The organism is Streptomyces sp. NPDC001513, from assembly GCF_042894695.1.
Lineage (GTDB): Bacteria > Actinomycetota > Actinomycetes > Streptomycetales > Streptomycetaceae > Streptomyces.
In genome coordinates, this window is sequence record NZ_JBIAVU010000006.1 from 299,833 (window position 1) to 353,310 (window position 53,478).

The window sequence follows — 53,478 nt, forward strand, 5'->3', positions numbered from 1 at the left end:
GGGCCACCTGGTTCCCGGTAGGGCCCCCGCCCCCGCGCCCGGGGGGGGGGGGGGGGGGCGGGGGCGGGGGGGGCCCGGGGGGGGGCCGGGGGGCGGGGCGGCCCCCCCCCCGGGCGGGGGGGCGCCCCTCTCTCGTACGTGCGGTGGGTCAGTTCACGCGCAGGGACTCGGTGAACTCCAGGCAGGCGGCGTGGTCGGGCAGCAGCCCGGTCTCGATCGCCTCGGCCAGCGACGGGGCGGCCTCGTCGCGGGCGGACAGCTGCGGGACGTCCGCCGGCCACTCGATGCCCAGGTCGGGGTCGAGGGGGTGGACCGAGTGCTCGCCGGTCGGGTTGTACGCCTCCGAGCAGAGGTACGAGAGCGTGGCGTCGTCGCTCAGCGCGCAGAAGCCGTGCCCCAGGCCCTCGGGGATGTAGACCGCGCGGCGGTCCACGTCGTCCAGGCGGACGCCTTCCCACTTGCCGAAGGTGGGGGAGCCGACCCGCAGGTCGACGATGACGTCGAGCACGGCGCCGCGTACGCAGGTCACGTACTTGGCCTGGCCGCGCGGCACGTCGGCGAAGTGGATGCCGCGGACCACGCCCGCGGAGGAGACCGAGAGGTTCGCCTGCGCCAGGTTCAGCGGGTGCCCGACGACCTCGGCCAGCCGGTCGAAGCGGTACCACTCGGTGAACAGGCCGCGCGGGTCGCCGTGCAGCTGCGGGGTGACCTCGAAGGCACCCGCTATGGAGAGTTCGCGGAACTTCATCGGGCGTCCTCCTCGTCGAGCAGCGTCAACAGGTAGTTGCCGTAGCCGCTCTTGGTGAGGGGCTCGGCGAGCGCGCGCAGCTGCGTCGAGTCGATCAGGCCGGCCCGCCAGGCCGCCTCCTCGATGCAACCGATCTTGAAGCCCTGGCGCTCCTCGATCACGCGGACGAACTCGGAGGCCTGGACCATCGACACGAAGGTGCCGGTGTCGAGCCAGGCGGTACCGCGGTCGAGGATGGTGACGTTCAGCTCGCCGGCCTGGAGGTACGCGTCGTTGACGGCGGTGATCTCCAGCTCGCCGCGGGCGCTGGGCTTCAGGCCGCGGGCGATCTCGACGACCTGGTTGTCGTAGAAGTAGAGACCCGGGACCGCGTAGCGGGACTTGGGCTTCTCCGGCTTCTCCTCGATGGAGATGGCCTGGCCGTTCTCGTCGAACTCGACCACGCCGTACGCGGTGGGGTCCGCCACCGGGTACGCGAACACGCGGCCGCCCTTGGCGCCGGTGTGCTGGGCGAGGCGGGTGCCGAGGCCACTGCCGTGGAAGATGTTGTCGCCGAGGATCAGCGCGACGGACTCGTCACCGATGAAGTCGGCGCCGAGGACGAAGGCCTGGGCGATGCCCTCCGGGCGCTCCTGGACGGCGTACTCCAGCCGCAGGCCGAACTGCGAACCGTCGCCGAGCAGCCGCTCGAACTGGTCGCGGTCTTCGGGGGTGGTGATGATCAGGATTTCGCTGATGCCCGCCATCACCAGGGTGGAGAGGGGGTAATAGATCATCGGCTTGTCGAAGACGGGCAGCAACTGCTTCGAGACGGCCCGGGTCAACGGCCAGAGTCGCGATCCGGTGCCACCGGCCAAAAGGATTCCACGCATGGGTGAACCCTATGCGAGAGCGTGCGGGGGAGCCGAGCCAAGGGAATGTGACGTTCGGCAGGCCGCTAGACTCTTCGTATTATGCGCATCCTCGTGACCGGCGGCGCCGGCTTCATCGGTTCAGAATTCGTCCGCCAGCAGCTCGGTGCAGATGCCACGGCGCAGATCACTGTCTTCGACAAGCTGACCTACTCGGGCGTCGAGGCCAACCTCGCTCCGGTCGCGGATCACCCCGGATACACCTTCGTCAAGGGCGACATCTGCGACGCCGAGGCCGTCGACCAGGTGATGGCCGGCCACGACGTCGTCGTGCACTTCGCCGCCGAGTCCCACGTGGACCGCTCCATCGCCGGCGCGGGCCCCTTCGTGATGACCAACGTCGTCGGCACGCAGGTCCTCCTCGACTCCGCGCGCAAGCACGGCGTCGGCCGCTTCGTCCACATCTCCACCGACGAGGTCTACGGCTCGATCGGCGAGGGCTCGTGGACGGAGGAGTGGCCGCTGGTGCCCAACTCCCCGTACTCCGCCTCCAAGGCGTCGTCCGACCTGCTGGCGCTGGCCTACCACCGCACCCACGGCATGGACGTGGTGGTCACCCGCTGCTCCAACAACTACGGGCACTACCAGTTCCCGGAGAAGGTCATCCCGCTGTTCGTCTCGAACCTGATGGACGGCAAGAAGGTCCCGCTGTACGGCAACGGCGGCAACGTCCGCGACTGGCTGCACGTCTCCGACCACTGCCGCGGCATCGACCTGGCCATGCGCAAGGGCCGCGCCGGCGAGGTCTACAACATCGGCGGCGGCACCGAGCTCACCAACAAGGAGCTCACCGGCGTCCTGCTGGAGGCCGCCGGCCTCGGCTGGGAGATGGTCGAGCAGGTCGAGGACCGCAAGGGCCACGACCTCCGCTACTCCATCGACATCAGCAAGATCGGCGCCGAGCTGGGCTACGCCCCGCAGGTCACCTTCGAGGACGGCATCAAGGCCACCATCGACTGGTACCGCGAGAACCGCGCCTGGTGGGAGCCGCTGAAGGCGAAGGCGGCCCTGCAGAAGTGAAGACGAACCCGCGAGCCGGGCGCTGGCTCGTCACCGGCGCCGCCGGGATGCTCGGCCAGGACGTCCTGGCCGTACTGAAGGCCTCCGGGATCGACGCCGTGGGCCTGCGCCGCGCCGACCTCGACATCACCGACCCGGCCGCCGTCCGGGCCGCGGTCGAGGGCGTCACCGTGGTCGTGAACTGCGCCGCCTGGACCGACGTGGACGGCGCCGAGACCGCCGAGGAAGCCGCCACCGCCGTCAACGGCACCGGCGTGCGCGTCCTCGCCGAGGCCTGCGCCGACGCCCACGTGCGCCTGCTGCACGTCTCCACCGACTACGTGCTGCCCGGCGACGCCTCGGAGCCCTACCGCGAGGACACCGCCACCGGGCCCGTGAACGCGTACGGCCGCTCCAAGCTGGTCGGCGAGCAGGCCGTGACCGAACTGCTGCCGCAGGACGGCTACGTGGTCCGCACCGCCTGGCTGTACGGCGAGCACGGCCCCAACTTCGTCGCCACCATGCTGAAGCTGGCCGCCCAGCGGGACACCCTCGACGTCGTCGACGACCAGCACGGCCAGCCCACCTGGTCCTACGCGCTGGCCCGCCGGCTCGTCGAGCTCGGCCAGGCCGCCCTGAAGGGCCAGGCCATGGGCGGGATCTACCACGGCACCGCGAGCGGCCGGACCACCTGGATGGGGCTCGCCCGCGAGACCTACCGCCTCGGCGGGCTCGACCCCGAGCGGATCCGGCCGACCACCTCCGAGGCCTTCGTCCGCCCCGCCGTCCGTCCCGCCTTCAGCGTGCTCGCGCACGACCGCTGGGACGAGGCCGGACTGGCCCCGCTCGCCGACTGGCGCGAACAGCTGGCCGAGGCCCTGGCCACGCCCGGCTTCGCCGCGCTGGCCGCACAGGCCCGGGACGGCGCCGCGGGATGAAAGCCCTGCTGAACAAGTTGAGCGCGGCGCTGCCGCCGGGCACCGTCGCGGTGGCCGGCGGCACCGTCGTGCTCGGCGCGGCCTCCTACGCCCACCTGGGCGTGGCCGGCCACAGCCTGTCCGACTCGGGCTACGCGAACGTCTCGGTGCTGTGGACGATCGTGATGTCCATCGGCATCGGCATCTTCTTCCCGATGGAGCAGGAACTCACCCGGATCGTCTCCGCCCGTGTGGTCCTCGGCCAGGGCGCCGCCCCGGTGCTGCGCCGGGCCGGCCTGCTCACCGCGGGCATCCTCGGCGCGACCCTCCTCGTCCTCGTCCTCGGCGCCGGATCCATCGCCGACCTGCTGTTCCACGGGGACCGCGCCCTGGTGGCGGCGCTCGGCAGCGCCTTCGCCGGCATGGCCCTGTGCTACCTCACCCGCGGTGTCCTGGCCGGCCTCGGCCTGTTCGGCGCGTACGGCACCCAACTCGCCGTCGACGGCGGCCTGCGCATCGTGCTGGCCTTCGGCTGCGCCCTGCTCGGCCTGCACTCGGCGCTCGCCTTCAGCCTCATCCTGGCGCTCGCGCCGGTCATCGCGACGCTGGTCACCCTGCCCGCGCTGCTGCGCGCGGTCGGCCCCGGCGAACCGATCGCCTGGCGCGACCTGTGCAGCGGCCTCGGCCTGCTCGTCTGCGCGACCCTGCTGTCCCAGGTGGTCGTCAACGCGGCCGTCATGAGCACCAAGCTGCTGGCCCCCTCCGACAGCGCGCTGATCGCGGCGCTGATGAGCGCGACCGTGCTCGCGCGGGTGCCGCTCTTCGTCTTCGGCTCGCTCCAGGCCTCGCTGCTCAGCGGCCTCACCGCCGCGTTCACGGCCGGCGACCGGGTGGCGTTCTGGGCGATGCTGCGCCGGATCGCCATGGTCGTCGCCGCCCTCGGACTGCTCGGCGGCGTACCGGCCACGGTCCTCGGCCCCTGGCTCATCGAGGTGCTCTTCGGCACCGAGGACCCGGTGCTGGGCAACTTCGACTTCTTCCTGCTGTCCGCGGGCACCGCGGCGTACATGTTCGCGATGGTCCTCGGACAGGCGCTCATGGTATTCAAGCGGCACAACCTGCAGCTGCTCTCCTGGGCCCTCGGCACGGCGGTCCTGGTGGGCATCACTCTGATACCGGGCGACGTGGCCGTGCGCGTGATCGTCGCCTACGCCCTCGGTTCGACCGCCACCGTCCTCGCTATGCTGGCAGCCCTCAGGCTGAGCTTCCCCGGAGCCGCCGCCGCAGCCGGTGAAGGCCCCCGGCAGCTGGCCGACACCGGCACCCCGGGCGTGGGAGCGGTCGGGAAATGACCATGCCGCCCCACGACGTCACACCGATCACCGAGCACTCGTTTGTGCCACATCCCGCTGGAGCTACCGTGTCCCAATACGACGATGTCTGGCTGGTCATACCGGCCTATAACGAGGGCCAGGTGATCGCCGACGTGGTCGAGGGGGCCCGCAAGACGTTCCCCAACATCGTCGTCGTCGACGACGGCAGCACCGACGACTCGGCCAAGCACATAGCCACCACCGGCGCCCACCTGGTGCGCCACCCGGTCAACCTCGGCCAGGGCGCTGCCCTGCAGACCGGCCTCACCTACGCGCTCGCCCAGCCCGGCGCCCGCTACTTCGCCACCTTCGACGCCGACGGTCAGCACCAGACCAAGGACGTCGAGACGATGGTCGGCGTGCTCCGCCGCGACGAGGCCGACGTCGTGCTCGGCTCCCGCTTCATCGAGCAGAACGGCCAGGTGCCGTGGATCAAGCAGGTCGTGCTGCGCACGGCCGCCGCCGTCAGCCCGACCGCGCGCAAGCTCAAGCTCACCGACGCGCACAACGGTCTGCGCGTGCTGGGCCGGGAGGCCGCCGAGCAGCTGAACATCACCATGAACGGCATGGCCCACGCGTCCGAGCTCGTCGGCTTCCTCGCCGGCTCCACGCTGCGCGTCACCGAGGTGCCGGTGGACATCCTCTACACCGACTACTCACGCGCCAAGGGTCAGTCCCTGATCAACGGCGTCAACATCCTTTTTGACATTTCGCTGCGGGAGCGTGGGCGTCGATGAAGTACTTCTGGATCCAGCTGGTCCTGATCGTCGGCTCGGTGTCGATGGCCCTGATGTTCATCCGGACCTGGGGCCAGGCGAAGAACCGGGCGTGGAAGCGCATCGCGTTCTCGGCCTTCGTCATCGTCAACGTCTACGCGGTGCTCCGCCCGACCGACGTCACCTGGCTCGCCCAGCAGCTCGGCGTCGGCCGCGGCACCGACCTGGTGCTGTACGTGATGGTGCTCGCGATGGGCTTCCTCACGCTCAACACCTTCCTGCGCTTCCGCTCCCTGGAGAAGAAGATCACCGACCTCGCCCGGACGGTGGCCATCAACGAGGGCGTCCGGCACAACGACGAGCGCCTGGGCCCGGACACCGTCGTCGCGCAGGCGACCCCGGAATCCGCCGCCGGCTCCAAGGCCGAGGCCGAGGCCGGCGCCGGCTCCGACTCCGTGAAGGCCTGAACCAGCATGGTGACCTTCGACTTCATGCTCCCCTACTACGGGGACGTGCAGCTGATGCAGGACGCCGTCCGCAGCGTCCTGGCGCAGACGGACCGGGACTTCCGCCTCGTCGTGATCGACGACGGCAAGGAGCCCGACGTACCCGGCTGGTTCGCACAGCTCGGTGACGACCGCGTCCACTACACGCGCAACGAGCAGAACCTCGGCATCACCAAGAACTTCCAGAAGTGCGTGCGGCTGTCCGAGGCCGACTACGTCGTCATCATGGGCTGCGACGACCTGCTGCACCCGCACTACCTGGAGACCGTGCGCGGGATCGTCGGAGCCCGGCCGGGCATCGGCATGGTCCAGCCCGGCGTCGAGGTTATCGACGGCGACGGCAAGGTGACGGCGGGCCTGGCGGACAACACCAAGAAGCGGCTGTACGCACCGCAGGTCAAGGGCCGCCGGCTGATGGCCGGCGAGGAGCTGGCCGCCAGCGTGCTGCGCGGCAACTGGCTCTACTTCCCGTCGATCGCCTGGCGCGGCGAGGCCCTGCGCAAGGTGAACTTCCGCGACGACTACTCGGTGATCCAGGACCTCGCGCTCGTCGTCGACCTGCTCGAAGACGGCCAGGAGATGGTCATCGACAACTCCGCCACCGTGTTCCAGTACCGCCGCCACGCGGTCAGCGAGTCCTCGGTGCAGGCCTTCTCCGGAACCCGCTTCGCCGAGGCCGAGCGGTACTTCTCCGCGGTCGCCGCGCGCATGGACGCCCGGGGCTGGCCGAAGGCGGCCCGCGCGGCCCGCTTCCACAGCGCCTCCCGTCTGCACGCGCTGACGATGCTCCCCGGAGCCCTGCGCCGCGGACACAAGGAGGGCGCTCGTACGCTGGCGAAGCACGCCTTCACCTCCGGCCAGAACTGAGCCGACTCCGCCCACCATGAAACGGACTGAGATGACACACCTGGCCCCCGAGGAGGTCGGTGAGGCCGGCGCTCCGGCGCAGCGGCCTGCCGAACCGGCCCAAGGCACGAGCCGCTTGTCCCCCTCGCGGAGCGAGGCGTGGCTGTCCCGGCGGTGGGTGCAGGCCCTGGCCGAGGTCGTCGTCAGTCTGGTGGCAGCCCTCGGGTTCACGCTCCTGAGCACGCACATCAGCGTGAACCCGCTCGTCCGCGTCGGTCAGGTCAGCGGCCTCGCCAAGCTCCAGATGTACGCGGCCGTGCTCGGCCTGCCCCTGCTCGCGGTCCTGCTCTACACCGCCTACCGCGGCAACCTCGGCCGCCACCAGCTGGTCAAGCGCCTGGTGTGCGCCGCCCTGGCCGGCCTCGCCACCGGCGTGCTGGCGGGCGGCGTCGTCGTCGCCCTGCGCGGTACGCCCTGGGGCCTCGGCGGCCAGGAGGGCGACCCGAGCGCCCTGATCGCCATGGCCAACTCCTTCCTGCACGGCGAGGGCCCGTCGGGCATCTACCCGCCGCTCTTCCCCGGCCTGATGGCCGTCTGGGCGAAGCTCCGCTACGACGGCGCCGGCGGCACCGGGTTCGCCCTCAAGGACTTCCAGATCTTCTTCACCGCGATCGCGGGCCCGATGACGTACCTGGCCTGGCGGCTGCTGCTCCGGCCGTTCTGGGCGCTGCTGATCGCCGTGCCCTCGGCCATCCTCTTCATGGACCCGATCCGCCCGTACAGCCACGCCAGCATGCTCGTCCTGCTGCCGCTGCTCGGCTACACGCTGCGCGAGATGCGCCGTGCCGGCGAGCGGCCGCTGCGCCGGGTGCTGCTCCAGGGAGCCGTCCTCGGCCTCGTCTTCGGCGTGGTCTTCCTCTGGTACTCCGGCTGGTACGTGTGGGCCGCGCCCGGCGTGTTCATGCTGGCCCTGTGCATCTTCCCGTGGCGGGCCGGCAAGGCGGTGGTCAAGCGGACCGCCGCGTTCGTCGGCGCCACCCTGCTGACGGCCGGCATCGTGGGCGCCCCGCTGATCTACCAGATGGCCCGGCTCGGCTCCCAGACCCCGGACCGCTACGCCTTCCTGGCCGCGTACGTCGACCCGGCGTACGTCCTGGGCTGGGTGTCCGACCGCTCCGGCAAGCTGGAGTACCAGACCTGGCCGGTGGCCGGCGAGATGGCGGGCCAGAGCGGCTTCGCGCTGCTGCTGCTGTTTGCCGTGGGCCTGGGCGTCGGCCTGGCGCTGCGCAACATCATGGTCCTGACCGCCGCCGCCACGCTGGCCGGCGCCTGGCTGGCCCGCTTCTGGTTCGCCTCGCACATGGCGCACGACAAGGCCGTGCAGCTCTTCCCGCGCACCACCTGGATCATCATGTACTGCCTGATGATCCTGGCCGTCCTCGGCATGATGGCCGTGGTGAACCGGAGCTCCGGCTGGGCCGAGCGCACCCTGCGGCCGAGCGGCGCGGCCCCGGCCGCCCGCGTCGTGCCCCGACGGGTCGTCGCGCAGCTCGCGGCCGGCATGGTGTGCGCGATCGCGCTGTTCGCCACGATGGGCGCGTCCTGGTCGGTCAACCGGTACATGCCGCAGTCCGACAACATGACGATGGGCATCGACGCCTGGCGGGCCCACACCATCAAGAAGGCCGACGGCACCTGCCCGCGCTTCGCGCCGGACAAGAAGAAGTGCGCGGACATCGTCACGAACGAGTGGAAGCAGAACGCCGACGACGGCGAGATCTGGTGCGGTGGCATCGGTCCGCTGAACTGGCAGGCCGTCTGCGGGCGCAAGGCGCCGGCGTCGGAGCTGAAGAAGGAAGAAGAGGCGCAGAAGGAGCGGGAGAAGGCGAACAAGTAGCCTTCGTCCCAACCGAGGACCCCCGTCCCGCAGTTCGCCGCGGACCGGGGGTCCTCGCGTATCCGCACCCCTGTTCGCCCGATACCGACCCCCGTGATCACGCCGACGCGGGCGGCCAGTAGCATCCGCCCGGTCAGGCATTACTTCTGGCATCACCACAGGGGCGGGGACGGAAAACTTGAAAATAGGTCGTGTGCGCGGGACGGCTCTGGCCGCCGCGCTCGGGGTCGTGGCGGTTCTCGGCATCCAGGGCGTCGCCAGCGGAACGGGTGCCTCCGACGGGGGAGAGGTGTCGCCCTACAGCACCCGCGCCCGTGAGAAGGGGCCGGTCGAGGGCGAACTGCACCGGCTCGCACTGAAGCCCAAGGGCAGGGGCGAGGCCGTCCTCTCCCAGCAGGGCACCGAGCCCTTCGGACTCCTCGGCGTCTCCTGGAGCGACCCCGAGGCCGAGGTCAAGGGGAAGATCGAGGCCCGCACCCGCGACGCCGACACCGGCAAGTGGTCGAAGTGGGTCGAGCTGGAGCAGGCCGAGTCCGGTCTCGACGGCAAGCGCCCCGGGCTGCGCGGAGCCACCGAGCCGGTCTGGGTCGGTCCGTCCGACGGAGCCGAGGTACGGGTGTCCGGCGGCGCCGAGCTGCCCGCCGGCATGGAACTGAACCTGGTCGACCCGGGTGCCGGCGGCGCGAAGGCGAAGAAGAAGGGCAACCTGGGCCTCGGTCCGGCCGCCTTCGCCCTCCCCGCGGCCGACCCCGTGCCGACCCCGCAGGCCCCGCCGACCACGCCGGGACCGGAGTCGACCGCCCCGCGGCCGGACGTGGTCTCGCGCGTGCAGTGGGGCGCGGACGAGTCCCTGAACAACGAGGGCCCGATCTACCTCGCCGGAGCGAAGATCAAGGCGGTCTTCGTCCACCACACCGCCGCCACCACGCCGTACGAGTGCTCCGAGTCCGCTGCCATCGTCCGGAGCATCCACAAGTACCACGTGGAGATCGAGAAGTGGCGCGACCTCGGCTACAACTTCCTCGTCGACAAGTGCGGCACGGTCTTCGAGGGCCGTCAGGGCGGCGTGGACCAGCCCGTCCAGGGCGCGCACACCTACGGCTGGAACTCCGAGTCGACGAGCGTCTCGATCCTCGGTGACTACACGGACGCGGGGGCCTCGCCCGCCGCGCTCGAAGCCGTCTCCAAGGTCGCCGCGTACAAGCTCGGCCAGTACGACGGCGACATGAACGGCACGGCGACGCTGACCGCCGGCGCCACCCAGAAGAACTTCTTCGGCAAGAGCTACACCGCCGGGCAGCAGTACGAGTTCAAGTCGCTCTCGGGCCACCGGGACGGCTTCAACACCCAGTGCCCGGGCAACTCCCTCTACCCGCAGCTGGAGGCGCTCCGCCAGACGGGCCCTGCGGCCCAGCTGAAGCTAGCCTCGGTGAACGGGGCGCCGGCCGTGCCGGGAGCCACCTACCCGGGCGGCGCGGCCCTGACGGTCGACTGGACCACCAGCACGGCCAGCGGCGCGCTGAACAAGTTCGAGCTGCTGGTGGACGGTGAGGCCACCGCCGTCACCGACGGCACCACCCGCAAGGCGACCGTGGTCGTGACCAACGGCAAGCACGAGGTCCGGGTCCGCGCGACTGCCGCGAACGGCAAGGTCTCCACGAGCCTCGCGGTCACGGTCGAAGCGGACGTCAAGGGCGCCAAGTTCGTCCCCCTCGCGCCGAAGCGCCTGATGGACACCCGTACCGGCCTGGGCGTCCGCTCCGGCCCCGTGGGCACCGCCGGCGTGGTCACCCTGCCGGTGGCCGCCGCCACCGGTGGCACGCCCACCGCGGTGGTGCTGAACGTGACCGCGACCAACCCGACGCAGCCGAGCTTCGTGTCGGTGTACCCGAGCGGTACGACCCGCTCCAGTGCCTCGAACCTGAACTTCACCCCGGGCCAGACGATCCCCAACCTGGTGGTCGTCCCGGTGGTGGACGGCAAGGTCAGCTTCTACAACAACCAGGGCAACGTCGACCTGATCGCGGACGTCACCGGCTACTTCACCTCCGAGGGTGAGGGCGCCACGCAGACCAACTTCGGCCCGAAGCGGCTGATGGACACCCGTACCGGCCTCGGCGTTCCGGCCGGCCCGGTCGGCACCGCCGGCGTGGTCACCCTGCCCGTGGCGGGCGTCGACGGCATCCCGGCCACCGGCGTCAAGGCCGTGGTGCTGAACGTGACGGCGACCAACCCGACGCAGCCGAGCTACGTGTCGGTCTTCCCGAGCGGTACGACCCGCTCCAGCGCCTCGAACCTGAACTTCACCCCGGGCCAGACGATCCCCAACCTGGTGGTCGTCCCGGTGGTGGACGGCAAGGTCAGCTTCTACAACAACCAGGGCAACGTCGACCTGATCGCGGACATCACCGGCTACTTCTCGGACAGTGCCGAGGGCGCCGTGCACGCGAACCTCGGCCCGAAGCGGCTGATGGACACCCGCACCGGCCTCGGCGTCCGGAAGGGCCCGGTCACCGGGGGCGACGTGGTCACGCTGCCCGTGGCGGGCGTCAGCGGCATCCCGGCCACCGGGATCAAGGCCGTGGTGCTGAACGTGACGGCGACCAACCCGACCGAGGCGAGCTACGTGTCGGTCTTCCCGAGCGGCACGACGCGCTCCAGCGCCTCGAACCTGAACGTCACGGCTGGCCTGACGATCCCCAACCTGGTGGTCGTCCCGGTGGTGGACGGCAAGGTCAGCTTCTACAACAACAGCGGATCCGTGGATCTCATCGCGGACATCACGGGGTACTTCAGCTAGTGGCGTGAACGCGCCTTTTCGCAGGTGAGGGGCTCCACACCGCAAGGTGCGGGGCCCCTCACGCATGCCGGGGCCGGGAACGGAAACAGGGGAGACAGGGGACATGGGGAAGAACGAGGACGACAGGGCCGGCATCTCCGACGAGGAGCTGGCCCGGTTCATGGAGCAGGCCGCCCGGGGCGCGGGGAACGCCCCGACGGAGCCCTCCGCCCGGGCCAGGATGGTGACCGAGCGGCTGCGCGCCACGCAGGGGCAGGAGCCGCCGGGCTGGCGGACCGGGCCCGTACGGCGGGAGCGCCGGCGCCCCGGGCGGCTGGGGGCCGCCCTGGCCGTCCTCGGCGTCGCCGGGCTCGCGCTGATCGCCGTACGGCCCGAGCTGGTGATCGACCGGATCACCGGCAGGACGGAGGCCCGCCAGGAGGCCCGGAACGCCGCTCCGCTGCCCGGGGAGTCCGGACGGCCGACCGCCCCGCCGCCGTCCACCGCGCCCGACCAGCCGACCCTGCAGGAACCTTTCCGCGGCTCTCCGGCCCTCCAGTGGGCCGACGGGGCCGCCGGCATCGAGGTCCCCGCGGCCACGGCCGTCGGGGGCATGTCCCAGCAGCAGGTCGCGGACGCCCTGGAGAAGACCAGGCAGTTCCTGATCGCGACCAGTCTCGACCCGGCCACGCTGCGCGGGGAGCGCCCGGCCGCCGCCCTGGCGATCCTGGACCCCAAGCAGCCGGAGGTCCCGCAGCGGCTGGAGCAGTCCCTGGCCAAGCCCACCGCGGAGAACACCCCGGTGATGCTCTTCACCCGCTTCGACCAGGCGAAGGTCAAGCCGGTCGGCGACGTCGTCAAGGTGCGCGGGAGCATGCGCGCGGAGGCGGGGGACCCCGGGGAACTGCGCGTGGTGACCGACTACACCTTCGTCCACCCCATGACGAACGGCGGCACGAGCGTGCAGCGCACCATCGTGCGCCGGCAGGTCACCCTGAGCCTGCTCGACCCGGCGCGCTGGGAGGCCACCCGGGGCAGGCTCCAGCTGAACAAGTACGCCTCGGAGTGGTCGAACGTCGAGTGCGACACCGCAGACGGCTTCCTCCACCCGGACTTCCCGCGGGAGGCCCCGGCCGGGCCGGCGCCCAGCGGTCCCGCAGTGGACCCGTACGACCGCAGCAGGGACATCCAGGGCGAAGGGTGCGGGACGGTCACACGCTCCTGACCGGGGGAGAGGCCCCGCCGGGCGATGTGCGTGGTGCAGTTTGACCACTCAGCGTGGCGGGGTATTCTCTTCGGCCCGATTGGCCAGGTACGTGCCTCGTATGGCAGACTACTCAAGTTGCTCGGCTGAGTGCCGATGCTGCGCGCCTCCCGCCGGGAGGACCGGAAGCGAGTCCCACAGTACTCGTCGTCCTTAATCTGCCTCTCGGGGCAGCAATGGGGACGGACGTACGGGAATCTTCTGGGAAGCGTCAGCACGGTGCCCACCAGGCACTCGGTGGGTGTTTCTCCCCCGAAACGCGGTCACAGGGACCGCACCCCCTTGGACGAGGGAATTTCCGTATGGGAATTTTCTGTAGAGGGAGTGCGACACGCCCGACCGCGTGGGTCGGAGAGAAGCGGTGGAGGGATCCACAGCCGACCGAGGGCCAGAGCGTTTCCACATACAGACAGGACTACGGAGTAGCCATGGCGGGACAGAAGATCCGCATCCGGCTCAAGGCCTACGACCACGAGGTCATCGATTCCTCGGCGAAGAAGATCGTCGAGACGGTGACGCGCACTGGTGCGTCGGTCGCGGGCCCGGTGCCGCTGCCCACTGAGAAGAACGTGTACTGCGTCATCAAGTCGCCGCACAAGTACAAGGACTCGCGCGAGCACTTCGAGATGCGCACGCACAAGCGCCTGATCGACATCCTCGACCCGACCCCCAAGACCGTTGACTCGCTGATGCGCCTGGACCTTCCGGCCGGCGTTGACATCGAGATCAAGCTCTGAGAGGCGTCGAGAAGATGGCAAAGCAGATCAAGGGCGTCCTGGGCGAGAAGCTCGGCATGACCCAGGTCTGGGACGAGAACAACCGTGTCGTCCCGGTGACCGTGGTCAAGGCCGGACCCTGCGTCGTTACCCAGGTCCGTAAGAACGACATCGACGGCTACGAGTCGGTCCAGATCGCCTTCGGCGAGATCGACCCGCGCAAGGTGAACAAGCCCCTCAAGGGCCACTTCGCCAAGGCCGACGTGACCCCCCGCCGCCACCTGGTGGAGCTCCGCACCTCCGACGCCAGCGAGTACACGCTCGGCCAGGAGATCACCGCCGCTGTGTTCGAGTCGGGCGTCAAGGTTGACGTCACGGGCAACAGCAAGGGCAAGGGCTTCGCCGGTGTCATGAAGCGTCACAACTTCAAGGGCCTCGGCGCCGGTCACGGTGTCCAGCGCAAGCACCGCTCCCCCGGTTCGATCGGTGGCTGCGCCACCCCTGGGCGTGTCTTCAAGGGCATGCGCATGGCCGGTCGCATGGGTAACGAGCGTGTCACCACCCAGAACCTGACCATCCACGCGGTTGACGCGGAGAAGGGTCTGCTCCTCATCAAGGGTGCGGTCCCCGGTCCGAACGGCGGCCTCGTCCTGGTCCGTACCGCGGCCAAGGGGGCTTGAGGTAATGAGCACCATTGACATCCTTTCGCCGGCAGGCGACAAGGCCGGTACCGTCGAGCTCCCCGCGGAGATCTTCGACGCGAAGACCAGCGTTCCGCTGATCCACCAGGTCGTTGTCGCTCAGCTGGCTGCTGCCCGTCAGGGCACGCACAAGACCAAGCGTCGTGGCGAAGTCCGTGGTGGTGGCCGCAAGCCGTACCGCCAGAAGGGCACCGGCCGCGCGCGCCAGGGTTCGACCCGTGCACCGCAGTTCGTCGGCGGTGGCGTTGTCCACGGCCCGCAGCCGCGTGACTACTCCCAGCGGACCCCCAAGAAGATGAAGGCCGCCGCTCTCCGCGGTGCCCTCTCGGACCGTGCGCGTCACTCCCGCATCCACGTCGTCACCGGCGTGGTCGAGGGTGCCGCCTCCACGAAGGCCGCCAAGACGCTGTTCGGCAAGATCTCGGAGCGCAAGAACCTGCTCCTGGTCGTCGACCGCGCCGACGAGGCCGCGTGGCTGTCCGCCCGCAACCTGCCCCAGGTTCACATCCTGGAGCCGGGCCAGCTGAACACGTACGACGTGATCGTCTCTGACGACGTGGTCTTCACTCAGGCCGCTTTCGAGTCCTTCGTGTCTGGCCCCAAGGCCGATGAGACCGAAGGGAGCGACGCCTGATGTCTGAGGCGACCGTTACCAGCAAGACCTTCACTGACCCGCGCGACCTGCTGATCAAGCCGGTTGTCTCGGAGAAGAGCTACGCGCTGCTGGACGAGAACAAGTACACGTTCATCGTCGCGCCCGGCTCCAACAAGACCCAGATCAAGCAGGCCGTGGAAGCGGTCTTCGGGGTCAAGGTCACCGGGGTCAACACGATCAACCGTCAGGGTAAGCGCAAGCGCACCAAGACCGGTTTCGGCAAGCGCGCTGACACCAAGCGCGCCATCGTGACCCTCGCTGAGGGCGACCGAATCGACATCTTCGGCGGCCAGGCCTCCTAACGGAGGTCTAGTCGTCCGGAATCGGACGAGGACTGAGAAATGGGTATCCGCAAGTACAAGCCGACGACCCCGGGCCGTCGTGGCTCCAGCGTCGCCGACTTTGTCGAGATCACGCGGTCCACGCCGGAGAAGTCGCTGGTTCGCCCCCTGCACAGCAAGGGCGGCCGTAACAACACCGGTCGGATCACCGTTCGCCACCAGGGTGGTGGACACAAGCGCGCCTACCGCGTGATCGACTTCCGTCGTCACGACAAGGACGGCGTGCCGGCCAAGGTCGCGCACATCGAGTACGACCCCAACCGCACTGCGCGCATCGCGCTCCTGCACTACGCGGACGGCGAGAAGCGCTACATCATCGCGCCGAAGGCTCTGAAGCAGGGCGACCGGATTGAGAACGGCCCCACGGCCGACATCAAGCCCGGCAACAACCTGGCCCTCCGCAACATCCCGGTCGGTACCACGATCCACGCGATCGAGCTCCGTCCCGGTGGTGGCGCCAAGTTCGCCCGTTCCGCGGGTGCCTCCGTGCAGCTGCTGGCGAAGGAGGGCACGATGGCCCACCTTCGTATGCCTTCCGGTGAGATCCGCCTGGTCGACGCGCGCTGCCGCGCGACCGTCGGTGAGGTCGGCAACGCCGAGCAGTCGAACATCAACTGGGGCAAGGCCGGCCGCATGCGCTGGAAGGGCGTTCGCCCGTCCGTCCGCGGTGTCGCGATGAACCCGGTTGACCACCCGCACGGTGGTGGTGAGGGCAAGACCAGTGGTGGTCGCCACCCGGTCTCCCCGTGGGGTCAGAAGGAGGGTCGTACTCGCTCGCCGAAGAAGGCTTCGAGCAAGTACATCGTCCGCCGCCGCAAGACGAACAAGAAGCGCTAGGAGCGGGTTTAGATGCCGCGCAGTCTCAAGAAGGGGCCCTTCGTCGACGACCACCTCGTAAAGAAGGTGGACGTCCAGAACGAAGCCGGCACCAAGAACGTCATCAAGACCTGGTCCCGTCGCTCGATGATCATCCCCAGCATGCTGGGTCACACCATCGCGGTGCACAACGGCAAGACCCACGTCCCGGTGTTCGTCACCGAGTCGATGGTCGGCCACAAGCTCGGCGAGTTCTCGCCGACTCGCACCTTCCGCGGCCACGTCAAGGACGACCGGAAGTCGAAGCGCCGCTAAAGGCGGGGTGGTTACGACTATGACTTACACCGAAGGGACAACCATGGAAGCCAGGGCCCAGGCGCGGTACATCCGCGTCACGCCCATGAAGGCCCGCCGAGTGGTGGACCTTATCCGTGGCATGGATGCCACGGAGGCTCAGGCGGTCCTGCGTTTCGCCCCGCAGGCCGCGAGCGTGCCGGTTGGCAAGGTGCTGGACAGCGCCATTGCCAATGCCGCACACAACTACAACCACCCGGACGCCTCCACGCTGGTCATCAGCGAGGCGTTCGTGGACGAGGGCCCGACCCTGAAGCGGTTCCGTCCGCGTGCGCAGGGCCGTGCCTACCGGATCCGCAAGCGGACCAGCCACATCACCGTGGTCGTCAGCAGCAAGGAAGGTTCCCGGTAATGGGCCAGAAGGTAAACCCGCACGGGTTCCGGCTCGGCATCACCACCGACTTCAAGTCGCGTTGGTACGCCGACAAGCTGTACAAGGACTACGTCAAGGAAGACGTCGCCATCCGTCGGATGATGACGTCCGGCATGGAGCGCGCCGGCATCTCGAAGGTTGAGATCGAGCGCACCCGTGACCGCGTGCGTGTGGACATCCACACCGCTCGTCCGGGCATCGTCATCGGCCGCCGTGGCGCCGAGGCCGACCGCATCCGCGGTGACCTCGAGAAGCTCACGGGCAAGCAGGTCCAGCTGAACATCCTCGAGGTCAAGAACCCCGAGCTTGACGCTCAGCTGGTTGCCCAGGCCGTTGCCGAGCAGCTTTCCTCCCGCGTCTCCTTCCGTCGCGCCATGCGTAAGAGCATGCAGGGCACGATGAAGGCCGGCGCCAAGGGCATCAAGATCCAGTGTGGCGGCCGTCTCGGCGGCGCCGAGATGTCCCGCTCCGAGTTCTACCGCGAAGGCCGTGTGCCGCTGCACACCCTCCGCGCGAACGTGGACTACGGCTTCTTCGAGGCCAAGACCACCTTCGGCCGTATCGGTGTGAAGGTCTGGATCTACAAGGGCGACGTCAAGAACATCGCCGAGGTTCGCGCCGAGAACGCTGCGGCCCGTGCGGGTAACCGCCCGGCCCGTGGCGCGCAGGGCGCTGGCGACCGTCCCGCCGGCCGTGGTGGCCGTGGTGGCGAGCGCGGCGGCCGTGGTGGCCGCAAGCCGCAGCAGGCTGCTGGTGTCGAGGCCCCCAAGGCCGACGCTCCCGCCGCCGCTCCGGCCGAGAGCACCGGAACGGAGGCCTGACCGACATGCTGATCCCTCGTAGGGTCAAGCACCGCAAGCAGCACCACCCGAAGCGCAGCGGTATGGCCAAGGGCGGTACTGAGGTCACGTTCGGCGAGTACGGCATCCAGGCGCTGACCCCGGCGTACGTGACGAACCGCCAGATCGAGGCGGCTCGTATTGCGATGACCCGCCACATCAAGCGTGGCGGCAAGGTCTGGATCAACATCTACCCGGACCGCCCGCTGACGAAGAAGCCGGCCGAAACCCGCATGGGTTCCGGTAAGGGTTCTCCCGAGTGGTGGATCGCCAACGTGCACCCGGGCCGGGTCATGTTCGAGCTGTCCTACCCGAACGAGAAGATTGCTCGTGAGGCGCTCACCCGCGCTGCTCACAAGCTTCCGATGAAGTGCCGGATTGTTCGGCGCGAGGCAGGTGAGTCGTGATGGCGACGGGAACCAAGGCGTCCGAGCTGCGTGAGCTCGGCAACGAGGAGCTCGTTGGCAAGCTGCGCGAGGCCAAGGAGGAGCTGTTCAAGCTCCGCTTCCAGGCGGCCACGGGTCAGCTGGAGAACAACGGCCGGCTCAAGTCCGTCCGTAAGGACATCGCTCGCATCTACACCCTGATGCACGAGCGTGAGCTCGGTATCGAGACGGTGGAGAGCGCCTGATGAGCGAGAACAACGTGACTGAGAAGACCGAGCGCGGTTTCCGCAAGACCCGTGAGGGTCTGGTCGTCAGCGACAAGATGGACAAGACCGTCGTCGTCGCCGTCGAGGACCGCGTCAAGCACGCCCTGTACGGCAAGGTCATCCGCCGTACGAACAAGCTCAAGGCTCACGACGAGCAGAACGCTGCCGGCGTCGGCGACCGCGTCCTCATCATGGAGACGCGTCCGCTGTCGGCGAGCAAGCGCTGGCGCATCGTCGAGATCCTCGAGAAGGCCAAGTAATTCGTCCGGGGGGTTTCCCCCGGATTCGTTCCGCCAGGCTCGGTGGGGGCGACGCTCTCCGGAGTGAAGCCCCCGCCGGGAACCGGCAGACAAACAGGAGATACACGTGATCCAGCAGGAGTCGCGACTGCGTATCGCCGACAACACTGGTGCCAAGGAAATCCTTTGCATCCGTGTTCTCGGTGGTTCCGGTCGCCGCTACGCGGGCATCGGTGACGTCATCGTCGCCACCGTCAAGGACGCGATCCCCGGTGGCAACGTGAAGAAGGGTGACGTCGTCAAGGCGGTCATCGTTCGCACCGTCAAGGAGCGTCGCCGCCAGGACGGCTCGTACATCCGCTTTGACGAGAACGCCGCCGTCATTCTGAAGAACGACGGCGACCCTCGCGGCACCCGTATCTTCGGCCCGGTGGGCCGTGAGCTGCGCGAGAAGAAGTTCATGAAGATCATCTCGCTCGCGCCGGAGGTGCTGTAAGCATGAAGATCAAGAAGGGCGACCTGGTTCAGGTCATCACCGGTAAGGACAAGGGCAAGCAGGGCAAGGTCATCGTCGCCTTCCCCGCCGACAACCGCGTCCTCGTCGAGGGTGTCAACCGGGTCAAGAAGCACACCAAGGCTGCGCAGAACCAGGCCGGTGGCATTGTGATCACCGAGGCCCCGGTCCACGTCAGCAACGTTCAGCTGGTTGTGGAGAAGGACGGCAAGAAGGTCGTCACCCGCGTCGGCTACCGCTTCGACGACGAGGGCAACAAGATCCGCGTTGCCAAGCGGACGGGTGAGGACATCTGATGGCTACCACTCCGCGTCTCAAGACGAAGTACCGCGAGGACATCGCGGGCAAGCTGCGTGAGGAGTTCTCGTACGAGAACGTCATGCAGATCCCCGGCCTCGTGAAGATCGTGGTCAACATGGGTGTGGGCGACGCCGCCCGCGACTCCAAGCTGATCGACGGCGCCATCAAGGACCTGACGACGATCACCGGCCAGAAGCCGGCCGTCACGAAGGCCCGGAAGTCCATCGCGCAGTTCAAGCTGCGCGAGGGTCAGCCGATCGGCTGCCACGTCACCCTCCGTGGTGACCGCATGTGGGAGTTCCTGGACCGTACGCTGTCGCTCGCGCTGCCGCGTATCCGTGACTTCCGTGGTCTGTCGCCGAAGCAGTTCGACGGCCGTGGCAACTACACCTTCGGTCTCACGGAGCAGGTCATGTTCCACGAGATCGACCAGGACAAGATCGACCGTACCCGGGGTATGGACATCACCGTGGTTACCACGGCGACCAACGACGACGAGGGCCGTGCCCTCCTTCGTCACCTCGGCTTCCCCTTCAAGGAGGCGTAAGCGAGATGGCGAAGAAGGCTCTCATCGCGAAGGCTGCCCGCAAGCCCAAGTTCGGTGTGCGTGCGTACACCCGCTGCCAGCGCTGCGGTCGCCCCCACTCCGTGTACCGCAAGTTCGGCCTGTGCCGCGTCTGCCTTCGTGAGATGGCTCACCGTGGCGAGCTGCCGGGCGTGACCAAGAGCTCCTGGTAAATCACCCTCGTCCGCAAGGACTTGGGCTGTACCAGGCACTCTCGGTAAGCATCTGGACGGTGGGTGCCCGGCCGCGCATGCCTTAGGCTTGTGTGGTTGGGCGTCCGCCGCCCATAACGACTTACTACGCCGTAGGTCCCCGCACCGCACCCGTCCCGCCACTGAGTGGGGAGAGGGATGGCGCATACAGGAAACCCCGGCGAGAGAGGCCGAAGGCCACTTCATGACCATGACTGACCCGATCGCAGACATGCTCACGCGTCTGCGTAACGCTAACTCGGCGTACCACGACACCGTCGTGATGCCGCACAGCAAGATCAAGTCGCACATCGCAGAGATCCTCAAGCAGGAGGGTTTCATCACCGGCTGGAAGGTCGAGGACGCCGAGGTCGGCAAGAACCTCGTCCTCGAGCTGAAGTTCGGGCCGAACCGCGAGCGCTCCATTGCGGGCATCAAGCGGATCTCGAAGCCCGGTCTGCGCGTGTACGCGAAGTCCACCAACCTGCCCAAGGTGCTCGGCGGCCTGGGCGTGGCGATCATCTCCACGTCCCACGGTCTCCTCACCGGCCAGCAGGCAGGCAAGAAGGGCGTAGGTGGGGAAGTCCTCGCCTACGTCTGGTAGTCGGGAACGGAGGAAAAGCAATGTCGCGAATCGGCAAGCTCCCCATCCAGGTTCCCGCCGGTGTGGACGTCACCATCGATGGCAGCACGGTCGCGGTGAAGGGCCCCAAGGGTTCCCTTTCCCACACCGTCAAGGCTCCCATCGCCGTTGTTAAGGGCGAGGACGGCGTTCTCAACGTCACCCGTCCCAACGACGAGCGTCAGAACAAGGCCCTGCACGGCCTGTCCCGCACGCTGGTGGCGAACATGATCACCGGTGTGACCACGGGATACGTCAAGGCTCTCGAGATCAGCGGTGTCGGTTACCGTGTCCTGGCGAAGGGCTCCAACCTGGAGTTCCAGCTGGGTTACAGCCACCCGATCCTGGTGGAGGCGCCCGAGGGCATCTCCTTCAAGGTCGAGTCGCCGACCAAGTTCTCGGTCGAGGGCATCGACAAGCAGAAGGTCGGCGAGGTCGCCGCCAACATCCGCAAGCTGCGGAAGCCCGACCCGTACAAGGCCAAGGGTGTCAAGTACGCCGGCGAAGTCATCCGCCGCAAGGTCGGAAAGGCTGGTAAGTAGCCATGGCATACGGTGTGAAGATCGCCAAGGGCGACGCGTACAAGCGCGCTGCCAAGGCTCGCCGCCACATCCGCATTCGCAAGAACGTGTCGGGTACGGCGGAGCGTCCGCGCCTCGTCGTGACGCGTTCCAACCGCAACATCGTTGCTCAGGTCATCGACGACCTCCAGGGTCACACCCTGGCGTCCGCGTCGACCCTGGACACCTCGATCCGCGGTGGCGAAGGCGACAAGAGCGCCCAGGCCCAGGCCGTCGGCGCGCTCGTGGCCGAGCGTGCGAAGGCTGCCGGCGTCGAGACCGTTGTCTTTGACCGCGGTGGCAACCGATACGCCGGGCGCATTGCCGCTCTGGCTGACGCCGCCCGCGAAGCCGGGCTGAAGTTCTAAGCCCCGGTTCCGGGACTCACGGACGTAACAGAGAGAGGTAATCCAATGGCTGGACCCCAGCGCCGCGGAAGCGGTGCCGGTGGCGGCGAGCGGCGGGACCGGAAGGGTCGCGACGGTGGCCCTGCCGCCGAGAAGACCGCTTACGTTGAGCGCGTTGTCGCGATCAACCGCGTCGCCAAGGTTGTCAAGGGTGGTCGCCGCTTCAGCTTCACCGCGCTGGTCGTGGTGGGCGACGGTGACGGCACTGTAGGTGTCGGTTACGGCAAGGCCAAGGAAGTTCCCGCGGCCATCGCCAAGGGTGTCGAGGAAGCGAAGAAGAACTTCTTCAAGGTTCCGCGCATCCAGGGCACCATCCCTCACCCGATCACGGGCGAGCGTGCCGCGGGCGTCGTGCTCCTGAAGCCGGCTTCCCCCGGTACCGGTGTTATCGCCGGTGGCCCGGTGCGCGCCGTTCTGGAGTGCGCCGGCGTTCACGACATCCTGTCGAAGTCGCTCGGCTCTTCCAACGCGATCAACATCGTGCACGCGACCGTGGCGGCCCTCAAGGGCCTGCAGCGTCCCGAGGAGATCGCGGCTCGCCGTGGTCTGCCCCTCGAGGACGTCGCCCCCGCGGCTCTGCTTCGTGCACGTGCTGGGGCGGGTGCGTAATGGCTCGCCTCAAGGTCACGCAGATCAAGTCGTACATCGGCAGCAAGCAGAACCACCGCGACACGCTGCGTTCGCTCGGGCTCAAGCGCCTGAACGACGTCGTCGTCAAGGAGGACCGCCCCGAGTTCCGCGGAATGGTGCACACCGTCCGCCACCTCGTGACGGTTGAGGAGGTTGACTAACATGGCTGAGAACAGCCCGCTGAAGGCCCACAACCTCCGTCCCGCCCCCGGCGCCAAGACCGCGAAGACCCGTGTCGGTCGTGGTGAGGCGTCGAAGGGTAAGACGGCCGGTCGTGGTACGAAGGGCCAGAAGGCCCGTTACCAGATCCCGCAGCGCTTCGAGGGTGGGCAGATGCCCCTCCACATGCGCCTGCCGAAGCTCAAGGGCTTCAAGAACCCGTTCCGCACCGAGTTCCAGGTCGTGAACCTGGACAAGCTCGGCGCTCTCTACCCCGAGGGTGGAGAAGTCACGGTGGCCGACCTGGTCGCCAAGGGCGCGGTTCGCAAGAACAGCCTCGTCAAGGTCCTGGGCCAGGGCGAGCTCTCCGTGGCGCTGCAGGTTTCGGTTGACGCCGTCTCCGCCTCCGCCAAGGAGAAGATCGCCGCTGCCGGTGGCACCGTCACCGAGCTCGTCTAAGACGATTTCAGTGGCTGAATAGCTCGAAACCCGACCGGGGATGCCTCACATATGGGGCATCCCCGGTTGGTCGTTCCACGGGAGGCACACTCGCCGGTAAGGTGGCGTGCACCTTTGCTTTGTCGTATACGTCGATCCCTCAGACCGTCACCTCTGACGCAGTAGCGCGGGGGTCGCAGGAGGCACCGTGCTCACCGCGTTCGCCCGGGCGTTCAAGACGCCCGACCTGCGCAAGAAGCTGCTCTTCACGCTCGGCATCATCGTGCTGTTCCGGCTCGGGTCCCACATCCCGGTACCCGGCGTGAGCTACAAGAACGTTCAGATCTGTGTTGAGCAGGCAGGCAGCAGCAATGGGCTGTTCGGTCTGGTCAACATGTTCAGCGGCGGTGCGCTGCTGCAGATCACGATCTTCGCGCTCGGCATCATGCCGTACATCACGGCGAGCATCATTCTGCAGCTGCTGACCGTGGTCATCCCGAAGCTGGAGACCCTCAAAAAAGAGGGTCAGTCCGGCACGGCGAAGATCACTCAGTACACGCGCTATCTGACGGTCGCGCTCGCGATCCTGCAGGGCACCGGCCTCGTCGCCACCGCCCGCACGGGGGCCCTGTTCCAGGGCTGCCAGGTCGCCAGCCAGATCGTTCCCGACCGGTCGATCTTCACCACGGTCGTCATGGTGGTCACCATGACCGCCGGTACCTGCGTCGTCATGTGGCTCGGTGAGCTCATCACCGACCGCGGCATCGGCAACGGCATGTCGATCCTCATGTTCATCTCGATCGCCGCCGGCTTCATCGGCGCCATGTGGCAGATCAAGCTCCAGGGCAAGATCGCCGATGGCTGGGTCGAGTTCGGCGTCGTCATCCTGGTCGGCCTCGCGATGGTGTGTCTGGTGGTCTTCGTCGAGCAGGCGCAGCGCCGGATCCCGGTCCAGTACGCGAAGCGCATGATCGGCCGCCGTGCCTACGGCGGTACCTCGACCTACATCCCGCTCAAGGTGAACCAGGCGGGCATCATCCCCGTCATCTTCGCCTCGTCGCTGCTCTACATCCCGGCACTGATCGTCCAGTTCAGCGGCTCGACCGCGGGCTGGGCCACCTGGATCCAGAAGCACTTCGTCAAGGGCGACCACCCGTACTACATCGCGACCTACTTCCTCCTGATCGTCTTCTTCGCGTTCTTCTACGTGGCGATCTCGTTCAACCCCGAGGAAGTTGCAGACAACATGAAGAAGTATGGTGGGTTCATCCCGGGTATTCGTGCCGGTCGACCCACCGCCGAGTACCTGAGCTACGTGCTCAACCGGATCACCTGGCCGGGGTCGCTGTACCTGGGTCTCATCGCTCTTGTGCCGACGATGGCGTTGGCCGGCTTCGGAGCGAACCAGAACTTCCCGTTCGGCGGGACGAGCATCCTGATCATCGTGGGTGTGGGTCTGGAAACCGTGAAGCAGATCGAGAGCCAGCTCCAGCAGCGTAATTACGAAGGGTTCCTCCGCTGATGCGAATCGTCCTCGTCGGACCGCCCGGTGCGGGCAAGGGAACGCAGGCCGCGTTCCTCGCCAAGAACCTGTCGATCCCGCACATCTCCACGGGCGACCTGTTCCGGGCCAACATCAGCCAGGGCACCGAGCTGGGCAAGCAGGCGAAGGCGTACATGGACGCCGGCGACCTGGTCCCCGACGAGGTGACCATCGGCATGGCGAAGGACCGGATGGAGCAGCCCGACGCCGTGGGCGGCTTCCTGCTCGACGGGTTCCCGCGCAACGTGTCGCAGGCCGAGGCCCTCGACGTGATGCTGAAGGCGGAGGGCATGAAGCTCGACGCCGTCCTCGACCTGGAGGTCGAGGAGGACGAGGTCGTCAAGCGGATCGCCGGTCGCCGGATCTGCCGTAACGACTCCTCGCACGTCTTCCACGTCGCGTACGCCGCGCCGAAGGCCGAGGGTGTCTGCGACACCTGCGGTGGCGAGCTGTACCAGCGCGGTGACGACTCCGAGGCCACGGTGCGCAACCGGCTGGAGGTCTACCACACGCAGACCGAGCCGATCATCGACTACTACAAGGGCCAGGGCCTGCTGGTGACCATCCCGGCCCTCGGTGAGGTCGCGGACGTCACCAAGCGCGCGATGGACGCCCTCCCCAAGTAGTACCCCCGTAGTACAAGAACGGCCGCGGTGTCCCCAGGGCATCGCGGCCGTACTGTTGAGAAGACCCGTACCGAGGCTGGAAGGCGTTTTTCATGGTCCAGATCAAGACCCCCGAGCAGATCGCGAAGATGCGCGAGGCAGGGCTGGTCGTCGCCGCGATCCACGCGGCGACCCGTGAGGCGGCCGTTCCCGGCGCCACGACGCGGGATCTGGACATGGTGGCCCGCAAGGTGATCGCGGACGCCGGCGCCAAGTCGAACTTCCTCGGCTACGGCGGCTTCCCCGCGACCATCTGCACCTCGGTGAACGAGGTCGTCGTCCACGGCATCCCGGACGACAAGACGGTCCTCAAGGACGGCGACATCATCTCGATCGACGCCGGCGCCATCATCGACGGCTGGCACGGCGACGCCGCGTACACCGCCTTCGTGGGCACTGGGCACGCCCCTGAGCTCCTGGAGCTCTCCCGGGTGACCGAGGAGTCCATGTGGGCCGGCATCGCGGCCATGAAGCTCGGCAACCGCCTCGTGGACATCTCCAAGGCGATCGAGACGTACATCAAGCGCCAGCCGCGTCCCGCCACCGGTGACCACAGCCTCGGCAGGTTCGGGATCATCGAGGACTACGGCGGCCACGGCATCGGGTCCGAGATGCACATGGACCCCCACCTGCTGAACTACGTCTCGCGCAAGCGGGGCAAGGGGATCAAGCTGGTCCCGGGCGTCTGCCTGGCGATCGAGCCGATGATCTCCCTGGGCACCGCCCAGACGGAGGTACTGGCGGACGACTGGACGGTCATCACGACGGACGGGACCTGGTCCTCGCACTGGGAGCACTCCATCGCCCTGACGGAGGCCGGTCCCATCGTTCTGACCAGCCCGGACTGCGGCAAGGCGAAGCTGGCGGAGTACGGGGTCACCACGGCTCCGGACCCTCTGGCGTAATGATCTACACTCTGGGGCAAACTTTCCGGATTCGTCTTTCTGGGTGCCCTGACGTAGACTGACTCGTCGGCTCTCGTGCACATCCATGCCTGCAAGCGTGGCGCACAGAGTCGATCAAGGTAGCCGATTCGAAGGGCGAAGCGTGGCCAAGAAGCAAGGTGCCATCGAAATCGAGGGCACCGTGATCGAGTCCCTCCCGAACGCGATGTTCAAGGTGGAACTGCAGAACGGTCACAAGGTCCTCGCGCACATCAGCGGCAAGATGCGCATGCACTACATCCGCATCCTCCCGGATGACCGGGTCGTCGTGGAGCTGTCTCCGTACGACCTGACGCGTGGCCGGATCGTCTACCGATACAAGTAGATCTTGTCCTCACTCCTGCCTGGGCGTCTTGTCCCGGTGCGGGTGGTGGCACTGACCCGGAGAACCTCACCAACATGAAGGTCAAGCCGAGCGTCAAGAAGATCTGCGACAAGTGCAAGGTGATCCGCCGTCACGGCCGGGTCATGGTCATCTGCGACAACCTGCGCCACAAGCAGCGCCAGGGCTGACGCACGCCGACCGACCTGCCTTAACGCAGTTCTTCGCGCGACGTAAGAAAACGTACATACGCAGAATCCGCCCAGCCCTGCAAGGGGCCGGCGGCACCTCCGGCGGGGGCCGGGGACCCGGACGTACCACCACCCATTCAGGTGTGGTCGGCGGTCGGGGTTGATTCTGCTGAAGACCCCCGAACACACAGGAGCCATTGAATGGCACGCGTTTCCGGTGTTGACATCCCGCGCGAAAAGCGCGTGGAGATCGCACTCACCTACGTCTTCGGTGTCGGTCGCACCCGGTCCAAGGAAATCCTTGCGGCCACCGGTGTGAACCCGAACACCCGCGTTCGTGACCTGGCCGAAGAGGACCTGGTCAAGATCCGCGAGTACGTGGACGCCAACCTCCGCACCGAGGGTGACCTCCGCCGCGAGATCCAGGCCGACATCCGTCGCAAGGTCGAGATCCAGTGCTACCAGGGTATCCGCCACCGTCGCGGCCTCCCGGTGCACGGTCAGCGCACCAGCACGAACGCCCGTACCCGCAAGGGTCCGCGTCGCGCGATCGCCGGTAAGAAGAAGCCGGGCAAGAAGTAGTCCTGTTCAGCGGTCTTGCGCTGTAGGACCGACCACCTCCCGTAGGAGATTTAGATGCCCCCCAAGGGTCGTCAGGGCGCTGCCAAGAAGGTGCGCCGCAAGGAAAAGAAGAACGTCGCTCACGGGCACGCCCACATCAAGAGCACGTTCAACAACACCATCGTTTCGATCACCGACCCCTCGGGCAACGTGATCTCCTGGGCCTCCGCCGGCCACGTCGGCTTCAAGGGCTCGCGCAAGTCCACCCCCTTCGCCGCGCAGATGGCCGCCGAGTCGGCCGCCCGCCGCGCGCAGGAGCACGGCATGCGCAAGGTTGACGTCTTCGTCAAGGGTCCCGGCTCCGGCCGCGAGACCGCGATCCGCTCCCTCCAGGCCACCGGCCTCGAGGTCGGCTCGATCCAGGACGTCACCCCCACCCCGCACAACGGCTGCCGCCCGCCGAAGCGCCGCCGCGTCTGACGCAGCGGACGCACCTGTGCGTTCTTGAGTGTCCGGGCGGTACGACCCCTTCGGGGGACGTACCGCCCGTACCCTTGCAGTAGCCGTACCTCGGTACGGCATCCCGTCGGGCGTCAAATAGTGGGCGTCCACGAATGAAGGAACACAGACATGCTTATCGCTCAGCGTCCTTCGCTGACCGAAGAGGTCGTCGACGAGTACCGCTCGCGGTTCGTGATCGAGCCGCTGGAGCCGGGCTTCGGCTACACCCTCGGCAACTCCCTGCGCCGTACGCTCCTGTCCTCGATCCCGGGTGCCGCTGTCACCAGCATCCGCGTGGACGGCGTCCTGCACGAGTTCACCACCGTGCCGGGTGTGAAGGAAGACGTCACCGACATCATCCTGAACATCAAGCAGCTGGTCGTCTCCTCGGAGCACGACGAGCCGGTCGTGATGTACCTGCGCAAGCAGGGTCCCGGCCTGGTCACCGCCGCTGACATCGCGCCCCCGGCCGGTGTCGAGGTGCACAACCCGGACCTGGTCCTCGCCACGCTCAACGGCAAGGGCAAGCTGGAGATGGAGCTGACCGTCGAGCGCGGTCGCGGCTACGTCTCCGCCGTCCAGAACAAGCAGCTGGGCCAGGAGATCGGTCGCATCCCGATCGACTCCATCTACAGCCCGGTCCTCAAGGTCACCTACAAGGTCGAGGCGACCCGAGTCGAGCAGCGCACCGACTTCGACAAGCTGATCGTCGACGTCGAGACCAAGCAGGCCATGCGCCCGCGCGACGCCATGGCGTCCGCCGGCAAGACCCTGGTCGAGCTGTTCGGTCTGGCGCGCGAGCTCAACATCGACGCCGAGGGCATCGACATGGGCCCGTCCCCCACGGACGCCGCCCTGGCCGCCGATCTTGCGCTGCCGATCGAGGAGCTGGAGCTCACCGTTCGGTCGTACAACTGCCTCAAGCGCGAGGGCATCCACTCCGTGGGTGAGCTCGTCGCCCGCTCCGAGGCCGACCTGCTCGACATCCGCAACTTCGGTGCGAAGTCGATCGACGAGGTCAAGGCGAAGCTGGCCGGCATGGGCCTGGCCCTCAAGGACAGCCCGCCCGGATTCGACCCGACCGCCGCCGCCGACGCCTTCGGCGCAGACGACGACGCGGACGCCGGTTTCGTCGAGACCGAGCAGTACTAGAAAGCTTGTGGGGGGCTCGCGCCCCCCACACCACCCTCTCGCGACCGCTTGAGGGAACTGACTCCGGTACCTGACACGGCCGGTGCAGATTTGAAGGAGTAACAATGCCGCGTCCCGCAAAGGGTGCCCGCCTGGGCGGCTCCGCCGCGCACGAGAAGCACCTCCTCGCGAACCTCGCGAAGGCGCTCTTCGAGCACGGCCGCATCACCACCACCGAGGCCAAGGCCCGCCGCCTGCGTCCCTACGCCGAGCGTCTGGTCACCAAGGCCAAGAAGGGCGACATCCACAACCGTCGCCTGGTGCTGCAGACGATCACGGACAAGAGCATCGTGCACACGCTGTTCACCGAGATCGCCCCGCGCTACGAGAACCGCCCCGGTGGTTACACGCGCATCACCAAGATCGGCAACCGTCGTGGCGACAACGCCCCGATGGCCGTGATCGAGCTGGTCGAGGCCCTCACGGTCGCCCAGCAGGCCACTGGTGAGGCCGAGGCCGCCACCAAGCGCGCGGTCAAGGAGGCGGAGGCTGTCGAGACCCCCGCCGAGGAGACCAAGGAGGCCTGATCCCTCGGGATCACGCTTGCTTGATCGGCTCTGAACGGGCCCGCCCCTTCCGGGGGCGGGCCCGTTCTGCATTGCGGTGACTCTGAGAGGATCGGTCACGTGAGTGACGAGGTGGAGCCCGGGCACGTCCGGGTGCGGCTGGACCTGAGCTACGACGGCAAGGACTTCTCCGGCTGGGCGAAGCAGCGCGTGCTGCGCACCGTCCAGGGCGAGCTGGAGTCGGCCCTGCAGACCGTGATGCGGCTGTCCGAGCCGGTCGAGCTGACCGTGGCCGGGCGCACCGACGCGGGCGTGCACGCCCGCGGGCAGGTCGCCCAGTTCGACCTCGCCGAGGAGGTGTGGGCCGAGCACCACAACAAGCTGCTGCGCCGCCTCGCGGGGCGGCTGCCGCACGACGTACGGGTGTGGAAGGTCGCGGAGGCCCCCGAGGGCTTCAACGCGCGCTTCTCGGCCATCTGGCGCCGCTACGCGTACCGCGTCGGCGACCACCAGGGCGGCGTCGACCCGCTGCGCCGCGGCCACGTGCTGTGGCACCAGTGGCCCCTCGACGTGGACGCCATGAACGAGGCCGCCGCCGCGCTGCTCGGCGAGCACGACTTCGCCGCGTACTGCAAGAAGCGCGAGGGCGCCACGACCATCCGTACGCTCCAGCAGCTCAGCTGGGAGCGCGCCGAGGACGGGATCGTCACCGCGACCGTCCGCGCCGACGCCTTCTGCCACAACATGGTCCGCTCGCTGGTGGGCGCCCTGCTGCACGTCGGCGACGGGCACCGGCCCACCGACTGGCCGGGCAAGGTGCTGGCCGCCGGCGTACGGGACTCCTCGGTGCACGTGGTCAAGCCGCACGGGCTGACCCTGGAGGAGGTCGGCTACCCGGCGGACGAGCTGCTGGCCGCCCGCAGCAAGGAAGCCCGCAACCTGCGCACCCTCCCCGGAGCCGGCTGCTGCTGAGCGCCGGCCAAACCGGTTGGGTGGATCGGCGCCGGACCGGGAGAATGCCGGGCATGGGACATCTCGAAGCCAGCCATTTGGAGTACTACCTTCCCGACGGGCGGGTCCTGCTCCCCGACGTCTCCTTCCGGGTGGGGGAGGGGTCGGTGGTCGCCCTGGTCGGGGCGAACGGGGCCGGCAAGACCACCCTGCTGAAGATGATCTCCGGGGAGCTCCAGCCGCACGGCGGCGGTGTGACCGTCTCCGGCGGTCTCGGCGTGATGTCGCAGTTCGTGGGTTCGGTGCGGGACGAGACGACCGTGCGGGACCTCCTGGTGTCGGTGGCCCAGCCGCGGATCCGGGAGGCCGCCAAGGCCGTGGACCGGGCCGAGCAGCGGATCCTCACCGTGGACGACGAGGCCGCGCAGATGGCGTACGCGCAGGCGCTGAGCGACTGGGCGGACGTCCAGGGCTACGAGGCGGAGACCCTGTGGGACGTCTGCACCATGGCCGCGCTGGCGATCCCGTACGACACCGCGCAGTTCCGCGAGGTGCGCACGCTGTCGGGCGGTGAGCAGAAGCGGCTCGTGCTGGAGGCGCTGCTGCGCGGGCCGGACGAGGTGCTGCTGCTCGACGAGCCGGACAACTACCTCGACGTCCCTGGCAAGCGGTGGCTGGAGGACCAGCTCAAGGCGACCCGCAAGACGGTGCTGTTCGTCTCGCACGACCGGGAGCTGCTGACCCGGGCCGCCGAGAAGATCATCAGCCTGGAGGCGAGCCCGATGGGCTCCGACGTCTGGGTGCACGGCGCGGGCTTCGACACCTACCACGACGCCCGCAAGGAGCGCTTCGCGCGCTTCGAGGAGCTCAAGCGGCGCTGGGACGAGGAGCACGCCCGGCTCAGGGCCCTGGTGCTGCGGCTGCGCAACCAGGCCGCGAGCAGCCCCGACATGGCCTCGCGGTACCGGGCGATGCAGACCCGCTTCCAGAAGTTCGAGGAGGCCGGCCCGCCGCCGGAGCCGCCGCGGGAGCAGGACATCAAGATGCGGCTCAAGGGCGGGCGTACCGGCGTGCGCGCGCTGACCGTGGAGAACCTGGAGCTCACGGGGCTGATGAAGCCCTTCTCGCTGGAGGTTTTCTACGGGGAGCGGGTCGCCGTACTGGGCTCGAACGGCTCCGGCAAGTCGCACTTCCTGCGGCTGATGGCGGGCGAGGACGTCAAGCACACGGGCACGTGGAAGCTGGGCGCGCGGGTGGTTCCCGGCCACTTCGCGCAGACGCACGCGCACCCCGAGCTGTTCGGCCGCACCCTCGTCGACATCCTGTGGACGGAGGCGGCCAAGCCCCTGGGCCAGGCGATGGGGGCCCTGCGCCGGTACGAGCTGGAGCGCCAGGGCGACCAGCCGTTCGAGAAGCTCTCGGGCGGCCAGCAGGCCCGCTTCCAGATCCTGCTGCTGGAGCTGGCGGGGACCACGGCGCTGCTGCTGGACGAGCCGACGGACAACCTGGACCTGGAGTCCGCGGAGGCGCTCCAGGAGGGCCTGGAGGCGTACGAGGGGACTGTGCTGTGCGTCACGCACGATCGCTGGTTCGCGCGCACATTTGACCGTTACCTGGTCTTCGGTTCGGACGGTGTTGTGCGGGAGACTCAGGAACCCGTCTGGGACGAACGTAGAGTCGAACGCAAGCGCTAGGGGGCTACCGTCACCCCCTCGGATGAGTGAGGGGCAGGCGTCGTGGGGCTGCGGCCTAGCATCTGGCTGATGAAGTGGGAGAACCAGACCTCCGGAACGCCGGCGTCGGGGAGCCGGCTGATCGACTGGCTGCTGCGGCCGGCCTCCCGGCCCTGGCAGGTGCTCTCCCTCGCGGTGCTCCTCGGGGTCGCCGTCTCCACGAGCCTGCGCACGAACTGGGGCTCGGACAACGCCTTCGTGGTCAAGGCGGCGCAGACGCTGCTCGCGGGCGGGTCCCCGTACGAGGACAAGCGCTTCCTCTACCTCCCCAGCGCCGTGATCATGGCGGTTCCGGAGGCCCTGCTGCCGCGGACGGTGCTGCAGTGGGTCCTGCCGGTCGGGATGTCGGGGCTGCTGGGCGTGGGCTGGCTGGCGGCGCTGCGGATGTTCTCGGTGCCGCTGCGCTCGCGCTTCGCGGTCGGCGGTTTCGCGGTGTTCGCCCTCGTCTACAAGCCGTACGTGAACCTCGTGCTGATCGGCAACTGGACCGCCATCTCGGCGGCCGCGCTGCCGGTGGCCCTGCTGCTCGCGCACCGGCGGTCGTGGGCGGCGGCCGGGCTGGTGGTCGGGCTGGCGATCGCGTGCAAGCCGATGCTGGTGCCGATCGGGCTGCTGTTCCTGCTCGCCCGGCAGTGGCGGGGGCTGGCCGCGGCCGTGCTGGTGCCGGTGGGGCTCTCGCTGGCCGGCGCGCTGATGATGCCGAGCCCGTCGCTGTTCTTCACCAAGACCCTGCCCTTCCTGCTCCAGGGACAGGACGCGTACGCGCTGCCCTGGGACGCCTCGCCGATCGCGGTGCTGCCGCGGCTGGGGGTGCCGGAGCCGATCGCGGTGCTGTTCGCGTTCGCGGGGGCCGCGGCCGGTCTGTGGGCGGTCTGGGTGCGGTGGCGCAGACCGGACGAGGTCGACGGGGGTGAGCTGCGGCTGGTGGAGACCGCCTGTCTGGTGATGCTCGCCGCATTCCTGGTGTCGCGGCCGTCCTTCGACCACTACCTTCTGGTGGTGCTTCCGCTGCTGCTGGCCTCGGCGGTGCGGCCTGGCTCGATGCCCCGATCGCCCTGGTTCTGGCTGGCGTTGACGCCCCAGGTGGCCCTGATCCCGTGGCCCTCGGAGCTGGCCCACAAGCGGCGCGCCTTCAAGGACTGCGCCACCCTGTGCGGGCTCGTGTTTCTGCTGGCGCGTCGTGCGCTGGGCTCCGGTCGGGTTACTCTGGTGCCCGTAACAACTGCGGGGTCCCCACCCAGGACCGAACCGGAGTGCGCCGCGACGCCAGCAGAATCGGCATCGCGGACCGCGTTTTGACCCGTATGGGTCTGCTTGGGTATCCTGCTGGTTTGTTATGCGTATTGGCTTTCTCATTCTCACGTGAAAGGGCCTTGCGCCGGTCCACCGGACCGATGACCAGCGGTTCACACGGGTTGCGTCCCCGATGTGAACGAGGGCTGTCGTGATCGTCCGTGGTGACCCTGTCAGGACCTTCCCGTGGGGCTTGCGCCCTTGGGATACCACCACTGAAGAAGCGAAGGCATACGCGTGCGTACGTTCAGCCCCAAGCCCGGCGACATCTCGCGCCAGTGGCTCGTCATCGACGCCCAGGACGTTGTCCTCGGCCGTCTGGCGACCCAGGTCGCTGCCCTCCTGCGGGGTAAGCACAAGCCGACCTACGCCCCCCACATGGACATGGGCGACTTCGTCATCATCGTCAACGCCGACAAGGTTCACCTGTCCGGCAACAAGGCGACCCAGAAGATGGCGTACCGCCACTCCGGCTACCCGGGCGGTCTCCGCTCGGTGCGCTACGACGACCTCCTGGCGAACAACCCGGAGAAGGCCGTCGAGAAGGCCATCAAGGGCATGCTCCCCAAGAACACCCTGGGCCGTCAGATGCTCTCGAAGCTGAAGGTCTACTCGGGCGACCAGCACCCCCACGCTGCCCAGCAGCCGGTGCCGTTCGAGATCACCCAGGTCGCGCAGTAGTTCCGGCCACCCCCTAAGACGTAGAAAATTCTGAGGAGCATCGTGGCCGAGACCACCGCCGAGACGACCGTCGAAGAGTTCGAGGGCAACGTCGAGGAGTACACCAGCGAGTCCGAGGTTGTCGTCGAGGGCGACTACACCTCCGAGTCCCTTGCCGGCCGCTTCGGCGACCCCCAGCCGGCCGCCGGCCTGGGCCGTCGCAAGAACGCCATCGCCCGCGTCCGGATCGTTCCGGGCACCGGCAAGTGGAAGATCAACGGTCGCACCCTTGAGGACTACTTCCCCAACAAGGTGCACCAGCAGGAAGTCAACGAGCCGTTCAAGCTGCTCGAGCTCGACAACCGCTACGACGTCATCGCCCGCATCTCGGGTGGCGGCGTGTCCGGTCAGGCCGGCGCCCTGCGCCTCGGCGTGGCCCGTGCGCTGAACGAGGCGGACGTGGACAACAACCGCCCGGCGCTGAAGAAGGCCGGCTTCCTCTCCCGCGACGACCGTGCGGTCGAGCGCAAGAAGGCCGGTCTCAAGAAGGCCCGTAAGGCTCCGCAGTACAGCAAGCGTTAATCTGCGCCTGCTGTTCTGCAACGAAACCGCCCCGGCAGCACTCTCTGTGCTGTCGGGGCGGTTCGTTTACCGCCACAAGCGGCAAATACCTGTCACAAGCGGTCACAATGCGATGCGGAAACTCGGGAGGACAACAGTGGGACGACTCTTCGGGACGGACGGTGTACGCGGCGTTGCCAACGCGGATCTGACGGCGGAGCTCGCGCTCGGCCTCTCCGTGGCGGCTGCCCACGTACTGGCCGAGGCGGGCACCTTCGCGGGCCACCGGGCGACGGCCGTGGTCGGCCGGGACCCCCGGGCCTCCGGCGAATTCCTCGAGGCCGCGGTCGTGGCCGGCCTCGCGAGCGCGGGCGTGGACGTCCTGCGCGTCGGTGTGCTGCCCACCCCGGCGGTGGCGTATCTCACCGGTGCGCTGGGTGCCGACCTCGGCGTGATGCTCTCCGCCAGCCACAACGCCATGCCGGACAACGGCGTCAAGTTCTTCGCGCGCGGCGGCCACAAGCTCGCCGACGAGCTGGAGGACCGCATCGAGTCCGTCTACGAGGAGCACCGCACCGGCGCCCCGTGGGACCGGCCGACCGGCTCCGGCGTCGGCCGGGTCTCCGACTACACCGAGGGCTTCGAGAAGTACGTCGCCCACCTCATCGGGGTCCTCCCCAACCGCCTCGACGGACTGAAGATCGTCCTGGACGAGGCCCACGGCGCGGCCGCCTACGTCTCGCCCGAGGCCTTCGCCCGGGCCGGCGCGGAGATCATCACGATCGGCGCCGAGCCGGACGGCCTGAACATCAACGACGGCTGCGGCTCCACCCACCTCGGCCTGCTCAAGGCCGCCGTCGTCGAGCACGGCGCCGACCTCGGCATCGCGCACGACGGTGACGCCGACCGCTGCCTCGCCGTGGACGGCTCCGGCGCGGAGATCGACGGCGACCAGATCCTCGCGGTGCTGGCGCTGGCCATGCGCGAGGCCGGCCAGCTGCGCGAGAACACCGTGGTCGGCACCGTGATGTCCAACCTGGGCTTCAAGCTGGCCATGGAGGGCGAGGGCATCCAGGTCGTGCAGACCGGTGTCGGCGACCGCTACGTGCTGGAGTCGATGAAGGAGCACGGCTACGCGCTCGGCGGCGAGCAGTCCGGCCACGTGATCATCCTCGACCACGCGACGACCGGTGACGGCACGCTGACCGGCCTGCTGCTGGCGGCGCGGGTCGCGGCCACCGGCAAGTCCCTCGCCGAACTGGCGGGCGTCATGCAGCGGCTGCCGCAGGTGCTGGTCAACGTCCCCGACGTGGACAGGTCCCGGGTCACCACCTCCGCGGAGCTGGCGGCGGCCGTGGCCGACGCCGAGCGCGAGCTGGGCACCACCGGACGCGTGCTGCTCCGTCCGTCCGGTACGGAGCCGCTCGTACGGGTGATGGTTGAGGCCGCAGACATCGAGCAGGCCCGCGCGATCGCCGGCCGCCTCGCGGACGTCGTGAAGTCGGCGCTCGGCTAGTCGCGGGCAGTCTTCAGGTGCGTGGCGCACCCGGGGCCGGGTCATCCGGTCGTACCGGGTGCGCCACCGCCGTTTCCGGCCCGCGAGGGCAGGTCGTCTAGAGCTTGCGGAGGCTCAGCTTCTGCACCTTGTGGTCCGGACCCTTGCGGACGACGAGGGTGGCGCGGCCGCGGGTGGGCGCCACGTTCTCCAGCAGGTTGGGCTTGTTGATCGTCCGCCACATCGTCTGCGCGTAGTCCAGGGCCTCCTCCTCGGAGACCTGGGTGTACTTGCGGAAGTAGGAGAAGGGATTCTGGAAGGCGGTCTCCCGCAGCTTCCGGAAGCGGTTGAGGTACCAGCGCTCGATGTCCTCGGGGCGCGCGTCCACGTACACGCTGAAGTCGAAGTAGTCGGCGAGGGCGACGCGGGTGCGGCCGTCCGTGCCGGGGAGGGCCGGCTGGAGCACGTTGAGGCCCTCGACGATGAGGATGTCCGGGCGGCGGACGACGAGCTCCTCGCCGGGGACGATGTCGTAGATCAGGTGCGAGTAGACCGGGGCCCTGACCTCGTCCTTTCCGGCCTTGATGTCGGCGACGAAACGGGTGAGCGCGCGGCGGTCGTAGGACTCCGGGAAGCCCTTGCGGGAGGTGAGGCCGCGCCGCTGGAGCTCCTTCATCGGGTACAGGAACCCGTCGGTGGTGACCAGCTCCACGCGTGGGTGCTCGGGCCAGCGGGCGAGCAGGGCCTGGAGGAGGCGGGCGACGGTGGACTTGCCGACGGCGACCGAACCGGCGACCCCTATGACGAAGGGCGTGCCCTGCTGGGCGCCGTGCCCGTTGCCCGCGTCCCCGAGGAAGGTGTTCAGGGTGCCGCGGAGGTTGCTGGTGGCGCCGACGTAGAGGTTCAGGAGGCGGGAGAGCGGCAGGTACACGTCGCGGACCTCGTCGAGGTCGATGACGTCGCCGAGGCCGCGCAGCCGCTCCACCTCGTCGGCGGTCAGCGGCAGCGGGGTCCGCTCGCGCAGGGCGCTCCACTCGGCCCGGGTGAGGTCGACGTACGGCGAGGCCTCGGGGCCCCGGCGGTGGGCGGGGCGCGCGGGATGCCCCTCCCGGCCGCGTCGCTCCGTTGCGTCGTCCGGCGTGCTGCTTCGTGGCGGCGAAGTGATCACACCGCCATTGTCGGGGCTCGGGGGCGCTTGTGGGTGGTGTGGTCGGTCACGTGCGCGGGGGCCGCAGGAGGGCCGGGGCGGGGGTTGTGGCGGGACCGGTCTCGATTCGGGACAAAGGGAGTCTCGCCCCGATCACGATCAGGGGCCCATGCGGAAATCCCCGGTCTGTTGATCGAACGCCCCGTACATTGTTGATCGCCGCAGCGCTGTCGACCATCGCGCTGCCCTGATGTCGTTTGCTCCATGGGGGAGATCTTTCGTGCGTACCGCTCTTGTCCGTCGTACCGTCCTGACCGCGTCCGCGGTGTCCCTGGCCCTGCTGGCCACCGCCTGCGGCTCCGACAAGGACGGCAAGGCGGACGACAAGCCGACCATCGGCGCCCCGGCGCCTTCGACGGCAGCGGCCGTCAAGGGCAAGACGGACGCGGAGCTGACCGCCCTGCTGATCACGCAGGCCGAGGCGCCCGGGTTCCTCCTGCAGCCCGAGGCGGCCGCCAAGCTGGCAGACGTCGACAAGGCGTCGGTCACCACCGACAAGCCCGAGTGCAAGGTCCTGGTCCAGAGCCAGGCCCTGCAGAAGGTCGGCGCGCCGACCGGCGTCGCGCGGACCGCCCTGGGCGCCAAGCCGAAGGAAGCGGGCCCGAACGCCTCGGCGGAGGAGAAGGCCGAGGCGATCAAGAACGCCATCGGCACCACCGTGACGATGGTCGGCCTCACCTCCTACGACGACAAGGGCGCGCAGGAGGTGCTGGCCTCCGTGAAGGCGGCGGGCCAGGCGTGCGCGGGCGGCTTCAACAGCACCTCCCAGGGGGAGAGCACCAAGTACGAGAGCGTCCAGCGCGGCACCGGCGCCCCCGTCACCTCCGGCGAGGAGGCCGTCAGCCTCGTCCTCACGGCGGACCTGGAGGACGGCGACAAGGCCACCATCCTGCTCACGGTCCTGCGCAGCGGATCCACGGTCGCCACCTTCAGCTCCATCAGCCTCCTGGGCACGGCGGAATCTCCGGTGACGCTGGTCGCCGACCAGTCCAAGAAGCTCGGCTGAACCCTGCCCGACCGAACGTCAACCCCGCTCCGGCTCATTCGCCGGGGCGGGGTTTTCGTCTTGTTCGGCTACGGGGCAGACGGCCAACTACGGCGTACGCTGCGGCCTATGTGCGGAATTGTGGGTTACGTGGGAGCGCAGTCTGCGCTCGATGTGGTCATCGCCGGACTCAAGCGGCTGGAGTACCGCGGCTACGACTCGGCAGGGGTCGCCGTGCTCTCGGACGGCAGCCTGGCCGCCGCCAAGAAGGCCGGCAAGCTCGTCAATCTGGAGAAGGAACTGGTCGGGCACCCGCTGCCGGCCGGCTCCACGGGACTCGGACACACCCGGTGGGCCACCCACGGCGGGCCCACCGACGTCAACGCCCACCCGCACCTCGACAACTCGGGGCGGGTCGCCGTCGTGCACAACGGCATCATCGAGAACTTCGCCGAGCTGCGGACCGAACTCGCCGAACGCGGACACCGGCTGGAGTCCGACACGGACACCGAGGTCGTGGCGCACCTGCTGGCCGAGCACTTCTCGGCGACGGGCGACCTCGCGGAGTCCATGCGGCAGGTGTGCCGGCGTCTGCAGGGCGCCTTCACGCTGGTCGCCGTGCACGCCGACGAGCCGGACGTGGTGGTCGGCGCGCGCCGCAACTCCCCCCTGGTGGTGGGCGTCGGAGAGGGCGAGAACTTCCTCGCCTCGGACGTGGCCGCGTTCATCGCCCACACCCGGTCCGCGATCGAGCTCGGCCAGGACCAGGTCGTCGAGCTGCGCCGCGAAGGGGTCACGGTGACCAACTTCGACGGCACGCCCGCGGCCGTACGGGCGTACCACGTGGACTGGGACGCCTCCGCGGCAGAGAAGGGCGGCTACGACTACTTCATGCTCAAGGAGATCGCCGAGCAGCCGAAGGCCGTCGCCGACACCCTCCTGGGCAGGATCGACGCGAGCGGCTCGCTGACCCTGGACGAGGTGCGCATCCCCGTCTCGGTGCTCCGGGAGGTCGACAAGGTCGTGATCGTGGCCTGCGGTACGGCGTACCACGCGGGCATGATCGCGAAGCTGGCCATCGAGCACTGGACCCGCATCCCGTGCGAGACGGAGCTGGCGAGCGAGTTCCGCTACCGCGACCCGATCCTGGACCAGCGGACGCTGGTCGTCGCGATCTCCCAGTCCGGCGAGACCATGGACACCCTGATGGCGCTGCGGCACGCGCGCGAACAGGGCGCCAGGGTGCTCGCCATCTGCAACACGAACGGGTCGACGATCCCGCGCGAATCGGACGCCGTGCTCTACACGCACGCCGGTCCCGAGGTGGCCGTCGCCTCGACCAAGGCGTTCCTGACGCAGCTGGTCGCCTGCTACCTCGTGGCGCTGTACCTCGGGCAGGTGCGGGGGACGAAGTGGGGCGACGAGATCCGGGCCGTGGTGCGGGAACTGTCGGACATCGCCGCGGCGGTGGACACCGTGCTGGAGACCATGGAGCCGGTACGGCAGCTCGCGCGGTCCCTCGCCGACAAGAACACCGTGCTGTTCCTGGGCCGCCACGTCGGCTATCCGGTGGCGCTGGAGGGCGCGCTCAAGCTCAAGGAGCTCGCGTACATGCACGCCGAGGGCTTCGCGGCGGGCGAGCTCAAGCACGGGCCGATCGCGCTGATCGAGAAGGACCTGCCGGTGGTGGTCGTCGTACCGTCGCCGCGCGGACGGTCCGTGCTCCACGACAAGATCGTGTCGAACATCCAGGAGATCCGGGCGCGCGGGGCGCGGACCATCGTGATCGCGGAGGAGGGCGACGAGGCGGTCGTCCCGTACGCCGACCACCTGATCCGGATCCCGGCGACGCCGACGCTGCTCCAGCCGCTGGTGGCGACGGTGCCCTTGCAGGTCTTCGCGTGCGAACTGGCGACGGCGCGCGGGAACGAGGTCGACCAGCCGCGTAACCTCGCAAAGTCCGTGACCGTGGAGTAGTGACCTGGCTGGAGCTGTAAGACGTGATTATCGGCGTCGGGATCGACGTGGCGGAGATCGAGCGGTTCGGCGCGGCGCTGGAGCGCACGCCCGGCCTCGCGCAGCGGCTGTTCGTCGACACCGAGTTGACGCTGCCGAGCGGTGAGCGGCGCGGGACCGCCTCGCTCGCCGCGCGGTTCGCCGCCAAGGAAGCGCTGGCCAAGGCGCTCGGCGCGCCCGCCGGGATGCTGTGGACCGACGCCGAGGTGTACGTGGAGGACAGCGGGCAGCCGCGGCTGCGGGTGTCGGGGACGGTGGAGGCGCGGGCGGTGGCGCTGGGCGTGAAGTCCTGGCACATCTCGCTGAGCCACGACGCCGGCGTCGCCTCCGCCGTGGTGATCGCCGAGGGGTGATCGCCGGGGGATGGCACGTGCCGTGGGGCAGGCTGGTGCCATGCGTACTGCTTACAGCGTGGAGACCGTACGGGCCGCCGAGCGGGAGCTGATGGCCCGGCTGCCCGAAGGCGCCCTGATGCAGCGGGCGGCGGCCGGACTGGCCGCCGTCTGCGCGGGGCTGCTCGGACGGGTGTACGGGTCCCGGGTCGTGCTGCTGGTCGGGTCCGGCGACAACGGGGGCGACGCGCTCTACGCCGGGGCGCGGCTCGCCCGGCGCGGGGCCGCGGTGACGGCGGTGCCGATGGACCCCGAACGGATGCACGCGGGCGGGCTGGCCGCGCTGCGGGCCGCCGGGGGCCGGGTCGAGGAGGCCGTCCCGCACCGCGCGGACCTCGTACTCGACGGGCTGCTCGGGATCGGCGGCCGGGGCGGGCTGCGGCCGGCGGCGGCCGCGCTCGTGGAACGGATCCCGCCGGGGGTCCCGGTGGTGGCCGTGGACCTGCCGAGCGGGGTGGACGCGGACACCGGCGAGGTGGCGGGGCCGGCCGTCACGGCCGATGTGACGGTGACCTTCGGGGCGTACAAGCCCGGTCTGCTGATCGACCCCGGGGCCTCGCGGGCGGGCGTGGTGCGGCTGGTCGACATCGGGCTGGAGCTGCCGTCGCCGCAGGTGGAGGCCTTGCAGCACGCCGACGTCGCGGGGCTGCTGCCGGTGCCGACGGCGGCGAGCGACAAGTACCGGCGGGGCGTGGTCGGGATCGCCGCCGGCTCCGCGCAGTACCCGGGGGCGGCCGTACTGGCCGTGGCGGGAGCCCTGCGGGGCGGTGCGGGTGCGGTGCGGTACGTGGGGCCGGCGGCGGAGGCCGTGCTCGCGCGGTACCCGGAGACGCTGATCGGGCCCGGCCGGGTGCAGGCCTGGGTGGTCGGGCCGGGACTGGGGGAGGGGCGCGCGGGCGAGGTCGCGGACCTGCTCGCGGGCGACGTACCGGTGCTGGTCGACGCGGACGGGCTGCGCGGGCTGGACGCGGACGTGCTGCGGGCCCGGACGGCCCCGACCCTGCTGACCCCGCACGCGGGGGAGGCGGCGGCGCTGCTCGGGGTGTCGCGGGAGTCGGTGGAGGCGGGGCGGCTGGGGGCGGCGCGGAGGCTGGCGGCCGGGTACGGGGCGGCGGTCCTGCTGAAGGGCTCGACGACGCTGGTCGCCTCCGGCGGTTGCGCGGTCCGGGTGAACCCGACGGGGACGTCGTGGCTGGCGACCGCGGGCAGCGGGGACGTGCTGTCGGGGCTGGCGGGGTCGTTGCTGGCGGCGGGCCTGTCGGGGGCGGACGCGGGGGCGGTGGCGGCGTACCTCCACGGCCTGGCCGCCCGCCTCACGGGCGGCCCGCTCCTGGCCCACGAGGTCGCCGAAGCCCTCCCCACCGCGTGGCGCAACACCAGCCACCCCTGACCACGCGCGGCGCCGCGCCATTCCAGCCCCTCCGGCGTTTGAGGAGCGGGGTTCGGGGCGGAGCCCCGAGAAACGGTGAAAGGGCGGGGCGGGGAGCAGCTCCGCGCAGCGGCGCCGTTGCCGGGGCCAGCCCCGGACCCTCCCCCAGACTCCGTCCGGGGGGACCCCCCCCGCCTCAAACGCCGGCGGGGCTGGAATGGCGCGGCGCAGCCGGAGGGGCGCGGCGGGCGCGGAAGGGCGCGGTGCAGCCGGAGGGGCGCGGCGGGCGCGGAAGGGCGCGGCGCAGCGGAGCGGCGTGGCGGGGCTGAAAGGCATCGTGGGGGTTCTGAGAGACTGGGGGCGATGAACGAGACACCGACGCGCGTGTACGCCGAGATCGATCTTGACGCCGTACGGGAGAACGTGCGCGCACTGCGCGAGCGGGCGCCCCGGGCCGAGTTGATGGCCGTGGTCAAGGCGAACGCCTACGGGCACGGCGCCCCGGCCTGCGCCAAGGCCGCCCAGGAGGCCGGCGCCTCCTGGCTCGGGACCGCCACCCCCGAGGAGGCGCTCGCGCTGCGCGCCGCCGGCATCGAGGGCCGGATGCTGTGCTGGCTCTGGACCCCCGGCGGGCCCTGGCGGGAGGCCGTCGAGGCCGACATCGACGTGTCCGTCAGCGGGATGTGGGCCCTCGACGAGGTACGGGCGGCCGCCCGCGCCGCGGGCCGGACCGCGCGCATCCAGCTCAAGGCCGACACCGGCCTCGGCCGCAACGGCTGCCAGCCCGCCGAATGGGAGGCCCTGGTCGGGGCGGCCGTCGCCGCCCAGGCCGAGGGGACCGTCCGGGTCACCGGCGTCTGGTCGCACTTCGCCTGCGCCGACGAGCCCGGCCACCCCTCCATCCAGCTCCAGCTCGCCGCCTTCCGCGACATGCTCGCGTACGCCGAGAAGGAGGGCGTCGAGCCCGAGGTCCGGCACATCGCCAACTCGCCGGCCACCCTCACCCTGCCCGAGTCCCACTTCGACCTGGTGCGCTGCGGGCTGGCCCTCTACGGGGTCTCGCCCGCGCCCGAGCTCGGCACCCCGGCCCAGCTGGGCCTGCGGCCCGCGATGACCCTCAAGGCCTCCCTTGCCCTGGTCAAGACCGTCCCCGCCGGGCACGGGGTCAGCTACGGCCACCACTACGTCACCGGGACCGAGACGAACCTCGCGCTGGTCCCGGCCGGCTACGCCGACGGCATCCCGCGGAACGCCTCCGGGCGCGGGCCGGTGCTCGTCGCCGGCCGGATCCGCCAGGTCGCCGGACGCGTCGCCATGGACCAGTTCGTGGTCGACTTGGGAGGAGACCACGCCCTCGTCGGCGACGAAGCCGTCATCTTCGGGGACGCGGAACGCGGTGAACCCACCGCCGAGGACTGGGCACAAGCGGCGCACACGATCGCGTATGAGATCGTCACCCGTATCGGTGGCCGTGTGCCCCGGGTGTACCTGGGCGGCTGAGCGAGCGGAGTGAGGGCGGCGGCGTGAGCGAGAACTGGCGCAAGGCCGGCTGGGCCGGCGCCGCCATCGGCGTGATAGCCGCGGGCGCGGCGGCCGGTGTCGCGGTCGAACGGATCACCGTGGGGCGCGGCATGCGCATGAAGGCGCGCCTGGCCCTCGACGCCGCCGGGGACTACGGCTCCCTGCGCGGCACCGAGGGCACCTGCCGGGCCGAGGACGCCACCGAGCTCTACTACGAGGTCGAAGAGGTGCCCGACGAGGGCAAGCGGCGCCGGCTGCGGCGCAAGCCCGCGCCCCCGGCCACCGTCGTCTTCTGCCACGGCTACTGCCTCAGCCAGGACTCCTGGCACTTCCAGCGCGCCGCCCTGCGCGGAATGGTCCGCGCGGTCTACTGGGACCAGCGCAGCCACGGCCGCAGCGCCCGCGGCCTCGCCCAGGCGGACGGCGAGCCGCTGACCATGGAGCAGCTCGGCCGCGACCTGAAGACCGTCATCGACGCGGCCGCCCCCGAGGGCCCGCTGATCCTCGTGGGTCACTCGATGGGCGGAATGACCATCATGGGATTCGCCGAGCAGTTCCCCGACCTCGTGCGCGAGCGCGTGGTCGGCGTGGCCCTGGTCGGCACCTCCAGCGGCCGCCTCGACGAGGTGACGTACGGGCTGCCGTCCGTCGGGGTGGGCGCCGTGCGCCGGATCCTGCCGGGCGTGCTCAAGGCCCTCGGCTCGCAGGTGGAGCTGGTGGAGAAGGGCCGCCGGGCCACCGCCGACCTGTTCGCCGGCATGATCAAGATGTACTCGTTCGGCTCCCGGGACGTGGACCCGGGCGTCACGCGCTTCGCCGAGCGGCTCATCGAGGCCACCCCGATCGACGTGGTCGCCGAGTTCTACCCGGCCTTCCAGACCCACGACAAGACGGGCGCGCTCCGGCTGTTCGCCGACATCCCGGTCACCGTCATCGCCGGCGACAAGGACATGATCACCCCGCCGGGGCACAGCCTGGCCATCAAGGAGGCGCTGCCCGGCGCCGACCTCGTGGTCCTGGAGTCCACCGGGCACCTGATGATGCTGGAGCGCCCGGAGACCGTGACGCGGCTGCTCACCGGACTGCTGGCGCAGACCGGCGCGGTCCCGGTCCCCACACCGACTAACGTTGGCGCGCATGGAAGAAGTACCGCTGGAAGCACAGCGCAGCCAGGCGCCGGCACCTGAGGCCGAGGACAGCGCAGAGACCCGGATCACCGTCGGCTCCCCGGACGCGATGCAGGAGTTGGGCCGCAGGATCGCCGCCCTGCTGCGCCCGGGCGACCTCGTCCTGCTGACCGGTGAGCTGGGCGCGGGCAAGACCACGCTCACCCGCGGCCTGGGCGAGGGCCTGGGCGTGCGCGGGGCCGTGACCTCGCCGACCTTCGTGATCGCCCGCGTGCACCCCTCGCTGACCGGTGGGCCGGCGCTGGTGCACGTGGACGCGTACCGCCTGGGCGGCGGGCTGGACGAGATGGAGGACCTGGACCTCGACGTCTCGCTGCCCGAGTCCGTGGTCGTCGTGGAGTGGGGCGACGGCAAGGTGGAGGAGCTCTCCGACGACCGGCTGCACGTGGTGATCGCGCGCGCGGTCGGCCACGAGGAGGTGCTGGACGACGTGCGCGAGGTCGCGGTGCGCGGGGTCGGGGCGCGCTGGAGCGCCGGGGCCGGGCTGGACTCCCTGGCCGGCGCCTTCACGGAGTAAACGTCCCGACAACTCGTCGGCAAGATATTGCGCTGGTGGCGGCCCTCGTGGTGACATGGTACCGAGAGTTTCTTAGGTATGCCTAAGTTCGGTGTCCCGGGGTCCAGGAGGCAGCCATGTCGGCACCAGCAGGAGCACAGCGCGATCCCCGCCCGTCCGTCGTCTCCATGCGGATGCTGCTCGCCGCCGGAGTGGCCGCCACCGCCGTCTCGACACCGCCCGCACGGGAACACGTACCGGGCGTGGCAGCGGACGCCGTCGCACACGAAGAGGCCGCTCCGGAATCCGAAGCGGCCTGAGTCGCACGTACGGGTGAAGGTCGGGCGCCGCCGTCAGGGAACGACGACGACCTTCGAGTTGATCGTCGCGAAGGCCCACATCGCGTCGCCGTCGGCGCGCGTCATGCGGATCCCGCCGGTCTTCTTCGCCGCGTCCGGCGCCGGCGTCGTGCCGTCCAGCCGGGCGCTGAAGCCGACCGCCACACCCTCGGCGGTGGCGAACCGCACGACGTGCTCGATCGGCACGCCGTCCGAGCCGGTGACCGAACCGGAGCGCGAACCGACGAGGTAGCTGCCCGCCTTCGGGTGCACCGTGCTCGGCATCACCGTGAACGACTTCGGCTCCTGCCCGGCGTCGCCCACCAGCCACACCCGCTTCTGGCCCACCGAGTACACGACGCGCGTCCCGGTGCCGGAGCCCTCCGGGACGGGCACCGGCTTCGCCGCGTCCTGCTTGGCGGCGGCCTGGCTCGGGGCGGGGGCCGGGTTCTGCGCGGCCGCCTTCGGGGGGCGCGGCGGCGCCGTGGCGGAGGCCTGGTAGCCGAGGAAACCGACCGCCGCCACCGCGGCGATGGTGAGCCCGGCCACGATTCCCGAGCTGCTGCGTGCCACCTTGCTCCACCTCTCCGCGCTGACCGACACCCCGGCCGATGCTTCGACCGGCAGTTCGGCCGACGGCTCGACCGATACCTCAGTGATCCCTCGGTCGAAAGGTAGCAGCCGCCCTCCTTTTCGACCGGCCGCAAGGGGCGCGGCCGCCGGAGTCGTAGGCTGTTCGCGTGCTCCTGCTCGCTGTAGATACCGCCACGCCCGCCGTCACCGTCGCCCTGCACGACGGCGAGACCGTCCTCGCCCAGTGCGACCAGGTCGACGCCCGCCGCCACGGGGAGCTGCTGCTGCCCTCCGTGGACCGGGTCCTCGCCGAGGCCGGGGTGAAGCTCGACGCCGTCACCGGCATCGTCGTCGGGGTCGGCCCCGGCCCCTACACCGGGCTGCGCGTCGGCCTCGTCACCGCCACCACCTTCGCCTCCGTGCTGGGCGTGCCCGTGCACGGGCTGTGCACGCTCGACGGCCTCGCGTACGCCGCCGGCGCCGCCGGGATCGAGGGCCCCTTCACCGTCGCCACCGACGCGCGGCGCAAGGAGGTCTACTGGGCCCGGTACGAGGACCCGCGCACGCGCGTCGGCGAGCCCGCCGTGGACCGCCCGGCCGAGATCGCCGAGCGGGTCGCCGGGGTGCCCGCGGTGGGCCAGGGCGCGCTCCTGTACCCCGAGGTGTTCCCGGACGCGCGCGGCCCCGAGCACCAGTCCGCCGCCGCGCTGGCCGCACTGGCCGCGGAACGACTGGCGGCGGGGGCGGAGTTCCTGCCTCCGACCCCGCTCTACCTGCGCCGGCCCGACGCGCAGGTGCCCAAGAACTACAAGGTGGTCACCCCGCAGTGACGCCCGTCCCCGATGCCGTGCTGCGCGAGATGCGCTGGTGGGATATCGCGCCCGTGCTGGAACTGGAGCACGAGCTGTTCCCCGAGGACGCCTGGTCCGCCGGGATGTTCTGGTCCGAGCTCGCCCACGCCCGCGGCCCGCAGGCCACCCGCCGCTACGTCGTGGCCGAGGACGCCTCGGGCCGGCTCGTGGGATACGCCGGGCTGGCCGCCGCCGGCGACCTGGCCGACGTACAGACCATCGCGGCCGCCCGCGACCAGTGGGGGACCGGGCTCGGCGCCCGGCTCCTGACCGACCTGCTGCGGGCCGCCACCGCGTTCGAGTGCGCCGAGGTGCTGCTGGAGGTACGGGTGGACAACACCCGCGCCCAGAAGCTCTACGAGCGCTTCGGCTTCGAGCCCATCGGCTTCCGGCGCGGCTACTACCAGCCCGGCAACGTCGACGCGCTCGTCATGCGACTGACCGACCCCGCACAAGCACGAACTGAGAGCAGTGAGAGCAATGGCTGACGAACCGCTCGTCCTCGGAATCGAGACGTCCTGCGACGAGACCGGCGTCGGCGTCGTCCGCGGCACCACCCTGCTCGCGGACGCCATCGCGTCGAGCGTCGACGAGCACGCCCGTTTCGGCGGCGTCGTGCCCGAGGTGGCCTCGCGAGCCCACCTGGAGGCGATGGTCCCCACCATCGAGCGCGCCCTGAAGGAGGCCGGGGTCAGCGCCCGCGACCTCGACGGCATCGCCGTCACGGCCGGGCCGGGCCTCGCGGGGGCGCTGCTGGTGGGCACCTCGGCGGCCAAGGCGTACGCGTACGCGCTGGGCAAGCCGCTCTACGGGGTGAACCACCTGGCCTCGCACATCTGCGTGGACCAGCTGGAGCACGGCCCGCTGCCGGAGCCCACGATGGCGCTGCTCGTCTCCGGCGGGCACTCCTCGCTGCTGCTGGCCCCCGACATCACCTCCGACGTACGGCCGCTGGGCGCGACCATCGACGACGCGGCGGGCGAGGCCTTCGACAAGATCGCGCGCGTGCTCCAGCTGGGCTTCCCCGGCGGCCCGGTCATCGACAGGCTCGCGCGCGAGGGCGACCCGAAGGCGATCAACTTCCCGCGCGGGCTGACGGGGCCGCGCGACGCGGCGTACGACTTCTCCTTCTCCGGGCTGAAGACGGCCGTCGCGCGCTGGATCGAGGCGAAGCGGAACGCGGGCGAGGAGGTGCCGGTGCGCGACGTCGCGGCGTCCTTCCAGGAGGCCGTGGTGGACGTGCTGACGCGCAAGGCGATCCGGGCGTGCAAGGACGAGGGCGTCGACCACCTGATGATCGGCGGCGGTGTGGCCGCCAACTCCCGGCTGCGGTCGCTCGCGCAGGAGCGGTGCGACGCCGCGGGGATCGTCCTGCGGGTGCCGCGGCCGAAGCTGTGCACGGACAACGGCGCGATGGTGGCGGCGCTGGGCGCGGAGATGGTCAAGCGGAACCGGGCCCCCTCCGACTGGGACCTGTCGGCGGACTCCTCGCTGCCGGTGACGGACCCGCACGTGCCGGGGACGTCCCACGAGGGCGGCGAGGGTCACGGGCACGGCCCCGGCCACGGGCATGCGCACGGCCACGGTCACGGTCATGACCACGACCACGTGCACGAGCTGAGCAAGGACAACCTCTACTCATGAGCACCGTCGCGCTGATGTGGGAGGCCCGGGCCGCCGACGGCCGGGGCAACGAACTCCTGGAGTGGGCCCGGGCCCAGGTCCTGGCCCGGGAGCCGGTGCGCCGCGAGGTGTTCCGGGCCCCGCAGGACCGGGTGCTCGTGCTCACCTGGTGGGAGGCGGCCGAGGGGGTGTCGGCGGAGCTGCCCGAACTGCCGGAGCCCGCTGCCGACTTGATCACGCGGGCGGTGCACCGCTGGCGGTTCGAGTCGGTGGAGGTCGACGGGGCCTGACGGCTCCGGCCCGGTCCGGGTGAGGCCCCGGTCTGCGGCTATGGTCATGTGCATGCCTAGCCGTGACCTGCCGCCTCCGCCGCCGCCCGCGCACCTGCGCGCCTGGCAGGACGAGGGCCACGTACGGGCCGACCGTGCGCGCTTCCTGCACGACCTGGGCCAACGCAGCCTGGGCATCGGGCGGTTGCTGCTGCTCTGGGCCGTCTCCGCCGTCTTCGCCTTCGGCTGGTCCTTCGTCGGCATGGCCCTGGTGGCCTTCGAGCAGGGCGACCCGGTCTCGGTCGTCCTCGCGCTCGTCTTCCTCGTCCTGGGCGCGGGCGTGCTGGTCCCGGCCGGGTTCTGGTTCGCGTGGGGCGCCCGGCGCGACCGCGAGGTGCGGCGGCTGCTGTGCGCGTGGGCCGAGGCGGGCCGGGACCCGGAGGCCGACGTCCGGATGCGCGCGCCCGGCCGGAGCCTGACCTGGCTGCTGGCCTCCCTCGCCCTGGGCGCGGCCGGGCTGTGGGTGACCTTCGGCGTCGCCGTCTCGGCCCGCCCGGGCCAGGAGACGTACGGCGAGGTCACGTACTACATGGGCCTCGGCCTGATCCTGTGGATCACCGCCCTCCTGGGCATCGCCAAGGCAGCCGCCCACTACCGCTGGGCCCTCCGCACCACCCGCACCCCACCCCCGGCCTGACCGAAGGGCCGCCGCCGGGCTTCGGCCCGCAGCCGGGCCGCGCCGGGGGCCGCCGGGGCGCGGCCGGGGCCGCGTGGGGGTCACTGCTCGGGCATCGCCGCAGGCGGCACGGCAGGCGGCACGGCGGGGTGGCCGATCAGCATCGACGGAGCGCCCGCCACCCGGGTCAGGAAGACCGTCGCGGAGTTCGGGCCCTGCGGTTTGACCTTCTTGCGCAGCTCCTCCGGCTCGATCGCCGAGCCGCGCTTCTTCACGGTCAGGATGCCGACCCCGCGCTCGCGCAGCAGGGCCTTCAGCCTCTTCAGGCCGAACGGCAGCACGTCCGTGATCTCGTACGCGGTCGCGTACGGCGTCGCGCGCAGCTCGTCGGCGGTGATGTACGCGATGGTCGGGTCGATGAGCCGGCCGTCCAGCTGTTCCGCGACCTCGGCGACCAGGTGGGCGCGGATGACGGCGCCGTCGGGCTCGTACAGCCAGCGGCCGACCGGCCCGGCCGGCGGATCGGGCAGCGGATCGGCGGTCCGGAGCTCGCGCGGCCCGGGCAGCAGGGTGGCGCGCACGGTCCCCGGCGCGGTCCCGAACCAGAGCACCGCCTCCTTGACGTCCCCCTGGTCGGAGATCCACTCGGCCTCGGCCTCCTCCGGCACGGCCTCGTGCGGGATCCCCGGGGCGATCTTGACGGCCGCGTACTTCGCCGTACGGGCGGTGGCGACGGCCCAGGACAGCGGCGGCGAGTACGACTCCGGGTCGAAGACCCGCCCGCGCCCGCCGCGCCGGGCCGGGTCGATGAAGACGGCGTCGTAGCCGGAGGTGTCCACCTCCGTCACGTCCGCCTCCCGGACCTCGATCAGGTCCGCCAGACCCAGCGCCTCGGCGTTGGCCCGCGCGACGGCGACCGTCAGCGGGTCGCGGTCCACCGCGAGCACCCGGATGCCGAGCCGCGCCAGCGCGAGGGCGTCCCCGCCGATGCCGCAGCACAGGTCCGCGAGGCTGCGTACGCCGAGGGCGGCGAGCCGCTCGGCCCGGTACGAGGCCACGGACGCGCGGGTGGCCATCTCGCCGCCGCCGGGCGTGAAGTACATCCGGAAGGCGTCCTCGGCGCCGAACTTCGCCACCGCGCGCTGCCGCAGCCTGGCCTGCCCGAGCACGGCGGAGACCAGCCCGGCGGGGTGCTCGCGGCGCAGCCGGGTGGCCACGGCCAGCTCCTGGGCGGGGTCGTACGCGCGCAGCGAGTCGAGGAGGGCCTGGCCCTCGGGGGTGAGGAGGGCGGCGAAGTCTTCGGGGGTCACGGGTCCATTGTCGGCGACGGGGCGGACCCGGACGGTGTGGGCCAGTCGAAGGAAGGTCGGACCGCGTTCGCGGTGTCTTCCGGGAAGGCCGTGTGTCGGGTGTCAGGATGCGCTGCTATGCAGCTAGTACGACAAAAGGAACATAACTCGCAACAGGGTCACCGGTACGCGGCGGGTCCGCGCAGCCGGTTCGGGGTGGCCGTGGCAGCCCTGCTCGTCGCCGCCCTCGGAACGGCGTGCGGCTCCGGCGGATCCGACGAGCCGGACAAGGCCGGGAAGGAGAAGGCCGCCAAGGCCGCCGAGGCGGGCGCCGCCGGCGCCCTCAGCGCCGCCGAGAAGGCCAAGGCGGCCCAGCAGGCGCGCGTCGTCGCGGCGAAGAAGTGGGGTCTGCGCAAGACCCCGCTCGCCGCCCCGCCGGCGCCGAAGGAGAAGCCGGAGATCACCACGCGCGACGGCTTCGAGGTGGAGGACCAGGAGGAGTACCCGAACGTCTTCACCACCGTCCCGACCGAGGACAAGGTCGTCTTCCTGACGATCGACGACGGGTCGGAGAAGGATCCCGAGTTCCTGAAGATGATGAAGGAGCTGAAGATCCCGTACACGGCCTTCCTCAGCGACTACGTCGTACGGGACAACTACCCGTACTTCAAGGAGATGCAGGCCGCGGGCGTCACCCTGAACAACCACACGATCAACCACCGCTACATGCCCGGCCTGTCGTACGAGCAGCAGCGCGAGGAGATCTGCGGTCAGCAGGACACCATCCAGAAGCAGTTCGGCAAGCGGCCGACCCTCTTCCGGCCGCCGTACGGCAACTACAACCAGGACACGCTGCGCGCGGCGAAGTCCTGCGGCATCAAGGCCGTCCCGCTGTGGAACGCCGAGGCGTTCACGAACCGCATGGACTACCGCGAGTGGGACCGGGACCTGCACCCCGGTGACATCATCCTCACGCACTTCCGGGGGAAGGAGGACTGGAAGGGCACGATGCCTGACATGATCCGTCATGTCATGAAGACCGTCACGGACAAGGGGTATGCCGTGGCTCGCCTGGAGGATTATCTGTGAAGCACGCGCGCCGGTTCGTAGCCGGAACGCTGGCGGCCGGCGCGCTCGCGCTGTCCCTGACGGGGTGCGGGGACGGCGCGGACACCAGTGGACGACTGGGCCGCACGACGCAGGGAACGGAGTCCGCGTCCAAGGACCCGAAGGGCGCCGACGCCACCAGGCCGTCGGCGCCCGCGACGCCGGCGCCGGGGGGCGCGGGCGACGACGCGTACCGGAAATGGGGCCTGACGGCCCCGCTCGCCTACGCGCCGAAGCCCGCCGAGAAGCCGCAGCTCCCGAAGGCGGCCCCCGGCAAGGTCCCGGTGATAGACCGAATACCCGTGCCGGCCGGGGAGAAGGTCGTCTTCCTGACCTTCGACGACGGCGCGGAGAAGGACCCCGAGTTCCTCAAGATGGCGGCCGACCTCAAGCTGCCGATCAGCATGTTCCTGACGCACAGTGTCGCTTCGCCGGACTACGGGTACTTCGAGAAGCTGCGCGACAACGGCTCCGGCAGCACGATAAACAACCACACGCTGACCCACCCGAACCTCCGGACGCTCTCCTTCGAGGCGCAGAAGAAGGAGATATGCGGCCAGCAGGACCACCTGCAACAGCGCTTCGGCACGCGCCCGCCGCTCTTCCGCCCGCCCTTCGGCAACTACAACGACGACACCCTCCGGGCAGCCTCGGAGTGCGGTGTCTCGTCCCTGCTCCTGTGGCGGGTGTCGATGCAGATCAACAACTTCCAGTACGCCGAGGGCTCCGCCCTCCACCCGGGCGACATCATCCTGGCCCACTTCCGCGGCCCCGCCGAACTCAAGGGCACGACGGAAACCCAGATGACGACGCGCATGCTCCAACGCATCCAGGAACAGGGCTACCGAATAGCCCGCCTGGAGGACTACTTGTAGGGGCGGCGGGGCTTCGGAGGAGGGCGGGGCTTCGGGTTGGCCGGGATCAGAGAGGCGCGGGTGGGGTTTCCCGTCAGTCTCATCGTCCTTCCGCGTCGGGCCGGCCCCTCAAGGGCGCTCCCTTCGGTCGCGTCGCTACGCGATGGCCTGCGGCCACCCTTGACCGACCGACCCGCCACGAAAACCCGAAGACAGCCGAGAAACCCCAAAAGAACGAGCCGGGCGATCCGACCAGGGACGGGCCCATCACAGATATCCGGGCAGGGGTCCCGGTGCGCACGAAATCGCTACGCGCTTCCCACGTCTCAGCGTCTACCGGCCGTCCTGGGCTGGACATAAGCCGCCACAGATCGCTACGCGCTCCGCACGTCTCAGCGGCTGCGATCCGTCTGTGGCCGGACAGTGTCAGCGGACGGCTGGGCCCTGTCCGGCTCGCCAATCGCTGAGGCGTTTGCGGATGCTGGGGACCATCGGAAGGTCGTCAGTGGCTTCGGGAGCGAACCACGCGATTTCGAATGACTCCTCGGACGTCCGGAGGCTGCCACCGGTGGGGCGTGCG

65 protein-coding genes and 1 pseudogene (1 of these 66 only partly in view) are annotated in these 53,478 nt (G+C 69.8%); 60 read left to right on the forward strand and 6 right to left on the reverse strand.

Translation table 11 applies throughout. The features are described from left to right. Positions 1-148: 148 nt before the first annotated feature. Positions 149-748 (reverse strand): dTDP-4-dehydrorhamnose 3,5-epimerase, encoded by a 600-nt coding sequence (gene rfbC, locus ACFYZ4_RS16020; protein WP_351290802.1) that lies wholly within the window; start codon positions 746-748, stop codon positions 149-151. Then, positions 745-1,620, reverse strand: a complete 876-nt coding sequence (rfbA, locus tag ACFYZ4_RS16025; protein WP_351290800.1) for a glucose-1-phosphate thymidylyltransferase RfbA — start codon at positions 1,618-1,620, stop codon at positions 745-747. Before rfbA ends, rfbC begins: the two co-directional genes overlap by 4 nt. A gap of 81 nt (positions 1,621-1,701) precedes the next feature. Between rfbA and rfbB the strand changes: the two genes are divergently transcribed. The 45 genes from rfbB to glmM all read left to right on the forward strand — a co-directional run bounded on the left by rfbB (position 1,702) and on the right by glmM (position 36,166). After that, complete coding sequence (rfbB, locus tag ACFYZ4_RS16030) at positions 1,702-2,679, forward strand: dTDP-glucose 4,6-dehydratase (protein WP_351290798.1); 978 nt, start codon at positions 1,702-1,704, stop codon at positions 2,677-2,679. Further along, positions 2,676-3,596 (forward strand): dTDP-4-dehydrorhamnose reductase, encoded by a 921-nt coding sequence (gene rfbD / locus ACFYZ4_RS16035; protein ID WP_351290796.1) that lies wholly within the window; start codon positions 2,676-2,678, stop codon positions 3,594-3,596. Before rfbB ends, rfbD begins: the two co-directional genes overlap by 4 nt. Next, positions 3,593-4,927 (forward strand): lipopolysaccharide biosynthesis protein, encoded by a 1,335-nt coding sequence (locus tag ACFYZ4_RS16040; RefSeq protein WP_384347463.1) that lies wholly within the window; start codon positions 3,593-3,595, stop codon positions 4,925-4,927. Before rfbD ends, ACFYZ4_RS16040 begins: the two co-directional genes overlap by 4 nt. A 68-nt stretch (positions 4,928-4,995) precedes the next feature. Further along, on the forward strand, positions 4,996-5,685 hold the full coding sequence (locus ACFYZ4_RS16045) for a glycosyltransferase family 2 protein (RefSeq protein ID WP_351290792.1): 690 nt from the start codon (positions 4,996-4,998) through the stop codon (positions 5,683-5,685). Beyond that, the gene (locus ACFYZ4_RS16050) at positions 5,682-6,131 is read left to right on the forward strand and encodes a DUF2304 domain-containing protein (protein ID WP_390784168.1); all 450 of its coding nucleotides are present in this window, start codon (positions 5,682-5,684) and stop codon (positions 6,129-6,131) included. The genes ACFYZ4_RS16045 and ACFYZ4_RS16050 overlap by 4 nt, the downstream gene beginning before the upstream one ends. A 6-nt stretch (positions 6,132-6,137) precedes the next feature. Further along, positions 6,138-7,037, forward strand: a complete 900-nt coding sequence (locus ACFYZ4_RS16055) for a glycosyltransferase (RefSeq protein ID WP_351290788.1) — start codon at positions 6,138-6,140, stop codon at positions 7,035-7,037. 16 nt (positions 7,038-7,053) lie between these two features. After that, complete coding sequence (locus ACFYZ4_RS16060; RefSeq protein WP_384347472.1) at positions 7,054-8,913, forward strand: hypothetical protein; 1,860 nt, start codon at positions 7,054-7,056, stop codon at positions 8,911-8,913. 193 nt (positions 8,914-9,106) lie between these two features. Continuing rightward, positions 9,107-11,713, forward strand: a complete 2,607-nt coding sequence (locus tag ACFYZ4_RS16065) for a peptidoglycan recognition protein (protein WP_390784169.1) — start codon at positions 9,107-9,109, stop codon at positions 11,711-11,713. A gap of 103 nt (positions 11,714-11,816) precedes the next feature. Next, on the forward strand, positions 11,817-12,917 hold the full coding sequence (locus tag ACFYZ4_RS16070; protein WP_351290782.1) for a hypothetical protein: 1,101 nt from the start codon (positions 11,817-11,819) through the stop codon (positions 12,915-12,917). A gap of 467 nt (positions 12,918-13,384) precedes the next feature. Next, positions 13,385-13,693 carry a 30S ribosomal protein S10 gene (rpsJ, locus tag ACFYZ4_RS16075; protein WP_003948644.1) on the forward strand — a complete coding sequence of 103 codons (309 nt, stop codon included), beginning with the start codon at positions 13,385-13,387 and terminating at the stop codon, positions 13,691-13,693. Between the two features lie 14 nt (positions 13,694-13,707). Then, positions 13,708-14,352: a 50S ribosomal protein L3 gene (rplC, locus tag ACFYZ4_RS16080; protein ID WP_215015311.1), complete on the forward strand. Its 645-nt coding sequence runs from the start codon at positions 13,708-13,710 to the stop codon at positions 14,350-14,352. A 4-nt stretch (positions 14,353-14,356) separates the two neighbouring features. Next, positions 14,357-15,007 carry a 50S ribosomal protein L4 gene (rplD, locus tag ACFYZ4_RS16085; protein ID WP_031146574.1) on the forward strand — a complete coding sequence of 217 codons (651 nt, stop codon included), beginning with the start codon at positions 14,357-14,359 and terminating at the stop codon, positions 15,005-15,007. Then, positions 15,007-15,330, forward strand: a complete 324-nt coding sequence (rplW, locus tag ACFYZ4_RS16090; protein WP_030154694.1) for a 50S ribosomal protein L23 — start codon at positions 15,007-15,009, stop codon at positions 15,328-15,330. The genes rplD and rplW overlap by 1 nt, the downstream gene beginning before the upstream one ends. A gap of 39 nt (positions 15,331-15,369) precedes the next feature. Next, the gene (gene rplB / locus ACFYZ4_RS16095; protein WP_008739715.1) at positions 15,370-16,206 is read left to right on the forward strand and encodes a 50S ribosomal protein L2; all 837 of its coding nucleotides are present in this window, start codon (positions 15,370-15,372) and stop codon (positions 16,204-16,206) included. Between the two features lie 12 nt (positions 16,207-16,218). After that, positions 16,219-16,500 (forward strand): 30S ribosomal protein S19, encoded by a 282-nt coding sequence (gene rpsS / locus ACFYZ4_RS16100; RefSeq protein ID WP_008739713.1) that lies wholly within the window; start codon positions 16,219-16,221, stop codon positions 16,498-16,500. Between the two features lie 43 nt (positions 16,501-16,543). Further along, complete coding sequence (rplV, locus tag ACFYZ4_RS16105; protein WP_037792011.1) at positions 16,544-16,891, forward strand: 50S ribosomal protein L22; 348 nt, start codon at positions 16,544-16,546, stop codon at positions 16,889-16,891. After that, on the forward strand, positions 16,891-17,733 hold the full coding sequence (rpsC, locus tag ACFYZ4_RS16110) for a 30S ribosomal protein S3 (protein ID WP_030230639.1): 843 nt from the start codon (positions 16,891-16,893) through the stop codon (positions 17,731-17,733). Before rplV ends, rpsC begins: the two co-directional genes overlap by 1 nt. Before the next feature lie 5 nt (positions 17,734-17,738). Further along, positions 17,739-18,158 carry a 50S ribosomal protein L16 gene (rplP, locus tag ACFYZ4_RS16115; protein WP_008739704.1) on the forward strand — a complete coding sequence of 140 codons (420 nt, stop codon included), beginning with the start codon at positions 17,739-17,741 and terminating at the stop codon, positions 18,156-18,158. After that, positions 18,158-18,382: a 50S ribosomal protein L29 gene (gene rpmC, locus ACFYZ4_RS16120; protein ID WP_008739703.1), complete on the forward strand. Its 225-nt coding sequence runs from the start codon at positions 18,158-18,160 to the stop codon at positions 18,380-18,382. The genes rplP and rpmC overlap by 1 nt, the downstream gene beginning before the upstream one ends. After that, positions 18,382-18,663: a 30S ribosomal protein S17 gene (gene rpsQ / locus ACFYZ4_RS16125; RefSeq protein ID WP_030008467.1), complete on the forward strand. Its 282-nt coding sequence runs from the start codon at positions 18,382-18,384 to the stop codon at positions 18,661-18,663. The genes rpmC and rpsQ overlap by 1 nt, the downstream gene beginning before the upstream one ends. A 106-nt stretch (positions 18,664-18,769) precedes the next feature. Then, positions 18,770-19,138, forward strand: a complete 369-nt coding sequence (gene rplN / locus ACFYZ4_RS16130; RefSeq protein ID WP_008739701.1) for a 50S ribosomal protein L14 — start codon at positions 18,770-18,772, stop codon at positions 19,136-19,138. Positions 19,139-19,140: 2 nt separating this feature from the next. Continuing rightward, positions 19,141-19,452: a 50S ribosomal protein L24 gene (gene rplX, locus ACFYZ4_RS16135; RefSeq protein WP_030008468.1), complete on the forward strand. Its 312-nt coding sequence runs from the start codon at positions 19,141-19,143 to the stop codon at positions 19,450-19,452. Beyond that, positions 19,452-20,003 (forward strand): 50S ribosomal protein L5, encoded by a 552-nt coding sequence (gene rplE / locus ACFYZ4_RS16140; RefSeq protein WP_030388859.1) that lies wholly within the window; start codon positions 19,452-19,454, stop codon positions 20,001-20,003. The genes rplX and rplE overlap by 1 nt, the downstream gene beginning before the upstream one ends. Positions 20,004-20,008: 5 nt before the next feature. Further along, complete coding sequence (locus tag ACFYZ4_RS16145) at positions 20,009-20,194, forward strand: type Z 30S ribosomal protein S14 (RefSeq protein WP_003956452.1); 186 nt, start codon at positions 20,009-20,011, stop codon at positions 20,192-20,194. Between the two features lie 223 nt (positions 20,195-20,417). After that, a complete protein-coding gene (rpsH, locus tag ACFYZ4_RS16150; RefSeq protein WP_007265911.1) occupies positions 20,418-20,816 on the forward strand; it encodes a 30S ribosomal protein S8 in 399 nt (132 codons plus the stop codon). Positions 20,817-20,836: 20 nt separating this feature from the next. Continuing rightward, positions 20,837-21,376, forward strand: a complete 540-nt coding sequence (gene rplF / locus ACFYZ4_RS16155) for a 50S ribosomal protein L6 (protein WP_030388858.1) — start codon at positions 20,837-20,839, stop codon at positions 21,374-21,376. Positions 21,377-21,378: 2 nt separating this feature from the next. After that, positions 21,379-21,762: a 50S ribosomal protein L18 gene (rplR, locus tag ACFYZ4_RS16160; RefSeq protein ID WP_008739696.1), complete on the forward strand. Its 384-nt coding sequence runs from the start codon at positions 21,379-21,381 to the stop codon at positions 21,760-21,762. 45 nt (positions 21,763-21,807) lie between these two features. Continuing rightward, complete coding sequence (rpsE, locus tag ACFYZ4_RS16165; RefSeq protein ID WP_053682615.1) at positions 21,808-22,410, forward strand: 30S ribosomal protein S5; 603 nt, start codon at positions 21,808-21,810, stop codon at positions 22,408-22,410. Next, on the forward strand, positions 22,410-22,592 hold the full coding sequence (gene rpmD, locus ACFYZ4_RS16170; protein ID WP_112447741.1) for a 50S ribosomal protein L30: 183 nt from the start codon (positions 22,410-22,412) through the stop codon (positions 22,590-22,592). The genes rpsE and rpmD overlap by 1 nt, the downstream gene beginning before the upstream one ends. A 1-nt stretch (position 22,593) precedes the next feature. After that, on the forward strand, positions 22,594-23,049 hold the full coding sequence (gene rplO, locus ACFYZ4_RS16175; protein ID WP_008739693.1) for a 50S ribosomal protein L15: 456 nt from the start codon (positions 22,594-22,596) through the stop codon (positions 23,047-23,049). Positions 23,050-23,236: 187 nt separating this feature from the next. Beyond that, the gene (secY, locus tag ACFYZ4_RS16180; RefSeq protein WP_351290777.1) at positions 23,237-24,550 is read left to right on the forward strand and encodes a preprotein translocase subunit SecY; all 1,314 of its coding nucleotides are present in this window, start codon (positions 23,237-23,239) and stop codon (positions 24,548-24,550) included. Beyond that, entirely contained in the window at positions 24,550-25,197 is a 648-nt protein-coding gene (locus ACFYZ4_RS16185) for an adenylate kinase (protein WP_351290775.1), read from the forward strand. Before secY ends, ACFYZ4_RS16185 begins: the two co-directional genes overlap by 1 nt. 92 nt (positions 25,198-25,289) lie before the next feature. Next, positions 25,290-26,141 carry a type I methionyl aminopeptidase gene (gene map, locus ACFYZ4_RS16190; RefSeq protein ID WP_351290773.1) on the forward strand — a complete coding sequence of 284 codons (852 nt, stop codon included), beginning with the start codon at positions 25,290-25,292 and terminating at the stop codon, positions 26,139-26,141. A gap of 142 nt (positions 26,142-26,283) precedes the next feature. After that, positions 26,284-26,505: a translation initiation factor IF-1 gene (infA, locus tag ACFYZ4_RS16195; RefSeq protein ID WP_003956442.1), complete on the forward strand. Its 222-nt coding sequence runs from the start codon at positions 26,284-26,286 to the stop codon at positions 26,503-26,505. A gap of 74 nt (positions 26,506-26,579) precedes the next feature. Further along, on the forward strand, positions 26,580-26,693 hold the full coding sequence (gene rpmJ, locus ACFYZ4_RS16200; RefSeq protein ID WP_003956441.1) for a 50S ribosomal protein L36: 114 nt from the start codon (positions 26,580-26,582) through the stop codon (positions 26,691-26,693). Positions 26,694-26,894: 201 nt separating this feature from the next. Then, positions 26,895-27,275, forward strand: a complete 381-nt coding sequence (gene rpsM / locus ACFYZ4_RS16205; RefSeq protein WP_150518306.1) for a 30S ribosomal protein S13 — start codon at positions 26,895-26,897, stop codon at positions 27,273-27,275. Between the two features lie 54 nt (positions 27,276-27,329). Continuing rightward, positions 27,330-27,734, forward strand: a complete 405-nt coding sequence (gene rpsK, locus ACFYZ4_RS16210; RefSeq protein WP_003956432.1) for a 30S ribosomal protein S11 — start codon at positions 27,330-27,332, stop codon at positions 27,732-27,734. Between the two features lie 150 nt (positions 27,735-27,884). Next, positions 27,885-28,907 carry a DNA-directed RNA polymerase subunit alpha gene (locus ACFYZ4_RS16215; RefSeq protein ID WP_008739666.1) on the forward strand — a complete coding sequence of 341 codons (1,023 nt, stop codon included), beginning with the start codon at positions 27,885-27,887 and terminating at the stop codon, positions 28,905-28,907. A 104-nt stretch (positions 28,908-29,011) separates the two neighbouring features. Continuing rightward, positions 29,012-29,473, forward strand: a complete 462-nt coding sequence (rplQ, locus tag ACFYZ4_RS16220) for a 50S ribosomal protein L17 (protein ID WP_030154710.1) — start codon at positions 29,012-29,014, stop codon at positions 29,471-29,473. A 99-nt stretch (positions 29,474-29,572) separates the two neighbouring features. Beyond that, positions 29,573-30,424, forward strand: coding sequence for a tRNA pseudouridine(38-40) synthase TruA (gene truA, locus ACFYZ4_RS16225; RefSeq protein WP_390784170.1), 852 nt, complete (start codon positions 29,573-29,575; stop codon positions 30,422-30,424). 44 nt (positions 30,425-30,468) lie between these two features. Then, a complete protein-coding gene (locus ACFYZ4_RS16230) occupies positions 30,469-32,097 on the forward strand; it encodes an ATP-binding cassette domain-containing protein (RefSeq protein ID WP_351290769.1) in 1,629 nt (542 codons plus the stop codon). A gap of 69 nt (positions 32,098-32,166) precedes the next feature. Continuing rightward, positions 32,167-33,435, forward strand: a complete 1,269-nt coding sequence (locus tag ACFYZ4_RS16235; protein WP_351290767.1) for a glycosyltransferase family 87 protein — start codon at positions 32,167-32,169, stop codon at positions 33,433-33,435. 231 nt (positions 33,436-33,666) lie between these two features. Further along, positions 33,667-34,110 (forward strand): 50S ribosomal protein L13, encoded by a 444-nt coding sequence (gene rplM, locus ACFYZ4_RS16240; protein ID WP_266934864.1) that lies wholly within the window; start codon positions 33,667-33,669, stop codon positions 34,108-34,110. 42 nt (positions 34,111-34,152) lie between these two features. Further along, complete coding sequence (rpsI, locus tag ACFYZ4_RS16245) at positions 34,153-34,671, forward strand: 30S ribosomal protein S9 (RefSeq protein ID WP_030710366.1); 519 nt, start codon at positions 34,153-34,155, stop codon at positions 34,669-34,671. Between the two features lie 136 nt (positions 34,672-34,807). Beyond that, complete coding sequence (glmM, locus tag ACFYZ4_RS16250; protein WP_351290765.1) at positions 34,808-36,166, forward strand: phosphoglucosamine mutase; 1,359 nt, start codon at positions 34,808-34,810, stop codon at positions 36,164-36,166. A gap of 97 nt (positions 36,167-36,263) precedes the next feature. On the opposite strand, the gene coaA is transcribed toward glmM, so the two are convergent. Beyond that, positions 36,264-37,313, reverse strand: coding sequence for a type I pantothenate kinase (gene coaA / locus ACFYZ4_RS16255; protein ID WP_351290763.1), 1,050 nt, complete (start codon positions 37,311-37,313; stop codon positions 36,264-36,266). A gap of 259 nt (positions 37,314-37,572) precedes the next feature. Between coaA and ACFYZ4_RS16260 the strand changes: the two genes are divergently transcribed. From ACFYZ4_RS16260 to ACFYZ4_RS16295, 8 genes are all read left to right on the forward strand, one after another. Then, positions 37,573-38,358: a hypothetical protein gene (locus ACFYZ4_RS16260; protein WP_390784171.1), complete on the forward strand. Its 786-nt coding sequence runs from the start codon at positions 37,573-37,575 to the stop codon at positions 38,356-38,358. 108 nt (positions 38,359-38,466) lie between these two features. Then, the gene (glmS, locus tag ACFYZ4_RS16265; protein ID WP_351290759.1) at positions 38,467-40,314 is read left to right on the forward strand and encodes a glutamine--fructose-6-phosphate transaminase (isomerizing); all 1,848 of its coding nucleotides are present in this window, start codon (positions 38,467-38,469) and stop codon (positions 40,312-40,314) included. Positions 40,315-40,337: 23 nt separating this feature from the next. After that, positions 40,338-40,706 carry a holo-ACP synthase gene (locus ACFYZ4_RS16270; protein WP_390784172.1) on the forward strand — a complete coding sequence of 123 codons (369 nt, stop codon included), beginning with the start codon at positions 40,338-40,340 and terminating at the stop codon, positions 40,704-40,706. 40 nt (positions 40,707-40,746) lie between these two features. Next, positions 40,747-42,135, forward strand: a complete 1,389-nt coding sequence (locus ACFYZ4_RS16275; protein WP_390784173.1) for an NAD(P)H-hydrate epimerase — start codon at positions 40,747-40,749, stop codon at positions 42,133-42,135. 342 nt (positions 42,136-42,477) lie between these two features. Beyond that, on the forward strand, positions 42,478-43,614 hold the full coding sequence (alr, locus tag ACFYZ4_RS16280; RefSeq protein ID WP_384351830.1) for an alanine racemase: 1,137 nt from the start codon (positions 42,478-42,480) through the stop codon (positions 43,612-43,614). After that, on the forward strand, positions 43,611-44,822 hold the full coding sequence (locus ACFYZ4_RS16285) for an alpha/beta fold hydrolase (protein ID WP_384351863.1): 1,212 nt from the start codon (positions 43,611-43,613) through the stop codon (positions 44,820-44,822). The genes alr and ACFYZ4_RS16285 overlap by 4 nt, the downstream gene beginning before the upstream one ends. Beyond that, the gene (tsaE, locus tag ACFYZ4_RS16290) at positions 44,773-45,339 is read left to right on the forward strand and encodes a tRNA (adenosine(37)-N6)-threonylcarbamoyltransferase complex ATPase subunit type 1 TsaE (RefSeq protein ID WP_384351833.1); all 567 of its coding nucleotides are present in this window, start codon (positions 44,773-44,775) and stop codon (positions 45,337-45,339) included. Before ACFYZ4_RS16285 ends, tsaE begins: the two co-directional genes overlap by 50 nt. Before the next feature lie 116 nt (positions 45,340-45,455). Then, positions 45,456-45,638 (forward strand): hypothetical protein, encoded by a 183-nt coding sequence (locus tag ACFYZ4_RS16295; RefSeq protein WP_390784174.1) that lies wholly within the window; start codon positions 45,456-45,458, stop codon positions 45,636-45,638. Positions 45,639-45,671: 33 nt separating this feature from the next. On the opposite strand, the gene ACFYZ4_RS16300 is transcribed toward ACFYZ4_RS16295, so the two are convergent. Further along, a complete protein-coding gene (locus tag ACFYZ4_RS16300; RefSeq protein ID WP_351290747.1) occupies positions 45,672-46,229 on the reverse strand; it encodes a hypothetical protein in 558 nt (185 codons plus the stop codon). Positions 46,230-46,396: 167 nt separating this feature from the next. Between ACFYZ4_RS16300 and tsaB the strand changes: the two genes are divergently transcribed. Genes tsaB through ACFYZ4_RS16325 form a run of 5 tightly spaced genes read left to right on the forward strand, consistent with a single transcriptional unit; the run spans position 46,397 to position 49,669 of the window. Further along, complete coding sequence (gene tsaB, locus ACFYZ4_RS16305) at positions 46,397-47,059, forward strand: tRNA (adenosine(37)-N6)-threonylcarbamoyltransferase complex dimerization subunit type 1 TsaB (RefSeq protein ID WP_384351842.1); 663 nt, start codon at positions 46,397-46,399, stop codon at positions 47,057-47,059. Positions 47,060-47,088: 29 nt separating this feature from the next. Further along, a complete protein-coding gene (rimI, locus tag ACFYZ4_RS16310; RefSeq protein WP_351290806.1) occupies positions 47,089-47,568 on the forward strand; it encodes a ribosomal protein S18-alanine N-acetyltransferase in 480 nt (159 codons plus the stop codon). Then, positions 47,561-48,724 (forward strand): tRNA (adenosine(37)-N6)-threonylcarbamoyltransferase complex transferase subunit TsaD, encoded by a 1,164-nt coding sequence (tsaD, locus tag ACFYZ4_RS16315; protein WP_390784175.1) that lies wholly within the window; start codon positions 47,561-47,563, stop codon positions 48,722-48,724. The genes rimI and tsaD overlap by 8 nt, the downstream gene beginning before the upstream one ends. Continuing rightward, positions 48,721-48,993: a hypothetical protein gene (locus tag ACFYZ4_RS16320; protein WP_351290741.1), complete on the forward strand. Its 273-nt coding sequence runs from the start codon at positions 48,721-48,723 to the stop codon at positions 48,991-48,993. The genes tsaD and ACFYZ4_RS16320 overlap by 4 nt, the downstream gene beginning before the upstream one ends. A 52-nt stretch (positions 48,994-49,045) precedes the next feature. Beyond that, positions 49,046-49,669 carry a hypothetical protein gene (locus tag ACFYZ4_RS16325; protein WP_351290739.1) on the forward strand — a complete coding sequence of 208 codons (624 nt, stop codon included), beginning with the start codon at positions 49,046-49,048 and terminating at the stop codon, positions 49,667-49,669. A gap of 80 nt (positions 49,670-49,749) precedes the next feature. On the opposite strand, the gene ACFYZ4_RS16330 is transcribed toward ACFYZ4_RS16325, so the two are convergent. Further along, the gene (locus ACFYZ4_RS16330) at positions 49,750-51,003 is read right to left on the reverse strand and encodes a methyltransferase domain-containing protein (protein ID WP_390784228.1); all 1,254 of its coding nucleotides are present in this window, start codon (positions 51,001-51,003) and stop codon (positions 49,750-49,752) included. Positions 51,004-51,153: 150 nt separating this feature from the next. On the opposite strand from ACFYZ4_RS16330, the gene ACFYZ4_RS16335 reads away from it, so the two are divergent. Together ACFYZ4_RS16335 and ACFYZ4_RS16340 are read left to right on the forward strand one after the other, a co-directional pair. Then, positions 51,154-52,026: a polysaccharide deacetylase family protein gene (locus tag ACFYZ4_RS16335; RefSeq protein ID WP_390784176.1), complete on the forward strand. Its 873-nt coding sequence runs from the start codon at positions 51,154-51,156 to the stop codon at positions 52,024-52,026. After that, positions 52,023-52,919: a polysaccharide deacetylase family protein gene (locus tag ACFYZ4_RS16340; protein WP_390784177.1), complete on the forward strand. Its 897-nt coding sequence runs from the start codon at positions 52,023-52,025 to the stop codon at positions 52,917-52,919. Before ACFYZ4_RS16335 ends, ACFYZ4_RS16340 begins: the two co-directional genes overlap by 4 nt. Before the next feature lie 405 nt (positions 52,920-53,324). Here the strand turns inward: ACFYZ4_RS16340 and ACFYZ4_RS16345 are convergent. Further along, positions 53,325-53,478: pseudogene (locus ACFYZ4_RS16345) on the reverse strand (NUDIX hydrolase); it runs 193 nt beyond the window's last position.

Excerpts from the sequence above, each read along its gene's own strand:
- rpmC (WP_008739703.1), top strand. The coding sequence starts at position 18,158 with ATGGCGACGGGAACCAAGGCGTCCGAGCTGCGTGAGCTCGGCAACGAG.
- rplF (WP_030388858.1), top strand. The coding sequence starts at position 20,837 with ATGTCGCGAATCGGCAAGCTCCCCATCCAGGTTCCCGCCGGTGTGGAC.
- tsaD (WP_390784175.1), top strand. The coding sequence starts at position 47,561 with ATGGCTGACGAACCGCTCGTCCTCGGAATCGAGACGTCCTGCGACGAG.
- rplP (WP_008739704.1), top strand. The coding sequence starts at position 17,739 with ATGCTGATCCCTCGTAGGGTCAAGCACCGCAAGCAGCACCACCCGAAG.
- ACFYZ4_RS16215 (WP_008739666.1), top strand. The coding sequence starts at position 27,885 with ATGCTTATCGCTCAGCGTCCTTCGCTGACCGAAGAGGTCGTCGACGAG.
- rplW (WP_030154694.1), top strand. The coding sequence starts at position 15,007 with ATGTCTGAGGCGACCGTTACCAGCAAGACCTTCACTGACCCGCGCGAC.
- rfbC (WP_351290802.1), bottom strand. The coding sequence starts at position 748 with ATGAAGTTCCGCGAACTCTCCATAGCGGGTGCCTTCGAGGTCACCCCG.
- alr (WP_384351830.1), top strand. The coding sequence starts at position 42,478 with ATGAACGAGACACCGACGCGCGTGTACGCCGAGATCGATCTTGACGCC.
- ACFYZ4_RS16060 (WP_384347472.1), top strand. The coding sequence starts at position 7,054 with ATGAAACGGACTGAGATGACACACCTGGCCCCCGAGGAGGTCGGTGAG.
- ACFYZ4_RS16275 (WP_390784173.1), top strand. The coding sequence starts at position 40,747 with ATGCGTACTGCTTACAGCGTGGAGACCGTACGGGCCGCCGAGCGGGAG.
- ACFYZ4_RS16320 (WP_351290741.1), top strand. The coding sequence starts at position 48,721 with ATGAGCACCGTCGCGCTGATGTGGGAGGCCCGGGCCGCCGACGGCCGG.
- rplQ (WP_030154710.1), top strand. The coding sequence starts at position 29,012 with ATGCCGCGTCCCGCAAAGGGTGCCCGCCTGGGCGGCTCCGCCGCGCAC.
- tsaE (WP_384351833.1), top strand. The coding sequence starts at position 44,773 with ATGGAAGAAGTACCGCTGGAAGCACAGCGCAGCCAGGCGCCGGCACCT.
- ACFYZ4_RS16235 (WP_351290767.1), top strand. The coding sequence starts at position 32,167 with ATGAAGTGGGAGAACCAGACCTCCGGAACGCCGGCGTCGGGGAGCCGG.
- rplB (WP_008739715.1), top strand. The coding sequence starts at position 15,370 with ATGGGTATCCGCAAGTACAAGCCGACGACCCCGGGCCGTCGTGGCTCC.
- rplR (WP_008739696.1), top strand. The coding sequence starts at position 21,379 with ATGGCATACGGTGTGAAGATCGCCAAGGGCGACGCGTACAAGCGCGCT.
- rpsH (WP_007265911.1), top strand. The coding sequence starts at position 20,418 with ATGACCATGACTGACCCGATCGCAGACATGCTCACGCGTCTGCGTAAC.
- rpsS (WP_008739713.1), top strand. The coding sequence starts at position 16,219 with ATGCCGCGCAGTCTCAAGAAGGGGCCCTTCGTCGACGACCACCTCGTA.
- ACFYZ4_RS16055 (WP_351290788.1), top strand. The coding sequence starts at position 6,138 with ATGGTGACCTTCGACTTCATGCTCCCCTACTACGGGGACGTGCAGCTG.
- ACFYZ4_RS16040 (WP_384347463.1), top strand. The coding sequence starts at position 3,593 with ATGAAAGCCCTGCTGAACAAGTTGAGCGCGGCGCTGCCGCCGGGCACC.
- rpmJ (WP_003956441.1), top strand. The coding sequence starts at position 26,580 with ATGAAGGTCAAGCCGAGCGTCAAGAAGATCTGCGACAAGTGCAAGGTG.
- ACFYZ4_RS16070 (WP_351290782.1), top strand. The coding sequence starts at position 11,817 with ATGGGGAAGAACGAGGACGACAGGGCCGGCATCTCCGACGAGGAGCTG.
- ACFYZ4_RS16185 (WP_351290775.1), top strand. The coding sequence starts at position 24,550 with ATGCGAATCGTCCTCGTCGGACCGCCCGGTGCGGGCAAGGGAACGCAG.
- rplV (WP_037792011.1), top strand. The coding sequence starts at position 16,544 with ATGGAAGCCAGGGCCCAGGCGCGGTACATCCGCGTCACGCCCATGAAG.
- rplX (WP_030008468.1), top strand. The coding sequence starts at position 19,141 with ATGAAGATCAAGAAGGGCGACCTGGTTCAGGTCATCACCGGTAAGGAC.
- rpsE (WP_053682615.1), top strand. The coding sequence starts at position 21,808 with ATGGCTGGACCCCAGCGCCGCGGAAGCGGTGCCGGTGGCGGCGAGCGG.
- rpsQ (WP_030008467.1), top strand. The coding sequence starts at position 18,382 with ATGAGCGAGAACAACGTGACTGAGAAGACCGAGCGCGGTTTCCGCAAG.
- glmS (WP_351290759.1), top strand. The coding sequence starts at position 38,467 with ATGTGCGGAATTGTGGGTTACGTGGGAGCGCAGTCTGCGCTCGATGTG.
- rpsC (WP_030230639.1), top strand. The coding sequence starts at position 16,891 with ATGGGCCAGAAGGTAAACCCGCACGGGTTCCGGCTCGGCATCACCACC.
- rpsJ (WP_003948644.1), top strand. The coding sequence starts at position 13,385 with ATGGCGGGACAGAAGATCCGCATCCGGCTCAAGGCCTACGACCACGAG.
- rpsK (WP_003956432.1), top strand. The coding sequence starts at position 27,330 with ATGCCCCCCAAGGGTCGTCAGGGCGCTGCCAAGAAGGTGCGCCGCAAG.
- rplO (WP_008739693.1), top strand. The coding sequence starts at position 22,594 with ATGGCTGAGAACAGCCCGCTGAAGGCCCACAACCTCCGTCCCGCCCCC.
- ACFYZ4_RS16145 (WP_003956452.1), top strand. The coding sequence starts at position 20,009 with ATGGCGAAGAAGGCTCTCATCGCGAAGGCTGCCCGCAAGCCCAAGTTC.
- ACFYZ4_RS16050 (WP_390784168.1), top strand. The coding sequence starts at position 5,682 with ATGAAGTACTTCTGGATCCAGCTGGTCCTGATCGTCGGCTCGGTGTCG.
- map (WP_351290773.1), top strand. The coding sequence starts at position 25,290 with ATGGTCCAGATCAAGACCCCCGAGCAGATCGCGAAGATGCGCGAGGCA.
- rplE (WP_030388859.1), top strand. The coding sequence starts at position 19,452 with ATGGCTACCACTCCGCGTCTCAAGACGAAGTACCGCGAGGACATCGCG.
- rplC (WP_215015311.1), top strand. The coding sequence starts at position 13,708 with ATGGCAAAGCAGATCAAGGGCGTCCTGGGCGAGAAGCTCGGCATGACC.
- rimI (WP_351290806.1), top strand. The coding sequence starts at position 47,089 with ATGCGCTGGTGGGATATCGCGCCCGTGCTGGAACTGGAGCACGAGCTG.
- ACFYZ4_RS16230 (WP_351290769.1), top strand. The coding sequence starts at position 30,469 with ATGCCGGGCATGGGACATCTCGAAGCCAGCCATTTGGAGTACTACCTT.
- rplD (WP_031146574.1), top strand. The coding sequence starts at position 14,357 with ATGAGCACCATTGACATCCTTTCGCCGGCAGGCGACAAGGCCGGTACC.
- ACFYZ4_RS16295 (WP_390784174.1), top strand. The coding sequence starts at position 45,456 with ATGTCGGCACCAGCAGGAGCACAGCGCGATCCCCGCCCGTCCGTCGTC.
- ACFYZ4_RS16325 (WP_351290739.1), top strand. The coding sequence starts at position 49,046 with ATGCCTAGCCGTGACCTGCCGCCTCCGCCGCCGCCCGCGCACCTGCGC.
- rfbA (WP_351290800.1), bottom strand. The coding sequence starts at position 1,620 with ATGCGTGGAATCCTTTTGGCCGGTGGCACCGGATCGCGACTCTGGCCG.
- rfbB (WP_351290798.1), top strand. The coding sequence starts at position 1,702 with ATGCGCATCCTCGTGACCGGCGGCGCCGGCTTCATCGGTTCAGAATTC.
- rpmD (WP_112447741.1), top strand. The coding sequence starts at position 22,410 with ATGGCTCGCCTCAAGGTCACGCAGATCAAGTCGTACATCGGCAGCAAG.
- rpsM (WP_150518306.1), top strand. The coding sequence starts at position 26,895 with ATGGCACGCGTTTCCGGTGTTGACATCCCGCGCGAAAAGCGCGTGGAG.